This window comes from Xanthomonas sp. D-36-1 (assembly GCF_017746155.1).
Taxonomy (GTDB): Bacteria; Pseudomonadota; Gammaproteobacteria; order Xanthomonadales; family Xanthomonadaceae; genus Xanthomonas; species Xanthomonas cissicola.
Genome location: NZ_JAGHWR010000026.1, coordinates 14,255 through 71,925 on the forward strand (window position 1 = coordinate 14,255; position 57,671 = coordinate 71,925).

Below are 57,671 nucleotides of genomic sequence, written 5' to 3' on the forward strand. Positions count from 1 at the left end.
CCAGCTGAACTACCGCTCCGCGCTTGAAACGTTTGCCTGGTGCTTAATGGTGGGTGCTGAGGGTTTCGAACCCCCGACCCTCTCCGTGTAAGGGAGACGCTCTACCGCTGAGCTAAGCACCCCAGCGAGTCGATTAGTTTACTGCATCCTTCAGGGCTTTACCAGCCTTGAATGCAGGATTCTTCGAAGCAGCGATCTTGATGCTGTCGCCGGTCTTCGGATTGCGGCCGGTGCGCTCAGCGCGCTCGCGGACCTGGAAGGTACCGAAGCCAACGAGGGTAACGGCGTCGCCCTTCTTCAGTGCCTTGGTGATTTCGCTCACAACCGCGTCAACAGCACGGCCAGCTTCAGCCTTGGAGATGTCAGCGGCAGCGGCAACGCCATCGATCAATTCGGTTTTATTCATTCTTGAAACTCCCTTTGCGGCAGATGCCGCGGAATCGACAATCGGCGCTCTTGCCGTAAGCGAAGAACCCGACACAAGTGGTATCGCATGACGCATCACATTTGCCGCGCCCACGAGTCGTGCATTTATACCAGCGCCCCCAACAGCACGCAAGCCAAAACCCAATAACGACGCGGGTTTTGGCTTGTTTTGACGAGGCTCAGACAGCCCTCGTTAGTGCTTGACGCGGGTACCGGGTGTGCTACGCGACTTGCCGCGCACGGTCACGCGCGAGGCCGCCTTGCGGGCCTTTTCCTTGCCGGCCTTCTTCGGCGCGAGCGGACGTTCCAACGCCAGATCGAGCACCTCGTCGATCCACTTCACCGGCACGATCTTCAGATCGCGGGTCACGTTTGGCGGGATGTCGGCCAGATCCTTGCGATTCTCGTCGGGGATCAGCACGGTGCGGATGCCGCCGCGCAGGGCCGCCAGCAACTTCTCCTTCAAGCCACCGATTGCCGATACCCGCCCGCGCAGGGTGATCTCGCCGGTCATGGCCACATCGGCGCGGATCGGCACCCGGGTCAGTATCGACACCAGCGAGGTCACCATCGCGATACCTGCGCTTGGGCCGTCCTTGGGCGTGGCGCCGTCGGGCACATGCACATGCACGTCCTGCTTTTGCAGGAAATCCACATCGATGCCAAGTCGCTCAGCGCGCGAACGCACCACCGACAATGCAGCCGATGCCGATTCCTTCATGACATTGCCGAGCTGGCCGGTGAGGATCAGGTTGCCCTTGCCCGGCACCAACGTGGACTCGACCTGCAACAGCTCACCACCGACTTCGGTCCATGCCAGACCCGTGACCAGACCGATCTCGTTTTCTTCTTCGGCACGGCCGAAGTCGAAGCGACGTACGCCCAGATACTTGTCCAGATTCTTGGCGTTGACGGTGACCAGCGCCTTCGGCTTTCCCTTCTTGGCGACCGCCTTCTTGGCCGCCGGCTGCGGACCTGCGAGCGCGATTTCCTTGACCACCTTGCGGCAGATCTTGGCCACCTCGCGTTCGAGATTACGCACACCCGACTCACGTGTGTAATACCGCACGATGTCCTGGATCGCATCGCTGGCGATCTCGATCTCCTCCGGCTTCAAGCCGTTGGCCTTGATCTGCTTGGGCACCAGATAGCGCGTGGCGATGTTGAGCTTCTCATCCTCGGTATAGCCGGGGATGCGGATCACTTCCATGCGGTCCAGCAACGGGCCCGGGATATTGAGCGAGTTGGAGGTGGCGACGAACATCACCTCCGACAGGTCCAGATCGACTTCCAGATAGTGGTCGTTGAACGAATTGTTCTGCTCCGGATCGAGCACTTCAAGCAATGCCGACGACGGGTCGCCACGAAAGTCCATCGACATCTTGTCGATTTCGTCCAGCAGAAACAGCGGGTTCTTGCTGCCGACCTTGTTGAGGTTCTGCACCAGGCGGCCCGGCATCGAACCGACATAGGTCCGGCGGTGGCCACGGATTTCGGCCTCGTCGCGAATGCCGCCCAGGCTCATGCGCACGAACTTGCGGTTGGTCGCCTTGGCGATCGACTGCCCGAGCGAGGTCTTGCCCACGCCCGGCGGTCCGACCAGGCACAGGATCGGCCCCTTCATCTGCTTCACGCGCGACTGCACCGCCAAGTACTCAAGGATGCGCTCCTTGACCTTGTCCAGACCGTAGTGATCGGCGTCCAGCGTATCTTCGGCAACCTTGAGGTCCTTGCGCACTTTGGTGCGCTTTTTCCACGGAACGCCCAGCAGCCAGTCCAGGTAATTGCGCACCACGGCCGCCTCGGCGGACATCGGCGACATCTGCTTGAGTTTGTTGAGCTCGGCCTTGGCCTTGGTCTCGACCGGCTTGGGCATGCCCGCCTCGGCGATCTTGCGCGCCAGTTCTTCCAGCTCGCCCGGCGCATCGTCCAGGTCGCCCAGCTCCTTCTGGATCGCCTTCATCTGCTCGTTGAGGTAGTACTCGCGCTGGCTTTTTTCCATCTGCGACTTCACGCGGCCGCGGATGCGCTTTTCCAGCTGCTGTACGTCGATTTCGCCATCGACCAGGCCGACCAGCAATTCCAGCCGCTCGCCGATGTCGGTGATCTCCAGCAGGCGCTGCTTGTCGGCCAGACGCACACCGATGTGGGCGGCGATGGTGTCCGCCAGGCGGCCCGGCTCATCGATGCCGGCCAAGGTCTGCAGCAGTTCCGGCGGCAGCTTGCGGTTGGTCTTGACGTACTGTTCGAATAGCGACATCAGCGAACGCGCAATCGCTTCCACCTCGCGCGGCTCACGCGCGTCGCTGGCTTCGATTTCGGTGCCCTGCCCCTGCAATGCGCCGTCCTGCTCGATAACCTTGTCGACGGTGACCCGTGACAGACCCTCGACCAGCACCTTGATGGTGCCGTCGGGGAGCTTGAGCAACTGCAGCACCTGCGCCAGGGTACCGACGGTATACAGATCGCCGGCAGCCGGGTCGTCGGTCTCGGCCGACTTCTGCGCGACCAGCAGGATGCGCTTGTCCGCCTCCATCGCCTTTTCCAGCGCACGCATCGACTTGTCGCGGCCGACGAACAGCGGGATCACCATGTGCGGGAACACCACCACGTCGCGCAGCGGCAACACTGGCAGATCGAGAATTTCTGGTTGGGACTGGGCCATGGGGCACTCCGCAGGAATGGGGGTTTTTGGGGCAGTAAAAAGCCGATGGCCCCGTTATGGGGCCATCGGCGAGGTGTTGCAAGTAGCGTTCGGAAAGCGGTTATCCGCCAGCGAGGCCGAGGCCCGGCGGGGCGGCCAACGGACTCAGTCTCCGGATGCAGCCTTGGCGGGCGCCGGTTGCGCCTGGTAGATCAAATACGGCTCGGACTTGTGCTCGATCACCGACTCGTCCACCACGACCTTGCTGACGTTTTCCTGCGACGGCAGCTCGTACATCGTGTCCAGCAGCACCGATTCGACGATGGTGCGCAGGCCACGCGCGCCCGTCTTGCGCTTGAGCGCCTTCTTGGCGATCGCAGACAGGGCGTCGGGGCGGAACTCCAGCTCCACGCCTTCCATGTCGAACAGCTTCTTGAACTGCTTGGTGATGGCGTTCTTGGGCTCGGTCAGGATCTTGATCAACGCAGGCTCGTCCAGCTCTTCGAGCGTGGCGACCACCGGCAGACGGCCGACGAACTCGGGAATCAGGCCGAACTTGATCAGATCTTCCGGCTCGACTTCGGCCAGGATCTTGCCCACTTCCTGCTTGCGCTCGCTGCTCTTGACCTTGGCGCCGAAGCCGATGCCACCAGCGTCGTTGGAACGCTGCTGGATCACCTTGTCCAGGCCGGCGAACGCGCCGCCGCAGATGAACAGGATGTTCTTGGTGTCGACCTGCAGGAACTCCTGCTGCGGGTGCTTGCGCCCCCCCTGCGGCGGCACCGAGGCAACCGTGCCTTCGATCAGCTTGAGCAGCGCCTGCTGCACGCCTTCACCGGACACATCGCGGGTGATCGACGGGTTCTCGCTCTTGCGCGAGATCTTGTCGATTTCGTCGATATAGACGATGCCCTGCTGCGCCTTTTCGACGTCGTAGTCGCACTTCTGCAGCAGCTTCTGGATGATGTTTTCCACATCCTCGCCGACATAGCCGGCTTCGGTGAGCGTGGTGGCGTCGGCGATCGTGAACGGCACATTGAGCAGGCGCGCCAGCGTTTCGGCCAGCAGTGTCTTGCCCGAACCGGTCGGGCCGACTAGCAGGATGTTGGATTTCGCCAGCTCCACATCATCGTTCTTGCTGCGGCTCTCGATACGCTTGTAGTGGTTGTACACCGCTACTGCGAGCGTACGCTTGGCGCGCAACTGCCCGATCACGTATTGATCCAGTACCTCGAGAATCTCGCGCGGCTTGGGCAGGCTGGAACGTGCCGACTGCGCCTTCTCTTCGAGTTCCTCGCGGATGATGTCGTTGCACAGCTCAACGCACTCATCGCAGATGAATACGCTGGGACCGGCAATCAGCTTACGGACTTCATGCTGACTCTTACCGCAGAACGAGCAGTAGAGAATCTTGTTGCTGTCGCCGGAACGACCTTGGCGGTCTTCGCTCATGCTTCTGTTACCCAGTTACCCCACCCGATGCACGGGGGTTCGATTTCGAGAATAGCACAGGGTCGGGAGGACATTCGCCCCGCCCGACCCTGCCGGTTTTTCCTGCAATTTCAATGACTTGAGAATCAAGACGGCTGGATCGACTCTTCCGGACGACGTTCGAGCACCTGATCCACCAGGCCGTAGGCCTGCGCATCGACTGCACTCTTGAAGTTGTCGCGCTCGGTGTCGCGCGCGATGGTCTCCAGCGATTGGCCGGTATGCTTGGCCAAGATTTCGTTCAAGCGCGAACGCAGGGTCAGGATCTCGCGCGCGTGGATATCGATATCGGTCGCCTGGCCCTGGAAGCCACCCAGCGGCTGATGGATCATCACACGCGAATTCGGCAGCGCGTAACGCTTGCCTGCCGCACCCGAGGCCAGCAGCAGCGCGCCCATCGAGGCGGCCTGGCCGACGCAGATGGTGCTGACATCCGGCTTGATGTATTGCATGGTGTCGTAGATCGCCATGCCGGCGGTGACCACGCCACCGGGCGAATTGATGTAGATGCTGATGTCCTTTTCCGGGTTATCCGCTTCCAGGAACAGCAGCTGGGCCACGATCACGTTGGCCATATGGTCGTCGATCGGACCGACCAGGAAGATCAGACGCTCCTTCAGCAGACGCGAGTAGATGTCGTACGCACGCTCGCCACGGCTGGTCTGCTCGACCACCATGGGCACCAGGTTCAGGGCTTTGGTCACAATGCTCATCAGTCTTCCCGTTGTGGCAGCGGCCTGTGCCGCTGCCCGTGTTCGACATCCGCACCCCTGACTGCGGGTGCGGTTCTTCTCTTACTGCCGGATCAGACGCGGATGGCGTCCTGGAACGACAGCGACTGCTCGGTGTGCTGGGCGCGCTCGGCGATCCAGTCGATCACCTGCTCTTCCATCACGCGGCTCTGCAGCCCGTTCATCAGTTGGGGGTCGTTGCGGTACATCTCAATGACCTGTTCCGGCTCTTCGTAGGTCGAAGCGATCAGACGCAGCGTTTCGCTGACGCGCTTGGATTCCAGGCGCAATTCGTTGCGGCGCGCCACTTCGCCCACCAGCAGACCGACCAGCACGCGCTTGGCGGCGGCATCCATGAATCCCTGGTGCGCGTCGGCCGGCACCTGACCCGGATCGCGACCGCTGCGGCGGACCTGCTCGACCTGCTGGGCCAACATCGAACGCGCTTCGTTCTCGACCAGGCGCGGCGGCATTTCGACATGCGCGTAGGCGGCGATCAGCTGCTCGCCCACTTCGCGGCGCAGGCGGTTCATCAGCGCACCCTTGAGCTCGCGCTCCAGGTTGGTGCGGATATCGGCGCGGAACTGCTCGGCATCGCCACTCTTCACGCCGAAGCTCTTGATGAAGTCCTTATCCACTGCCGGCAACACCGGCTCGGAGACTTCGACCGCCTTGACGTGCACCTGCACGGTCTTGCCCGCCAGCTGCGGCACGCGCCATTCGGCGGGGAAATCGACGGTCAGGGTCTTTTCTTCACCCTTGGTCAGGCCCTCCAGGCCCTTTTCGATCTGGTCGAACATCACGCCCGAACCCAGCACGCTGCTGCCGGTCTCCACGCCTTCGGCGGGCAGCCGCTCGTCGCCGGCCTGCGACCAGGTCTCCAGCGCCACCAGGTCGCCGACCTGCGCACCGCGCTCGACCGGATTCCAGGTGCGGCGCTGCAGGCGCAGGTTTTCGATCATCTGATCGATGTCGGCATCGGTCACTTCAGCGGTCGCGCGCACCACCGACAGCTTGGTCACGTCGATGTCGCCGAAATCGGGCACCACTTCGAAGGTGGCGACGAAGTCGAAATCGGTCTCGCCCTGATCGATACGCGGGTTGCCGGCCAGGCGCAGCGAGTGCTCGCGCACGGCCGAATCGAAGGTCTCACGCAGCAGGCCTTCCATCGCCTCGGCACGCACCTGCTGACCGAAGCGCTGCTCGATCACCTTGGTCGGCACCTTGCCGGGACGGAAGCCCTTGATGCGCGTGGTCCGCGCAAGCTCGCGCAGGCGGCCACCGACGTGCGTCTCCAGGCGCTCCTGCGGCAGGGTGAAGGTCAGGCGGCGTTCCAGATTGCCGGTGGATTCGATCGATGCTTGCATGTTGACTCCTGCCACCGACAGCGCACAGCGTCGGCACGAGATGGAAGATGCGGGTTGACGGATGGCGAGAATGCCGCCGAGCCTTGTAGTTTCGCCGATAACGGCGGCCGCTGCCAGCGGCATGCGCGCAGCGGACTCACGGACAGAAACGACCGGTTTACAGGAAGTGCAGCGGCCGGAACCCACACGGCCGCGCTGCATTGGTGCGAAAGGGGGGACTCGAACCCCCACGCCTTGCGGCGTCAGAACCTAAATCTGGTGCGTCTACCAATTCCGCCACTTTCGCAATGCCGTAGAGGCCCGGCTATTGTTGCAGGGATGCCCGTAAAGAAAAAGCGCTGAGAAACCCGGAGCGTGTGATTACGCGGTGGGCACAGTGATGGCCTCACGTGGGGACGTGAGGCGCTGCCCAACAAGGGAGCGCAGTGTCCGCCTGAATCCAAACAAAGCCCGTATTGTCCACCGGTACCTCGCAGCAGCAGGATTTGCGAAAATTCCGTTAATTTCAGCCCAAGGGCAACAGTCGCGATGAGAGACCGATATCGCCAGATCGTGGCACTGTCGCGCGATTGCATTAAAGAGATCGATCTGGACGGTCGGATCACGTCGGTCAATCTCAATGGGCTGGTCGGACTTGGCGCCAGTTCTGCGGATCAGATTCTTGCACGCCCCTGGCGCGAACTGTGGCCGCCCGAAGCGGCAGCCATGGTGGATGCAGCCATGGCCGCGGCGGCGAAAGGCGCAACCCGGGAATTTGAGGCCAGCTGCGTGAACCTGGCCGGCGTGCGCCAGACCTGGCAGGTCGTCACCAGCCCATTGTTCGACGGGCAAGGCAAGGTCGAAGCCATCTTGGCGGTGAGCAAGAATGTCTCCGATCGCCGCGCGCTGGAAGCAGCCTTTCACACCCTGGACAGCACCCTGACGGCAGAACGCGCGTTTTCCACCAGCGCCCTGATGCTGGCGCGCGCACGCGAAACCTCGCTGTCGACCGAGCTGCACAGCCTGCGCGATTCGCACGAGCGCATCGAAGGCGACCTGGACATCGCGCGCGCCGCACAGAACGCCGCCGAGAAGATCGCCGAGCAGGCGCAGAAAGGCGAAGCGGTAGGACAACTGCTGGCCGGCGTGGTCCACGATTTGAACAACGTGCTGCAGGCCGCCACATCGGCGATCAATCTGGTCGTGCAGCGCACGCAGATCGACGCCCACGACGCCAAGCTGCTCAGCGTTGCGGACGCGGCGCTTCAACACGGCTCGGTGATGGCGCGGCGCCTGGTCGGTTTCTCGCGCCAGTACCCCTATAGCCCCGAAGCGGTGGATCTGGCCGAACTGGCGGAACAGCTCAGCCCGTTACTGCAACAGGTGGTTGGCGCAGAACTGCGGCTACAGCTGCGGACCGCGGAGGGCGGATGTTGCGCGATGGTCGACCGTCACACCGTGGAGCGCGCCATCTTGAACCTGGTGATCAATGCGCGCGATGCCTGCGCCAGCGGCGACTGCATCAGTGTGGAAACCGGGGAAACCTTCGTCACCGAAGAGCAGGCGCAACTGGCCAAACCGGCCGGGCACTACATGACCATCGCCGTCGCCGACACCGGGCACGGCATGGACAGCGTGGTGCAGGCGCGTTTGTTCGAGGCCTACTTCACCACCAAGCACGCTAGCAAGGGCACCGGCCTGGGATTGGCGCAGGTCTATAGCGCAGTGCGTCAGGCCGGCGGTTTTGTAGAAGTCTTCTCGGCGCCAGGCCAGGGCGCGCGCTTCGTGCTGGCATTTCCGCGGGTGCAGCAAAGCTAGACGCCTGCATTGCTGGCCTTATACGGAGGCGCTGGTGACATGGCTGCTTGCTGCAATTGCTTGCAGATCGCAGAGCACGTCGCGCCACCCGCTCACCACAGGCAATGACGTAGCGCCGCAGTGGCGCACGGCGATACTTCCGGCATCGCTGCCGATCCGACCGGGATTCGATCGCTGACGCCGGCTGCGGCAAGCGCACCCCAGCCAGGCATTCGATGATGGCATCGCCCAAAGGCTTTGAAGAGCCATTGGTATCCAAATCAGACGTTGGCGATGCCGGCGCTATTGCAAAGCTGCGGCAGCGCCGTCGCGACGCCAACCTGTCGCTGGCCTTAATTCGTTTACAGCAGGCCCAACGAGCGCGTGCGCCTGTTTTCAGGCCTGTAAAAAGAAAAGCACCTAGGCAATGCCTAAGTGCTTTTATTTGGTGGGCCGTCAAGGATTCGAACCTTGGACCTATTGATTAAGAGTCAACTGCTCTACCAACTGAGCTAACGGCCCTGAAACTGGTCGCACATTGTATGTGCATTTTTGCTTCGTTGCAACACCCTGTGACACATCGGGTCAAACATTCCTGCAATTTCTCGTCATCAGTGGGGTGGCTGAGGGGACTCGAACCCCCGACATCTGGAATCACAATCCAGTACTCTAACCAGCTGAGCTACAGCCACCACTGAAAACCTGCTTCCTACCGTACCGCCGATGGCGCGCCCGACAGGACTCGAACCTGTAACCGCCGGCTTAGAAGGCCGGTGCTCTATCCGGTTGAGCTACGGGCGCCCGGACCGAACTTCGCATTCCCACGCCGTCGAAAGCTCGGAATGGTCGGGGTAGAGGGATTCGAACCCCCGACATCCTGCTCCCAAAGCAGGCGCGCTACCAGACTGCGCTATACCCCGGCGGGACCTTTCAATCCCGAAGGCTCGAAAGGTCGGCTATTTTGGGAACGATTGGCCTCGCTGTCAATCACCCTGTGTAACTTGAACGATCAGCTATCCTCGCAACAACGTTCGCCAGTAGGGTGAGCACTATTTTCATGGAGAACACACATGCGTAGCGGTAACCCTGCCCTTCGGGAATCCACATTCCTCGACTCCGGCTCCGGCTCGGTCGTCACCCACGACGGTCAGGCGATGACCCTCAACGGCACGGTCAACAAGACCGGCGTGTTGTTGCTGATGGCGGTGATCACGGCCGCCTTCGCCTGGTCGCAATCGATCGGCGCCGATGGCATGCCACTGCCCGTCGCACGTATCTACATGATCGCCGGCGCGATCGGCGGCCTGGTGTTCGCACTGGCCACCAGCTTCAAGCCGACCTGGGCACCGATTACGGCGCCGCTGTACGCACTGATCGAAGGCTTCTTCCTCGGCTCGATCTCGGCGGTGTACGAAGCACGCTTCAACGGCATCGTGTTTCAGGCCGTGCTGCTGACCTTCGGCACCCTGTTCGCGCTGCTGTTCGCGTATCGCAGCGGCATGATCAAGGCCACCGAGAACTTCAAGTTGGGTGTGGTCGCAGCCACCGGGGGCATCGCACTGGTGTATCTGGCGACGATCGTGCTGGGCTTGTTCGGTGTGCGCATCCCTTTCATCCACGACTCGGGCCTGATCGGCATTGGTTTCAGCCTGTTCGTGGTGGTGGTGGCGGCATTGAACCTGGTGCTGGACTTCGACTTCATCGAGAGCGGCGTCGAGCACGGAGCGCCCAAGCACATGGAGTGGTACGGCGCATTCGGCCTGATGGTGACGCTGGTGTGGCTGTACATCGAGTTCCTGCGCCTGCTGTCGAAGCTGCAGTCGCGCAATTGAGCCGGGATTCGGGAATCGGGATTGGGGAATCGCAACGGCGGCTCCCTTCGCTTGAACGCGTAACATTGGCGTCGAGTGACCCGTTTCCAACAAAAAGAAAGGGCGCCTAGGCGCCCTTTCTTTTTGTGCAATTTGCCAGTGCGCTCAGAGGCGGCTGGCGATGGCCTTGGCGAAGCCCATGGTGTTGCCGGTGCCGCCCAGGTCGGGGGTCAGCGAATCCTTGGCTTCCAGGGTGGCGACGATGGCTTCGCGCAGGCGCTCGGCATTCTGCGGCTGACCGATGTGGTCCAGCATCTGCGCCGCGCCCAGCAGCAGCGCGCACGGGTTGGCCTTGCCCTGCCCTGCGATATCTGGCGCCGAGCCGTGCACGGCTTCGAAGATCGCCGCGTCCAGACCGATGTTGGCGCCCGGAGCCAGGCCCAGGCCGCCGACCAGACCGGCGCACAGGTCGGAGATGATGTCGCCGAACAGGTTGGTGGTCACGATGATGTCGAATTGCTCGGGACGCATCACCAGTTGCATGCAGGTGTTGTCGACGATCATTTCCTGGAATTCGATTTCCGGATACTGCGCGGCCACATCGCGTGCCACTTTCAGGAACAGGCCCGAAGTCGACTTGATGATGTTGGCCTTGTGCACGGCGGTGACCTTTTTGCGGCCGGTGCTCTTGGCCAGCTCGAAGGCGTAGCGCACGATGCGCTCGGAGCCCTTGCGGGTGATCCGGGTGCCGGAGAACGCGGTCTCGCCATCTTCGGACACCGTCTGGCCTTCGCTCAGATACGCACCTTCGGTGTTTTCGCGGACCGTGATCAGGTCCACGCCGTCGGCGAAACGCGACTTGGTGTTCGGGAACGACTTGGCCGGACGCACGTTGGCGTACAGGTCGAACTTGCGACGCATGGCGACGTTGATCGAACTGAAACCCTCGCCGACCGGCGTGGTCAGCGGGCTTTTCAGCGCCACCTTGTTCTTGGTGATCGACGCCAGAGTGGACTCGGGCAGCAGATCGCCGTGCTTTTCCAGCGCAACCAGGCCGGCGTCGGCGTATTCGTAGGTCAGGCCAGCCTGCAGCGCGTCGAGCACGAACAGCGTGGCATCCATGATCTCCGGGCCGATGCCGTCGCCGCGGATGACCGTGATTGTCTGCGTCATAACGTTGGGTTTCCGAACTTGAAGGGGGGAGCGCCAGCCGCAATACCCGGCAAAGCGGCGCAAGGAGGTTTCACGGGCAATTATGCCCGATGCCGGTGAAGGCGCCCAAACCGACCTTGGTCTAAGAGTGCAGGCGCCCGAACGCAACGCGCCGCCTCGGTGGGCGGCGCGTGCGTTACTCGCGTTGACGAACCCCGATCCCCACGTGCGTGCCGCAGCGACACGCTCAGTCGTGCGCGTGCTGGGCCGGCGCCTGCGCACCGCCTTCGAGCTGGTCCAGAAAATCCACCGCGCGGCGCAGATGCGGAATGACAATGGAGCCGCCGACCACCAGACCGACCGAGAAAGTCTCGAAGAACTCTTCCCGGCTCACGCCGGCTTCCTTGCACTGGGCCACGTGATAGCTGATGCAGTCGTCGCAGCGCAGCACCATCGAGGCGACCAGGCCGAGCAGTTCCTTGGTCTTCACGTCCAGCGCGCCGGCCTGGTAGGTCTGCGTGTCCAGCGCGAAGAACCGCCGCACCACCTGGTTCGGCTCGGCCAGGATGCGCTGGTTCATGCGCTGGCGGAATTGCGTGAACTCGCGCAGGCGATCGGCGCTGCCGTCGTCGGAACCACTCATGCCTGGCCGCCCGCGCTGCCGGCCAGCAGCGGCTCGAGCTTGCCGGCACGATGCATGGCCATCATGTCGTCGTAGCCGCCCACATGGACGTCGCCGACGAAGATCTGCGGCACGCTGGTGCGCTTGGCCAGGGCGATCATCTTGTCGCGCTCGGCCGGGTCCAGGTCGATCCGCACCTCGGTCCAGGTCTTGCCCTTGCTCTTGAGGAAGTTCTTGGCCGCCACGCAATACGGGCAGATGGCGGAGGAATACAGGGTGATCTGCGGGCCGGAGGCCGCGTCCTGATCGGTATGGTCTTGGCTCACGGGAAACTCCGTGGTTGGTGTGAGGTCTGACACATGGTACCGGGCGACTGGAATTTCCACGTCGTCACCGCAACACTGTGGGTTAACCGATGATTCACGCCTCTGCGCCGGGCTGCCCGCATGCTCCGCGCACCACCTGGGAGTTCCACTTGCGCCTGCTACCGCTCGCCACTGCCCTCACGCTGGCCGTTGCCATCGGTGTGGCACCTGCGCAGGAAAGCCGCCTTCCCGACATCGGTTCGTCGGCCGGCGAGTTGCTGACCCCCGCCCGCCAGGCCGAATACGGCCGGATGATGCTGGCCGAGCTGCGCAATTACGACTACGTGCTGGACGATCCGCTGATTACCGATTGGCTGCAGACCATGGGCACACGGCTGGGCGCCAACAGCGACCAACCGCAGCAACCGTTTACGTTTTTCATGCTGCGCGACCGCCAGATCAATGCATTCGCCACGCTGGGCGGCTACATCGCCGTCAACGCCGGGCTGGTGTTGACCGCCGAGCGCGAGGACGAAGTGGCGGCGGTGCTGTCGCACGAAATCGCCCACGTCACCCAGCAGCACGTGCTGCGTGGAGTGGAGCGTGCGCAACGTGACCAGATTCCGATCCTGCTCGGCATGCTGGCGGCGGTGGTGGCAGCGCAGCAGGCCGGGGGCAACTCCAAGGGCGACGCCACCATGGCCACCATCACCAGCGCGATGGGGCTGATGCAGCAGCGGCAGATCGACTACACCCGCTCCAACGAATCCGAAGCCGACCGGCTGGGCATCCGCACCTTGGCCCGCAGCGGGTACGACGTGGATGCGATGGCCGGCTTCTTCGAGCGCATGTCGGTGGCGATGCGCGCCAACGAGGGTGGCTACAGCGCGCCGGATTTCCTGCAGACCCACCCGGTGACCGTCACCCGCATCAGCGAAGCCAAGTCGCGTGCCGAACAGATGAAGAAGAACACCGTGGTGCTGACGACCTCGGTGCCGGGCGGGACGCGCCAGGAGCGCGTAGACCCGGCCGACCCATCGCTGTCGGAGCCGCTCAGCCGCAATGGCAACGCGCTGCTCCCTTACGCGCTGCGGTTGCCGGTGGATGCGCTCAGCCGCGGCGCCGACCAGCAGGGTTTCGATTGGGCCAAGGAACGCCTGCGCGTGCTCAGCGCAGCCACGCCGGATGCGGCCATTCGCGAGTACGAAAACCTGCGTCGCAGCGCAAAACAAGGTTTGAGCGATCCGCAGCGCTATGGCCTGGCGCTGGCGCGGCTGCGCAACAGCGGCGGGCGGCCGGGCGAGCCGGTGGCCGAGCTGAGCAGCCTGCTCGAGGCACATCCGGACAATTTATGGCTGGCGCTGGGCCTGAGCGAGGCGCAGGCGCGCGTAGGTCCGCGAGAAGCGGCCAATGCCCGCTTCGATGCGCTGCTCAAGCAATTGCCGAACAACCGCGCGGTCGCGCTGACCTATGCCACTGCGCTCAACGAGCAGGCCAGCAAGGAGTCCGGCCAGCGCGCGCGCCAGGTGCTGGAGCCGTTGTTGCACCGGAGCAGCGACGACCCGTTGCTGCAACAAAGCTACGCCCGTGCTTGCGAGCTGTCCGGCGACCCATTACGCGCCAGCGAAGCATATGCGGAGGCGGCGTTCTTGAACGGTCGCGCCGAACAGGCACTGATCCAGCTGGAAGCACTGAAAAAGAAAGATCTCGACTATGTGACACGGGCGCGCGTGGACGCGCGCATCGCCGCGATCACCCCGACCGTGCTGGAGCTGCGTCGCCAGGGCATCCGCGACCCGGATTTGTCCACGCGCTGATCGCCGACGCATTGCCGGCTGTTCACGGCAGCAGGGTGTCGGACGGCCGCCTGCCGTTAACGAAACTGCCCAGTCCGCTTCACGGGTCGTTGCCGCCGCGCAGGCGCCGCCGACGATGTCACATTAGAGTCACAAAACCGTAGTCTACTGGCGATCAACCAAAGCCAGACGGTAAGCCCCGCGTGCAGAAACGCATTCTGATCGTCGATGACGAACCCGCGATCCGCGACATGGTGGCGTTCGCGCTGCGCAAAGGCGAGTTCGAGCCCATCCATGCCGGCGATGCCCGCGAGGCGCAAACCGCCATTGCCGACCGCGTGCCGGACCTGATCCTGCTGGACTGGATGTTGCCGGGCACCAGCGGACTGGATCTGGCAAGGCGCTGGCGCAAGGAGCAGCTGACCCGCGAGATTCCGATCATCATGCTCACCGCGCGCGGCGAAGAGAACGACCGCGTCGGCGGCCTGGAAGCCGGCGTCGACGATTACGTGGTCAAGCCGTTCTCGGCACGCGAGCTGCTGGCGCGCATCCGCGCGGTGATGCGGCGCACCCGCGAAGACGACGAAGACGGTAGCGTGGCGGTAGGCAAGCTGCGCATCGACGGCGCCGCGCACCGGGTGTTCGCTGGCGATGCACCGGTGCCGATCGGCCCGACCGAATATCGGCTGCTGCACTTTTTCATGACACACCCCGAGCGCGTGTATACGCGCACCCAGCTGCTGGACCATGTCTGGGGCGGTAGCGTGTATGTGGAAGAGCGCACCATCGACGTGCATATCCGCCGCCTGCGCAAGACGCTGGAACCGTTCGGGCTGGAAAACATGGTGCAGACCGTGCGTGGCTCCGGCTATCGTTTTTCTTCGGCGACCTGACGTGCCGCAAAGCCACCCGGCCACAGTCCGGCCGGGTGGCTGCCCACCTGACGCTTTGTGGTAACGCCTTCCATGCCTCAACACATCCGTTCCGCCTGGCTCAAGACGCTCGGCACCCTCGCGCTGTTGTTGGGCGCTGCCGTCGTCGCCGGCGTGCTGATCGGGCATGTGTGGATGGCGCTGACGCTCACCGCCCTGGGCGTGCTGGCCTGGCATTACTGGCGGCTGCGCCAGGTGTTGCGGCGGCTGACCGCACGCCAGCGCGCCGAACCGGCGGCCGGGATCGGCGCCTGGAACGAACTGGACCGGCTGCTGTATCGCAGCCAGGCCGAAATGCGCGCGCGCAAGCGGCGCCTGATCGAAATGTTGCGCACCTACCGCGCTGCAGCGCAGGCGCTGCCCGATGCGGTGGTGGTCGTGGATCGCAACAGCCAGCGCGTGCAGTGGTTCAACAAGGCGGCCGGCGGCTTGCTCGGCCTGCACCATCCCGGCGACATGGGCGTGTCGATCGTGGAGCGGCTGCAGCCGTTACCGCTGGCGCACTGGCTGGCGGCCGGGCGCAACGCCGAGCCGATGCTGGATGCCGCCTCGCCGGCAGACCCGGATCTGCGCCTGAACCTGCGCCTGATCCCCTACTCCGACGACTACTGGCTGCTGGTAGCGCGCGATGTCAGCAAGCTGCTGCGGCTGGAACAGGTGCGCCGCGATTTCGTGGCCAACGTCTCGCATGAACTGCGTACCCCGCTGACGGTGGTGCACGGGTATCTGGACATGCTCGACCCGGAAGACTTCCCCGATTCGGGCCCGATGCTGGCGGAAATGCGCAAGCAATCGCAACGCATGGCGCAGCTGGTCGAAGACCTGCTGACGCTGTCGCGGCTGGAATCGCAGGAAGAACTCGGCGAAGAACACGTGGCGATGGCGCCCATGCTGTCGACCTTGCGCCGCGAGGCCGAGGCGCACAGCCAGGGCCGCCACACCGTGGAGGTGATCGACGAGGCCGGCGTGGACCTGCTCGGCTCCAACAAGGAGCTGCACAGTGCGTTTTCCAATCTGGTCACCAATGCGGTGCGCTACACGCCCGGCGGCGGCACGGTGACGATCCGTTTCGTGCGCGAAGGCGACGGTGCGGCGCTGGCCGTGCGCGACACCGGCTATGGCATCCCCGCCTCGCACCTGCCGCGCATCACCGAACGCTTCTACCGGGTGTCCAGCAGCCGCTCGCGCGAGAGCGGCGGCACCGGGCTGGGACTGTCGATCGTCAAGCACATCCTGGGGCTGCACCAGGCGCGCCTGGATATCGAAAGCGAAGTGGGACGCGGCAGCGAATTCTCGTGTCATTTCGTACCTGCGCGCGTCGTGCAGCGCGAGCAATCGGTGCCGCTGTCACGCTCGGCGTGATATGTAGTCAGTGCGCGCCGCAGCGCGCTGCGATGGACGCGTCTGCCACGCGCCGCATTGCCTGCGTTGCGCGCCCCAGGCAATTACACAACCCGTCTTGACGATCGATTCCATGGGCCACGCCAAAGAACTGCACGACATCACACCCGGCGACGACGTCGCCACCGATCCGTTGCGTGATCCGGCGCTGTACATCAACCGCGAGCTGTCGCAACTGGACTTCAACTTCCGGGTGCTGGCGCAGGCGCTCGACGAGCAGGTGCCATTGCTGGAACGGCTGCGCTTCCTGTGCATCTCGTGCACCAACCTGGACGAGTTCTTCGAAATCCGCGCAGCTACCGTGCGGCACGCACAGGAGTTCGGGCTGCCGCCGGCGCCGGACGGGCTGAGCCCGACCGCCATCCTCAACGCGGTGCACGATCGCGCCGCCAAATTGGTCGAGCAGCAGTACCACGCGTGGAACGAGGTGCTGCGGCCGGCGATGGAAGACGCAGGCGTTGCCGTGCTCAGCCGTTCGGCATGGACCGCGCGCCAGAAACGTTGGCTGCGTGCGTATTTCCGCAACGAGATCATGCCGGTGCTGTCGCCGCTGGGCCTGGACCCGGCGCACCCGTTCCCGAAGATCCTCAACAAGACCTTGAACATCGTGGTGGTGCTGGAAGGCCAGGATGCGTTCGGGCGCGCCGGGCATCTGGCCATCGTGCGCGCACCGCGTTCGCTGCCCCGCATCATCCAGCTGCCGGCAAGCCTGTCGCCGGAGGGCACGCAGAGCTTCGTGTTCCTGTCCTCGGTGTTGTCCGAATTCGTCGACGAGCTGTTCCCGGGCATGCAGGTGATGGGCTCGTATCAGTTCCGCGTCACCCGCAATTCCGAACTGGTGGTGGACGAGGAAGAAGTCGAGAACCTGGCGCTGGCCCTGCGCGATGAACTGGTCACGCGCGGCTACCGGCCAGCGGTGCGACTGGAGATCGCGCACGACTGCCCGGCACCGATCCTGCGCACCTTGTTGCAGAATTTCGGCCTGAACGAGAACGCGGTCTACCGCATCGCCGGGCCGGTCAACCTGAGCCGCGTCACGCAGGTCTACGACCTGGTACAGCGCCCCGAACTCAAGTACCCCTCGTTCAATCCGCGCACCTTGCGCGACAGCGAGGGCATCTTCGAGATCGTCAAGAAAGGCGATGTGTTGCTGCATCACCCCTTCGATGCGTTTACCGCGGTGCTGGACGTCATCCGCCAGGCCGCGGTCGACCCGAACGTGCTGGCGATCAAGCAGACGCTGTACCGCACCGGCAAGGATTCATTGATTGTCGATGCGCTGATTCTGGCCGCGCGCAACGGCAAGGACGTCACCGTGGTGGTGGAGTTGCGTGCGCGCTTCGATGAAGAAGCCAACCTGGGCCTAGCCGACAAACTGCAGGAAGCCGGCGTGCAGGTGGTCTACGGCGTGGTCGGCTTCAAGACCCACGCCAAGATGCTGCTGATCGTGCGCCGCGAGGGCCGCAAGCTCAAACGCTACGTGCACCTGGGCACCGGCAATTACCACAGCGGCACCGCGCGCCTGTATACCGACATCAGCCTGATCACCGCCGATGCCGAGATCGGCAACGACGTGCACATGCTGTTCCAGCAGTTGTCCGGGCTTGCGCCGCGCATGAAGCTGGACCAGTTGCTGCAGTCGCCGTTTACGCTGCATGCCGGCGTGTTGAAGCGGATCGATCGCGAGACACGGCTGGCCCGCAAGGGTCGCCCGGGCCGCATCATCGCCAAGATGAACGCCCTCAACGAACCGCAGGTGGTGCGTGCGTTGTACACGGCGTCGCAGGCCGGGGTGCAGATCGATCTGATCGTGCGCGGGGCCTGCACGCTGCGCCCTGGGGTGCCAGGGGTGTCCGACAACATCCGCGTACGTTCGATCGTGGGCCGCTTTCTGGAACATAGCCGCGTGTACTGGTTCGGCAACGACGGGGCCGCCGAGTTGTACTGCGCCAGTGCCGACTGGTTGGAACGCAATCTGCTGCGGCGGGTGGAGACCTGCTTCCCGATCCTGGAACCGGACCTGGCCAAACGCGTCTACCGTGAGGTGCTGCAGAACTATCTGGACGACAACGTCAGCGCGTGGGAGCTGGACGCCGAGGGCGTGTACCACAAGCGCACGCCTGCCCCGGGCGAGCCGGCGCATTCGGCGCAGATGACCTTGCTCGAGCGGATCTGAGCGCTCATTGCCGCACGCCAGGTGGCAAGCCGCTTGCGCAGGCATGCGGCATGCCCATTACGGCGACTGACCGTCCGCTTCCAGCGCTTGGCAATACCGATCGCGTGCGCGGTCGGCTGGGCGCACGCACGGCCTCTCACGTGGCCAACAGCCCATCGGCTACCATGCGGCCATGCCAATGCCCTCCCCCACGATTCCGCCCATGCGCGATGGCGATTTTCTTGCCGCCATCGACCTAGGCTCCAACAGTTTCCACATGGTCATTGCGCGCTACCTGATGGGTCAGCTGCGCGTCGTCGATCGCCTGCGCGAGACCGTGCGCATGGCCGATGGCCTGGATGGCAAAGGTGGGCTCTCCAACGAAGCGCGCCAACGCGCACTGGAATGCCTGGCGCGTTTCGGCCAGCGCATTCGCGACGTGCCTTCGCTGCGCGTGCGTGCGCTGGCGACCAACACGGTGCGTCAGCTGCGTTCGCCGCAAGCGTTTTTGATGCCGGCCGAAACGGCTCTGGGCCATGCGATCGAAGTGGTCAGCGGGCGCGAGGAAGCACGCCTGATCTATCTGGGCGTGGCGCATGCGCAACCGCCCAAGCCCGACCAACGCCGGCTGGTGATCGACATCGGAGGCGGCTCGACCGAGTTCATCATCGGCCGCGGGTTTCAGACGCTGGAACGCGAGAGTCTGCAGGCCGGATGCATTGCCAGCACGCGGCGGTTTTTCCCCGGCGGCAAATTGTCCAAGAAGAAATGGAAGGACGCGCTCACCGAGATCGGCGCCGAGTTCCAGCAGTTCGCCGGCCAGTACAAGGCGCTGGGCTGGCATGAGGCGATCGGCTCGTCCGGCACGCACAAGGCCATCGGCGAAATGTGCGCGGCGATGAAGCTGACCAAGGGCGCGATCACTGCGCAGGCGCTGCCGGCGCTGCGCGAAGAGTTGCTCAAGGCCAAGCGTATCGAAGACATCCAGCTGCCCGGCCTGGCGGCCGAACGGCGGCCGATCATCGCCGGCGGCATCCTGGTGCTGGAAGCGGCGTTCCAGGCGCTGGGGTTGGAGAAACTGATGGTCAGCAAGGCGGCGATGCGCGAAGGCATCCTGTACGACATGCTTGGCCGCGGCGGCGAAAACGACCCGCGCGACAGTTCGGTGACCTCGCTGATGCAGCGTTACGGCATCGACGAAGTACAGGCGCAGCGCGTGGAAGCGACCGCCTGCCGCCTGTTCGACCAGGTCTGCGAATCCTGGCAACTGGATGGCGACGATGCGCAGGTGCTGCGCCGCGCCGCGCGCCTGCACGAGCTGGGGCTGATCATCGCGCATAGCCAGTACCACGTGCACGGCAGCTACATCCTGGAGCATTCGGATATCGCGGGTTTTTCGCGACAGGAACAGCAGGTGCTGGCCTCGCTGGTACGCACGCACCGGCGCAATGTGCCCAAGACCGCTTTCGATGCATTGCCCGACCGCCTGTTGCTGCCGACCCGGCGCAAGGCCGCACTGCTGCGACTGGCGGTATTGCTGCACCGCGCACACGAGGCGGACCCGATTCCGACCCTGGAACTCACCGCCGACGACACCCGGCTATCGCTGATCCTGTCGCAAAGCTGGATCGACTCGCGCCCGCTGCTGCGCGCCGACCTGATCGGCGAAGTCGAAGGCATGGCCGGGCTGGGAATTGCGTTCAAACCGTTTGTGACCTGAGGCCTGCGGCCTCAGGCGGGATTGGGGATTGGGGATTGGGGATTCGCTTACAGCCAGAGCACCATCGTCGTGGAATGCGTGCCGAGAAGATGAATTCCGCTGTTGCGAATATCCAATCCCGATTCCCGAATCCCGTCACAGCTGTCATCGCCACGTCTTATCGGCGCAACATCAATGCCATCGCACTCCCGGAAGCTAGTCAAAACGGGAGAACGGGCATGCGCTACGCGATCGTTACCGAAACCTCCCCCCCCGAGGTCAACGGTGTTGCGTTGACCGTGCATGGTCTGGAAACCGGTCTGCGTGCGCGTGGACACCAGGTAGATGTGGTGCGGCCACGCCAGAGCGCCGATACCGCGCCGACCGATGCGCTGCTGGTGCGTGGCGCCTCGTTGCCGCGCTACCCGGGATTGAAATTCGGCCTGCCGGCGACGCAACGCCTCGTCCGTCATTGGCGCAGCACGCAACCGGACGCGATCTATGTGGCCACGGAAGGCCCCCTGGGCTGGTCGGCAATGCGCGCGGCCCGCCGGCTCGGCATTCCGGTCGCCGCCGGCTTCCACACCCGCTTCGACGAATACCTGCCCGACTACGGTGCCGCCTGGCTGCAGGGCACCGCGCTGCGCTGGATGCGGCGCTTCCACAACCAGGCCGATGCCACCCTGGTGCCCACGCGCGAGTTGCAGCAGTTCCTGCGCGACGATGGCTTCGAGCGCGTGCAATTGCTGGCGCGCGCGGTGGATAGCCAGCAATTCGATCCGAGCCGTCGCGATGTCGCATTGCGCGCCGATTGGGGCATCGAAGGCGAAGCTTTGCCGCCATCTATGTGGGGCGTATTGCAAGCGAAAAGAATCTGCCGCTGGCTGTACGCGCCTTTCGCAAATTGCAGCAGATCCGCCCGAAGGCGCGTTTCGTCTGGGTGGGCGATGGCCCGGCGCGCGAGAAGCTTGCGCACGACAATCCGGACTTCATTTTCTGCGGTGTCCAGCGTAGCGATGCATTGGCGCGTCACTTCGCCAGCGGCGATCTGTTCCTATTTCCCAGCCGCAGCGAAACTTTCGGCAATGTGACGCTGGAAGCAATGGCCAGCGGCGTGGCGACGGTCGCTTTCGACTACGGCGCGGCCCGCGAATATCTGCGCAACGGCCATACCGGCGCGGCGGTGGACACCGACGAGGCCTTTATCCAGGCCGCCGACGCGCTGACCGAAGACGACGCACTGCGCCGGCGCATGGGCACGGCGGCGGCGCAGGCGATGAAGAAATTGCATCCGGACAATGTGGTCTCCGATTTCGAAGCCTTGTTGCTGGGAATCAGTGCTGCACGGGGGCGTTATGTCGTCAACGCGGCTTGAGGTCTTGCGCGGTCACGAAGCGCGCTGGTGCCGACGCGCCAATCTGTGGTGCCGACGCAACCCGGTACGGCGTGTCTTCGCCACCATCAGCCGGCTGGGCGACGGCGTGTTCTGGTACGCCTTGATGGGGTTGCTGGTAGTGCTCGACGGCATGGACGGTGTGCGTGCATCGGCGCACATGGCCGCCACCGGCGTGCTTGCATTGACGTTGTACAAGGCGCTCAAACGCTGGACACGGCGTCCGCGCCCGTATGCGGCGGACGTGCGGATTCGCGCATGGGTGGCGCCGCTGGACGAGTTCAGTTTCCCCTCCGGCCATACCTTGAACGCGGTGTCCTTCAGCATCGTGGCGCTGGCCTACTACCCCTGGCTGGCCCCCTTGCTGGTGCCGTTTTCGGCCGGCGTGGCGCTCTCGCGGGTGGTGCTGGGGCTGCATTATCCCAGCGACGTGCTGGCCGCCACGCTGATCGGCGTGCTGCTGGCGAGCCTGTCGCTATGGGGCTTGCCGGTGGTGCTGGGATGAGCGCTGGGGGTTGCGTGATGGCGGCTCGCTGACAGGTAAGCGTAACGGCAAACGGACAGCGACCAAGACGCTGCCCAGTCAGCAGCAAGACCTCTTCGCTTCATCCTTCTCCCTTCGGGACATTGGCCATCTTTGTGGGGGAGAAGGGGCCGCGCAGGGGCCGATGAGGGTACCGTCGAAGCCTCATGCACTCGCCGTCGATGGGCGTTTCGTAAAAGTCGAAAAGAACCCAGCGCAGCAATTGCGACTTCAGCGCGTGGCTTCGCCCCGTACCCTCACCCCCACCCCTGTTCCGCAGGGAGAGGGGATCTTGCACTGACGCTTCGCGGGGATCTTGCGCTGACGGTACGCGGTGGACTGACGGAAGGGTGCCCACCCGCGCGCATGTGCCACGGCACGTGCGACCCGCAGGATGTCTGACTGGCGATCGCCAGCCTGCGGTGTCGTTGCGAGTTGGCCCACCAATCGCCGCGGAGCTGCAATGCTTCTGCGATTCCCGATTCCCGATTCCCGATTCCCGATTCCCGATTCCCGATTCCCGATTCCCGATTCCCGATTCCCGATTCCCAATTCCCAATTCCCAATTCCCAATTCCCAATTCCCGATTCCCGATTCCCGCCCCGCGCTGCCGCCGTACAATGGCGCAATGACGACCCTGTTCATTTCCGACCTGCATCTGGATCCGGCCCGGCCGGCGATCACCGAGTTGTTCCTGGACTTCCTGCGTACGCAGGTGCCCGGGAGCGACGCGCTCTACATCCTGGGCGATCTGTTCGAAGCCTGGATCGGCGACGACACTCCATCCACCGCCGCCGATGCAGTGGCGGTGGCCCTGCATGCAGTGGCAGATTCGGGCGTGCCGGTGTTCTTCATGGCCGGCAACCGCGACTTCCTGGTGGGCGAAGCCTACGCGCAACGGGCGGGCTTCCGGATCCTGCCCGACCCCACCGTCATCGATCTGTACGGGCACACCACGCTACTGATGCACGGCGACTTGCTGTGCACCGACGACACGGCCTACCAGGCCTTCCGCGCGCAGACGCGCGACCCGGTGTTCCAGGCGCAGTTCCTGGCCCAGCCGCTGGCCGCACGCGTTGCGTTCGCGCAGCAGGCGCGCGCGGCCAGTCAGGCGCGGCATGCAGAACTCAAGCAGGGCGACCAGTCGCGCTTCGAAACCGTCACCGACGTGGCGCCGGCCGAAGTGGAAGCCACCTTCGTGCGTTACGGGCTGGATCGACTGATCCACGGCCATACCCATCGCCCTGCCATCCACACCTTGCAGGCCGGCGGCACAACCTGCACGCGCATCGTGCTGGGCGACTGGTACGAGCAAGGCTCGGTCCTGCGCGTGGATGCCGATGGCGTGTCGCTGGAGCAGTTGGCGCTGTAACACAGCCGATCCACATTGCCGTGCCATGGCAGGCGCGGCGGCGCAGTGCTGCATTCAGGGCATGCAGCATGCGCGAAAGCGCGCCTGAGGCCACAGACGCGCGGCGACGCAACGATGGATCGGCAGCGCTTGCCGATCGAGGCGCGCAGCATCGTCAGGTGTGCCAATCAATGACCGCAACGCATCACTGGGCGCTTCGCGCACGCTCGGCGTAGTCGACGAAATCGGCATTCACCACGTCGTACCACAGCAGCGTGCCATCGGCCTGCACGCGGAACCGGTCGCGTACCGGGCTGGTCTGCGGGTCGCCGGGGCAGCCGTCGCCATGGCGTTCGCGCACCGCAAAATCGAACGTGTCCGGCGCAGGCGCATCGCCGTCCTCGGCCATGATGCTAATGCAGTTATCCGGGTACACATGGTCGCCCTGCAAGCGGGCTTCGAGCGCCTGCAGCGCGCGGGCTTGCGCGTCGTCGCTGGGGGGCGGCGCCGGTGCGCTCACGGCAGGTTGGGGTTGCGTGGCGACAGGGTCGGCCGGTTGCTGCTTGCATCCGGCAACCGTCAGCGCGGCCAGGAACACAAGCGCGTGACGCAGGGACGTGGACATGAGAGCTCCGCTCGACAGGGCAGGGCCGGCAGTCACCGGCGATGCCTATAGTCTGCGCGATCCATGCGCGCAGGTGTAGCTGAAAAAGCCCGGCACTTGCGGTGCCGGGCCGGGCTTGGATCGGTCAGCAGACACTCAACGGAAGGCGGCGATCGTGGCCTTGGTGTTGACCAGCACCCGTTGGTTGTCGGCGGTGCTGGCATTGCCCATGGGCACGCCGTTGTAGCTGATGTTGGGGTTGGACCAGTAGTTCAGGCGCGGGCAACCGCTGGTGCAGTCGTAGGCCATGATGGTGCGCCAGCTGTTGCCGTAACGGTAGCCGTGGCCATACGCGTACGGCGAGGTGCTCGGGTCGTTGGTGGCGTCGTGGCGTGCGCTTTGCAGATGCCCGATTTCATGGGCGAAGCTGTAGTAGCCGGTGGCGCAATCCCAGTACACCGACGCAAATGCACTTGCAGCGTTAGAGCCGATCCCCGACGCCAGGCCGCAGTAGCTGCTGTTGTCCAGCACGATGACTCCCACATCCGCCGTGTAGGTGTTGCGGCTGGTGTGGATGCTGTCCATGTAGCCGTCGTTGGTCACGCGGAAACGCTGCAGGTCGGTCGTGAAGTTGCCGGTCTCGGTGTAGCTGGTGGTCTCGTAGCGCGCCAGCTGCAAGGTGATGCCGACATTGCTGTTGATGTAGCCCTGGTTGGCTTCGGCCACCGCCAGTTGCACCAGCGATTGCATGTTGCCGCCGTAAGCGGTCACGGCCTTGTTGGTGGCTACCACCAGCACGCGAATGGTGGCCGGGCTACCTGATGAGGCGGCGGCAGCCGTCACGCGTCCATCGCCGGGCATGTCGAACTTCGGCAGCAGGCTGTAGTCGGCCGGATGCTCCTGCGGCATGCGTTGCTCATCCACCTGCACCAGCACGTGGCGGCCATCGGCCAGCGGACGCAGGCGGTAGAGCTTGCCGGCGTAGCGAATCGTGCCGGTCACGGTGTCGCCGCTGCGCACCAAGATGGCCGAGTTCAGCGGGTCCACGCCAGACAGCGTGCGTGCGCGGGTGCCGGCACGCGGACCGAGATTGCCGTACCACACGCTGTCGCCATCCTCCAGGGCATCGACCTTGGCCTGGGTGGCGGTGATGGCCTGGCCATCCAGCTGCAGTTCCAGCAATTTTTCCGAGGCGGTCACCGCGCCGGCGTCGAGCTGAACCACCTGCGCGTTGGCAGTGGACGGGGCGCTCAACAGGCGCTGCAGCGAAGGTTCGGCTGCAGCGGTAGCGGTGGCACTGCGGCTCAGCGCAGGGCCGGTTTGATACAACGGCTTGCCGGCAGCGGCGGCCGAGCCGGCCAGGCACATGGCGATCAGACCCACCGTGGTGCACATCGACTTCGACTTCATCGTCTTTCTCTCCTAAGACATGAAAGTTACGGATGTGAAACACCGGGCCCCTGTCCCCGGGACGCCATTAGGGCGCGCGTGCCTGTACCGAATGCAAGTTGTTGCAACGGAAAATTATGTTTCTGTGATGTTTACCCATCCCTGGATGCGATTCCAGCAACTCTCGAACGGGGAACCAGCGCACAGTCCTACAGAGCGCGCGTTCGGAAGCAGCGTGTCAAACAAGCACAGGCCATCTTCCCGGACAACGCGGCGATCCTGCGTCGTCATACAGATCGATGCGCTTGGACGTGACTGCGTCCGCCACGCGATGGATGCGTCGATCCTCGCCTGTGTTGCAGGACATCGTGCCGCCTCGGCGTCGGCGTCGGCGTCGGTGCAGATGGCGAGCGCCGCCACGTCGTCATGCGCGGCGCAGCGTGCATCGATGCCCGCCCCATCGGCCATGGGCGTTGACGGTGCTCCCCAATCTGTGGGACGTGACGCGGCGTGGGTGGCGTCATTGAAATCTGCGCACGCATGCGTCAGGTAGATCCACGACACGGGCCACGAACGCAAATTCGCAGCTCGCATGCAGGCCACGCTCAGCCAGCCTGCTCCACCAGGTCGGCTAGTTCGTCCTCGTCGAAACCGGCAAGCAGGCGCGCCTGCAGATTGAACGGCCCATGCAGATAGCCGCCGGCGTATTCGCGCAACAGAGCCTTGAACCGTGCGCGCGGCTCGACACCGGCCTGCTCGCAATACCAGCGGTACCAACGCGAGCCGGCGGCCACGTGCGCCACTTCTTCGCGCAGGATGGTTTCGAGTACCTCGGCAGTAGCGGCATCGCCGAGCGAACGAAGTTTGACGATCATTCCCGGCGTTACGTCCAGGCCGCGCGCTTCGAGCACGCGCGGCACCAGGGCCATGCGCGCCAGGCCGTCGTGTGCCGTCTTCTCGCACATTTCCCACAACCCGTTATGCGCGGCGAAATCGCCGTAGTCGTGGTCGTGCGCGTGCAATCGTGCGCGCAGCAGCATGAAGTGGCGCGATTCGTCGTCGGCCACCGCGACCCAATCGGCATAGAACGCCGCGGGAAGCCCGCGGAAGCGATACACCGCATCCCAGGCCAGATCGATGGCGTTGAGCTCGATGTGCGCAATGGCGTGAATAAACGCGGCGCGCCCTTCCGGCGTGCCCAGTCCACGGCGCGGCAAGTCGCGCGGATGCACCAGCAGCGGCGTTGCCGGACGCCCCGGCATGCGGATCGGCGCAGGCGCAGGCGCCGACGGATCGAGCGTCAGGACGCCTTCGCGAAAGGCGGCTGCGTAGTGCTGGGTCAGCGCGACTTTCTGTCGCGGGTCGGCCTGGTCCAGGCACAGGCGCGCAGCGTCGAACAGATCCGCACTTGCGAACGGATCGCTGCTCATGCCGTTGGCCGTACGGGGCAATGGCGCGCTGCAGAAACGGACTGCGCTTGCACGCCTTCGGTCGCAGGTACCTGCCCGTTGCGCAGGCGCGCGTCATCGAGCGTGTCGATGGCTGCAGTGTTTTGTTTGCCACTGGCTGCCGACACCATCCGCATGCCAACCAGGGCGGCCAATCGGCCAACCTGGTTCGGTGACTCAGGCGCGGCGACGCTTCTTGGCATCGTCCGAGCGCAGCTGCTGGATGCGTTCGAAATACCCCGGTTCGATACCGGTGATGTACTCGCCGTTGAAGCAGGAAGAATCGAACTGCTTGATGTCCGGGTTACCTTCGCGCACCGCCACTTCCAGGTCTTCCAGATCCTGGTAGATCAACCAGTCGCAGCCCAGGAACTCCTGGATTTCCAGCTCGCTGCGGCCATGCGCGATGAGCTCTTCGGCGGCCGGCATGTCGATGCCGTAGATGTTGGGGTAGCGCACCGGCGGCGCAGCCGAGGCCAGGTACACCTTGCGTGCACCGGCATCGCGCGCCATCTGCACGATCTGCCGGCTGGTGGTGCCGCGCACGATGGAATCGTCCACCAGCAGCACCACGCGGTTGCGGAATTCCAGATGGATCGGGTTGAGCTTGCGGCGTACCGATTTCTGCCGTTCGCCCTGCCCCGGCATGATGAAGGTGCGGCCCACGTAGCGATTCTTGACGAAGCCCTCGCGGTACTTCACGCCGAGCACGTTGGACATCTCCAACGCCACATCGCGCGAGGTGTCCGGGATCGGAATGATGGTGTCGATGTCATGGTCCGGGCGCAGGCGCAGGATCTTTTCGCCCAGCTTCAGGCCCATGCGCATGCGCGCCTTGTGCACCGAGATGTTGTCGATCATCGAATCGGGGCGCGCGAAATACACGTACTCGAAAATGCACGGCGCGTTGTTGGTCGGCGCCGCGCAGACTTCCGAGAACAGTTCGCCGCGCGCGGTGATCACCAGCGCTTCGCCCGGGCGCACGTCGCGCACGCGCTGGTAGCCGAGGATATCCAGCGCTGCCGATTCGGAGGACACGATGTATTCGGTGCCTTCGGCATGCTCGCGCTTGCCCAGCACCAGCGGGCGGATGCCGTGCGGGTCGCGGAACGCCACCAGGCCCAGGCCCAGCACCACGCTGACCACCGCGTAGCCGCCCTTGCAACGGCGGTGCACGCCGGCCACCGCGCGGATCGCCGCTTCGGGGGTGAGCATGCGCTGCGCGTCCAGCTCGTAGGCGAACACGTTCAACAGCACTTCGCTGTCCGAATCGGTATTGATATTGCGGCGGTCGGCTTCGAACACCTGTTGGCGCAAGGCCTCGGTGTTGATCAGGTTGCCGTTGTGCGCCAGCGCGATGCCGTAGGGCGAGTTGACGTAAAACGGCTGCGCCTCGTCCATGCCTTCCGAACCTGCGGTCGGGTAGCGGCAATGGGCGATGCCGACGCGGCCTTCCAGCACCGCCATCTTCTTTTCGTCGAAGACGTCGCGCACCAGGCCGTTGGCCTTCTGCACGCGCAGGCGCGTGCCATCTGCGGTGGCGATGCCTGCGGCGTCCTGCCCACGATGCTGCAGGACGGTCAGCCCGTCATACAGCTGCCCGGCGACGTTCTGGTTGCCGACAATACCGACGATGCCACACATGGTGCGCGTTCTCCGCTTCGGCTTGCGCCGTTACTGTGAAGGTGGCCGTGCCTGGCCTTGGGATTCGACCCGAGCCGGGTCGCTTTCTCCGCCGCGAACCTGCGCCGGATCGATGTTGGCCGGCATCGCCTGCGTCGGATCGCGTCCGTCGCCAGCCGTCTTGCCGGGTTTGCCAAGCGCACGGGTGATGGTGTCGCTCAGCCCGGAACCGCCAAGTGCCTTGCCCAGGTCCGTATTATCGCCTGCCGAAGGCAACTTCCCCAACTCCGTGGGCAAGTTGCCCAGTTCCATTGATGGCATCTCCATCGACGGCATCCGCCAGGCCGGCAGTTGCGCCCGCATCCAGCCGGCGCCCGGCTGCAGCATGGGCAGCAGCACCGACTGGCGCCAGGACGGCTCGCGCGGCAGTGGCGTGAAGCCCATCAACAGCACCAGCACGCTGGCCAGAAACGCGCCGCGCACCACGCCCAGACCGAACCCGAGCATGCGGTCGGTACCGCCGAGCTTGACCGCATCCACGCCCGCGCGGATCACCATGCCGATCACCGCCACGGTGATCAGCACACCGACGAACACCATGGCGTAGCCGCCGAACGATTCGGTCGCAGACGGGTGCTTGCCATCGGCCAGCCAGCGCGCGGCCGCGCCGCCGAACAGGAAGGTGGCCCAGCCGGCCAGCAACCACGACAACGTGCCCACAACGATGGCGACAAAGCCACGCAGCAAGCCCAACAGGGCCGACACCAGAATGATGACGCCCAGCACCATGTCGATCATGGGCAACCTCTCCGCGTGGCGCGCGCGCCGTGAGTGCAATTGGGCTCGGTCGTCATTGCCCTCCCCTCCATGGGTGCGAGGCGTTCGAAAATCCAGCAGCTGCAGGCGCGCAGTGCAGGCAGTCAACAGACACGTGGCGGTCCGCCGGCAGTGCAGTGTACGAGCGGCTGCCACGTGTGCGGCTGCCACGTGTGCGGCGGCCGCGTTTGCTTACGGCCGGCATGGCGGTTACGGATGCGGACGCACCATGCCGGAGATACCGACCTTGGCTGCCACCTGCGCGCGCAACTGTTCGGCATCGCTGCGATTGGCGACCGGTCCGACACGCACACGATTGAGTGCGCCCTTGTCGGTCCGCACCTGCTCGACGAAGGCGCTGAAGCCGGCGGCGCGCACGCGGTCGCGCAAGGCGTCGGCATCTTCGGCACGACCGAACGCGCCCAGCTGCACTGCAAACCCGACCGCACTGGCGGCAGGCGCTGCCGGCGCGGTGGCCACCGGCTTGGCAGGCTCAGGTTTGACAGCCACTTCAGGCTTGGCGGCTGCGGGCGTAGCGGTTACAGGCTTGGTAACTTCGGGCTTGGCCGGCGCGGGCTTGGCCACATCGGCCGGCTTGGGCGCGGCAGCCACCGGCTTGGCGGGTTCCGGCGGCAGGCTCTCGGTCCTGGTCGGGGCGGTGGTGCTGGCGGCGGCGACGCTGCTGCCGGGTTTGGCGGCAGGTGCAGGCGCAGGCGCAGGTGCGCTGGCGACCGGCGCCGGCGCGGCGGCGTTGGCGTCCAACGTCACCACCTGGGCGTTGACGTCGCTGCGCACCTTCACTGCCTGCAGGCGGGCCGATTCGGCCTGGGCCTGGTCGGCATACGGCCCCACGCGCACGCGCCAGGCCGGGCGGCCACTGATCTGGGTCTTTTCGCTGAAGCCGGGCAACTGCGCCTGCTTGAGCCGCGCAATCACCGCGTCGGCGTCGGCGCTGGTGGCGTATGCACCGAAATTCACCGCGTAGTTGCCGGCAGCCACTTCAGGAGCCGAGGGCGCGCTGGACGGAGCGGCCAGATCGGCGGCGTCGGGGTTGTTCTGCACCGGCGCCGGCGCGCCGGCCATGCCTAGCGCGCCACCGGCCGGCGCATTGCCCGGGGTGACCAGCGGCAATTCGCGGGTTTCGAACTCGCCATTGGCGGGCGCTGCGGGCGCCTCGAGCGGCACATCGGCCACACCGCTCGACGGCGCGGGGCCCTTGACCAGCATCGGCAGGAAGATCACGGCAAGCGCCACCAGAACGATGGCGCCAATCAGTCGCTGTTTCAGAGCAGTATCCACGGAAGAGACGAGAGGCGGCGTGGCGGGGTGCCGCGGCGATTATAAGGCCGGCGCCACCCCGACAACCTCAGCGGGCTGAACGAAGTGCGCCAAGCGCGTCGGCCACGGTGTGAAACGAGCCGAAGATCAGCACGCGGTCGCCGGGGCTGGCCGCGCCCAGGACCGCGCGCACTGCGCCGGCAACATCGCGATGACACGGCGCCTGCGCGGCGGCACTGCCTTGCAGGCGGGCCTGCAAGGCCTGCGCCGATTGGCCGCGCGCACCTTCCAGCCCCGCCAGCACCCAGTGGTCGATCTGCCCAGCCACTGCCTCCACCACGCCCAGCACATCCTTGTCGGCCAATGCAGCGTAGATCGCATGGGTGCTGCCGGCATACGCCTGCGTACCGAGCGCGGCGGCCAGCGCGCGCGCAGCCTGCGGGTTGTGGCCGACATCCAGCAATACCTGCACGCCATCGACCTCAAGCCGCTGCAGTCGTCCGGCCACTTGTGCGTTAGCGATGCCCTGCGCCCAGGCCGCGTCGGGCACCTCCACCGGCAAGGCCTGCAATGCGGCGATCGCGGCAGCGGCGTTGGCCAGTTGCACCGGCGCGTGCAATGCCGGCATCGGCAATTCCAGCGTCACCGCCACATCGCGCCAGCGCCAGTGCGGCGCATCGGATTGCGGGGCCTCAGCGTGCGGTGTGTCGATCGGCTCGAAGAAATAATCGCTGCCTGCACGGATCGCATTGGCGCCCAGCTGGTAGGCGCGACGCAGCACGCTGGACGGCGGGTCGATCTCGCCCAGCACCACCGGCTTCCAGGCGCGGATGATGCCGGCCTTCTCGGTGCCGATGGCCTCGCGGTCGTCGCCCAGCCAGTCGGTGTGATCGAGATCGACAGTAGTGATCACCGCCACATCCGAATCGACGATGTTGACCGCATCCAGGCGCCCGCCCAGGCCGATTTCCAGCACGGCCAAATCCAGTGCGGACTGCTGAAACAACCACAGCGCTGCCAGCGTACCGAACTCGAAATAGGTCAGCGCGGTGTCGCCGCGTGCTGCTTCGACCGCCACGAACGCGTCGACCAGCTGCGCGTCGCTGGCCTCGTAGCCATCGATGCGCACGCGTTCGTTGTAGCGCAGCAGATGTGGCGAGGTGTAGGCCCCCACCTTCCAGCCGGCGGCACGCCCGATCGCCTCGATGAAGGCCACCGTCGAGCCCTTGCCATTGGTCCCGCTCACGACGATGACATGCTTGGCCTGCGCGGCGATCTGCAACCGCGCGGCAACCTCGCGCACGCGCTCCAGTCCCATGGCAATGGCGTTGGGATGCTGCTGCTCGATATAGGCGAGCCAGGCGGAGAGAGAGTCGGTTGCGTTCATGGGGAGGGCTGCGCAGAGAGGGGCACATTATCGCCATTTGCGCTTGCGCAACGCACGCCACGTCGGTGTTGGATGTATCGCGCGTGCTTGGTTAGAACGACGCAGCTCGGTTGATCGCGCATGGTGACGAACGCCGTCACCAGCGCATCCCAGGACGTTTAGCGATCACCCCAAGACGCAGCCCCGACACGGAGCGTTGACTACGCAACCGCACCGAGGCCTGTTCCACCAACTCACCTAAACCTGCAAGCGTGTATCAACGACGTTCGGCATTTTGGCACCTGCAACGACATGGCGTGTCATTGGTGATCCAGCGTCCTTGCCTCGCCTTACAACGCCCGATGCTTTGCCTCACCAAAGAACGGTGTGTGGTGCGCACAGTCGTTGAGGCGCACCACTTCGAGATGCTCCACGTCATCGCCTTCGAGCAGGTTCAGCGTGGTCGGGGCCTGGCGGAAGCTCCATAGCTTGGACAACGGCAGGCCCAGGATCTTGCACAGGATCACGCGATTGACCGCATCGTGCGCAACCACCAGCAAGGTGTCGTGCGCGCCCAGCCCATCGGCGGCGCGCACCAGGCCGCGCCAGCTGCGATCGAGCACCTGACGCAGCGATTCGCCACCTGGCATCAACACGGTATCCGGTTCCTCGCGCCATGCGCGCAGGCGGGCCGGGTCCTTGTCGTTGATCTCGCTGGCCAGCAGGCCTTCCCATTCGCCGTGCGCAATTTCCTGCAGGTCGGCATCGGTCTGCAGCAGCGCCTCGCGCGAAACGCCCAACGCGGCCTTGGCAGTGGCCTGCGCGCGCGACAACGGCGATGCCACCGCGCGGTCGATCTGCAGCGAATGCAGCCGTTCGCCCAACGCGCGCGCCTGGCCTTCGCCGACCGGCGAGAGCGGAATATCGATCTGGCCCTGATAACGGCCTTCGGCGTTCCACGGCGTCTCGCCGTGACGAGCAAGCAGGATGCGCATGCGCTGGGAGGTTCCTTGGGGGAGGGGCCCGCTCGCCACAGCGAAACGGGACCGCATGATAACCCCTGGCGCCTGCGCGCCGGCCGCCCCGCCTCAGCGCACGCCGAGTTCCTTCAACAACTGTGGCGCCGGAGCGACCTCGGTCATGATCCAACGCAGATAGCGGCTGTCCACGGCGATCATGCGGGTCATTGCCGGGTCGAAGATCCAGTTGCTGCTCACCGACTCCCAATTCCCGTCGAACGCCAGGCCGACCAGCTTGCCCTGCGCGTCCATCACCGGCGAACCGGAGTTGCCGCCGGTGATGTCCAGGTCCGACAGGAAATTGACCGGCACCGAGCCCAGGCGCTTGTCCTCCAGCCCCGCGTAGCGCTTGGCCTTGACCGCATCCAGCAGGGCCTTGGGCGAATCGAACGGATCGGCGCCGGTCTCCTTGGCGGCCACCCCTTCCAAGGTAGTGAACGGTGTGTAGGCCACGCCATCTTTCGGGGCGTAGCCCTTGACGTTGCCGAAGGTGATGCGCAGCGACAGATTGGCATCCGGATAGACCGATTCGCCCCGGCTCTTCCTGTAGTCGGCCAGGGCTTGCAGATACACCGGCCGCGCCTTGAGCTGCTCGCCGGTACGCAGTTTGTCCTCGCGCTCGATCTGCAACAGGGCCGGGGTCACCGCCACGGCGTACTGGATCGCCGGGTCGGTGCTGGCTTCGAAGGCGGCCCGGTCGGCGGCAAGCCACTTCACCCGCGTTTGCGTGCTCCCCAGCGCCGTGCCATCGAGCTTGCCCACGGCCGCCTGCACGGCCGCCGCATCGCGGCCGCCCAACCACTGGTCCAACGCGGCGATGCGCTGGTTGGCCGGCAGCTTCAGGTACTGGCCGAGCCAATACCGTTGCAGCTGACGATCCATGGCCGGCACGTAACGGCGCTCCATCTGCTTCATCGTCGCTTCGATGGCCGGCAGGTCGCGGTCCTGGTACCCGGATTCGCGTTGCGCATCGGGCTTGGCACGCTCCAGCGCCAGCCGGTACAACGTCACCGCGGCACCCACCGTGCCGGTGGAGTCGAACTGGCGCAGCACGAAGTCGCGCTGTTGCGTGGCCTGGGCCTGCTTGAGCAGCTTGACCAAGGTGTCGTGCGCCGCAAGCGCGTTGCGCCCGCTCGCGCCCCGGCCCTCGAGCCAGGCCAGCACTGCCGCTTCGTCGGCCTGCTTGGTGGCCTGCGCACCAATGCGCTTGAAACCTTCCAGTTGGCCGTCGAAGTTCTTGGCGGAGTTATTGAGGCTGGCGACGGTGCTGGCATATTTCACCTGGACGTCGGGATCCTGCTTGCCTGCCTGTTCGATCAGGCCGATCACGTCCTTCAACTGCTGGCCGACCACCGGGTAGGTCCAGTTGGCGGTGTTGTCGAATTCGGCAGCCAGCGCGTAGCGATTGGTGCGGCCCGGATAGCCGGCCACCATTACGAAGTCGCCGGCGCCCAGTGGCTGGTCGGCGAACGTCAGGAAGTGCTTGGGCTGGTAAGGCACGTTGTCCTTGGCGTAGGCGGCGGGCTTGCCGTCCTTGCCGACATAGGCGCGATAGAACGAGAAATCGCCGGTGTGGCGCGGCCACATCCAGTTGTCGATGTCGCCGCCGAACTTGCCCACGCTGCCGGGCGGCGCATAGACCAGGCGCACATCCTTGATCTCCAAGCTCTTGAACAACCGGTAGGCGTTGCCCCCGGAAAAACTGAAGAACTGGCAGCGGTAACCCGGCTGTGCTTCGCAGGACGCGATCTGTTGCTTGCTGAAATCCTCCAGGGCCAGCGTGCGCTTGAGCGCATCGTCGCCTGCAGTGGCCATCGCGGCCTTTGCCGGCGCCGTGACGTCGGCAATCGCATCGAGCACGTAGATGCGCGCACTGGGCCCTGCGCTGAGCTCGTCGGCAGGGCGTACGGCGTTGAACCCGTCCTTGATCAGGTTCTTTTGCGCGGTGGAGTTGAGCTGGATCGCGCCATAGGCACAGTGGTGGTTGGTGACGACCAGACCCTGCGGCGAGACGAAGCTGGCGGTGCAACCACCCAAGGCGACCACGGCGCCCATCGGATCGCCGGTCAGGTCGGCCAGTTGCCGAGGCGAAAGCCGCAAGCCTGCTTGCTGGAGTGGCCCGGCGAGCTCGGGCAGTTGTTGTGGAACCCACATCCCCTCGCCCGCCTGTGCAGATGAAGCGACGGCCAACGTGGCCAGCACGGAAACGGCGAACAGGTTTGGACGCATCGACAGCCCCACGGGTCATTTTCGTTACAGTGTAACGCCAACACCCACTGGCAAACCCATGGCCGATGGCAGGGTCGGCACGCGCGCGCTCCGCACGCGCTCGCGCACGTTTGCCGCGCAGCAGGCGTCAGCGGATTCGCCTGCTGCGTACCGCGGCCGAGCACCGGCCTAGACGCGGCCGAATGCGGGGTCGCTGCGGCTGGGCCTGCCGGTTTCCAGATGTCCGGCCAGACGGCAGCGGAAGGCGCTGCCCGGTTGTTCCACCACCAGGTCGTACCAGTGATCGCTGGCGGCAAGGGCCAGGCGAATGGTCTCGCGCTGACCTGCGGCCAGCGGCAAGGTGCGCGCACTTGGGTCTGCGTAGTCCAGGGCACGCAGCTGCACGGTGCAGGCGCGCTGCCCGGCATTGCCGATTTCCAGCACCAAGGCGTCGCCCTCCTGTCGCGCCTCCACCCATGGCGCGGCCGATGGCGCTGTGGCACTTGGCACCCGCCCGGCGAACTCGCGCAAGAAGCCATTGGGTCCGTGCACGCGCAAGGCGTATGCACCCTCGTGCGTGGCCCCGATCGGCGCATCGTCCAATTGCGTGCCCGGCAGCACCGTGTAATACCAGGGCCCGCCGCTGGCCGCACTGCTGTAGACGTTGAACGCCGCAGCCGCCGCGCCGCTGTTGACGAACTGCAACTGCACGGTGGCACCGTCTTGCACGCGTGCATGCACCTGCAAGGCGTATGGCAATGCGCGCGCCGGCCGTTGCCCCGGTTCCTGCCGCGGCATCGTCGCGGCGGCAGGCACAGATGGCAGCGGCTTATCGCGCACGGCAGCGGTGCGTGCGCGATAGTCGTCGACCGACGGCAATGCGCTCAACGCCGAATCGTCCGGCTTGCGGAAGTCGAACACGCTGGTGAGATCGCCGCTGACCGCACGCCGCCACGGGCTGATGTTCGGCTCGGCCACGCCGAAGCGGCGTTCCAGCAGACGCAGCACCGAGGTGTGATCGAACACCTGCGAGTTGACCCAGCCACCACGCGTCCACGGCGAGATCACCAGCATCGGCACGCGAATGCCCAGGCCGATCGGCACGCCGTCGTAGACCTCGCCACGCGTGTCGACATTGCTGCGCCCCATGCGTGCGTCCAATGCCGGCAACGGCGCGGGCACGTGATCGAAGAAGCCGTCGTTCTCGTCGTAATTGATGATCAGCGCCGTCTTGGCCCACACCTCGGGATTGGCGGTGAGCGCATCGATCAGACGCGCCACCAGGGACTCGCCATATGCAGGCGGCGCTTCGGGGTGTTCGCAATACGCAGTGGGCGGAATGACCCACGACACCTGCGGCAGGCGATCGGCCCGCACATCGGCAGCGATCGCGGCGACCAGATGCTCGGCCTGGGTGGTGGCGGCATTGTCCGCGGTGGAACCGGGCACGCATGCACGTGCACGCCGGTAACGTTCGTCGTCGGCGCGTAGATCGCGATAGTGCGAGAAATACGCCAGCGAGTTGCAGCCGAAGTTGTCGTATTCCTGATACACGCGCCAGTCCACGCCGGCAGCCTGCAAACGCTGCGCGTACGTGGTCCACCGCAGTGCTGCGTAGCCGGGCTTGTCGCGCGCCATGTCGGCGGTCCAGTTGCCATCGTCGGCATTGGTGACCGCCTGGGCGCCAACGTTGCCCACGCTTGGACCGCTGGTACCGGTGAACAGATACATGCGGTTGGGATTGGTCGGCCCGTGCAGCGAGCAGTAATAGCCGTCGCAGATGGTGAACGCGTCGGCAAGCGCGTGGTAGTACGGGATGTCGTGACGCTGGAAATATCCCATCGTCAATTCCCCCTTGTACGGTACCCACGCATCGTATTCGGCCCAGCGTACCGGGTCCTGCCCATGACCGGCCTTCCAGGAATGATCCAGACTCTTGATCAAGGGCGCGCAGGTAGTTTGCGAATCGAACGCGAACGGCAGCAAGCGTCGTCCGTCGGGCGTGGGCTGACTCCATACCGCATGGCCATCGCGCAGTTGCAGCGCGCGCGGATCGCCAAAGCCGCGCACGCCGCGTAGCGCGCCGAAATAATGATCGAACGAGCGGTTTTCCTGCATCAGGATCACCACATGTTCGAGATCGCGCAACGTGCCGGTCCGCGCGTTGGCCGGCAGCGCGAGTGCGCGACCGATCGAAGACGGCAAGGCGCCGGCAGCGGTGAGCGCGGCAACGCGCTTGAGGAAATCGCGACGCGAGGAAGAAGACGTCATGGCGGCAGAACCTGCAAAGAAAGTGGTGCCTTTGTCACCGCGCAGCGCGGCTGGACACGACACGTATAGCGGGCGAGCACGACAGTTTTGCGACAGCGACCGTCATCAATGTTTCATGAGCCGTTGACACCCTGCGTCGCGAAACGCCGGCTTTGCACCGTGCGTCCGCCCTCAGCCGTGGCCGAACAGGACTCCCCCATGACTTCCGCTCGTCGCTTTCATGTCACCCCGCTGGCGCTTGCCCTGGCAACGCTGCTTCCCGTCATTTCGCAGGCTGCGACACCGGCCGACCCGGCTGCCGTGGCTCCGGCAGAGGCAGCGGTGACCGCCGATGCCGCCGCCAATGCCACGCAACTGGATGCGATCAACGTGGTGTCACAAGGCAGCACGCGCCAGGTGCAACGCATCAGCCAGCAGGACATCGAGCAGCTGACGCCCGGTAGCAGCGCATTCAAGGCAGTGGAAAAACTGCCGGGCGTGCAGTTCCAGTCCGCCGATCCATTCGGCACCTACGAATGGTCCACGCAGGTGACCCTGCACGGCTTTGATCAAAGCCGTCTGGGTTACACGCTCGATGGCATTCCACTGGGCAACATGAGCTATGGCGTGACCAATGGCCTGCACATCACGCGCGCCATCATTTCGGAAAACCTCGGTTCGGTGGAAATTGCGCAAGGGGCAGGCGCGCTCGGCACCGCCTCCAACACCAATCTTGGCGGCACCATGCAGTTCTACTCGGCCGACCCGCAGACCACGCCCGGCGCACGCCTGGTGCAGACGGTGGGCAGCGATGCAACGCGCCGCACCTTCGTGCGTGCCGACACCGGCGATCGCGATGGGTTGTCGGCGTATCTGTCCTACGCCAATGCCAGCACCGACAAGTGGAAGGGCTATGGCGATCAGACATCCGAACAGGCCAATCTCAAGACCGTGTACCAATGGGGCGACGGCAACCGCCTGAGCCTGTTCGTGGACACCTCGCGGCGCAAGGAATACGACTACATGGATCTGTCGTTGACCAGCCAGCGCGCGCTCGGCTGGGACTACGATTACCTGCAACCGGATTGGGCCACCGCCGTGCAGATGGCACGCGCCTACCAGAACACCGGGGCCACCAGCGGTGTGGCCAACGGCTACCCACAATCGCTTGCCGGTCTGCCCAGCGACTACAGCTGGCTCGATGCCAGTTATTACGCCGGCGGCGGCTTGCGTCGCGACAACCTGGCAGGCTTGTCTGGCAGCTTCGTGTTTGGCGGCGCCACGCTCGATGCCAGTGGCTATTACCACGGCAATCGTGGCGAAGGCCAATGGGTGACGCCGTACGTGCGCACCTCCGCGCAGATTCCAGTGTCGATGCGCACCACCGACTACGGCCTGGACCGCTTCGGCGGCACCAGCGCATTGAAATGGTCGTGGGGCAATCACGATCTGGAAGTGGGCGCATGGGCAGAAAACGCGCGCACCACGCAGGGCCGCAATTACTTCGCGCTCGGCAACGAAGGTTACACCTCGCTCTACAACGTCTACCAAGCACAGACCCCGTTCCGTCGCGACTTCCTGCAGCGCTACACCACGCAAACCCGGATGTTGTATGTGCAGGACACCGTGCGCCTGCTCGACGACCGCCTGACCCTGAATTACGGCGCAAAGGCGCTCAGCACCACCACGCGCGCGCAATCGCTGGTGCCGACCACCGCGCTGGCACAGGGCCGCATCCGCGCCGAAGATAATTCCCTGCCGCAGCTGGGCGTGAACTACAAGCTCGACGAACGCCAGGACCTGTACGCGTCCTACAGCAAGAACATCGCGGCGTTCGGCTTCACCCCGTTCGCCACCTCGCAGGCCGCCTTCGACCGCAGCCGCTCCACGCTGGAGCCGGAACAATCGCAGACCGTGCAGGTAGGCTATCGCGTGCAGGATGCGCAGTTCCAGCTCTCGGCCGACGCCTACTTCACCAAGTTCTCCAACCGCCTGCTGACCACCTCGCCGTGCACCGCGGTGCAGACCTGCGCCTCGATCCTGAGCAACGTCGGCGCGGTGCACAGCGCCGGCGCGGATCTGGCGCTGATGTGGCGCCCGACCGAAGGCCTGAGCTGGTTGAACTCGTTGTCGTGGAACCGCTCGCGTTACCAGGACGATTACCTCAACAACGGCGTGGTCGCCACCTCCGGCAAGGACGTGGTCGGCATCCCGGCGTTGATGTTCTCTTCCAGCGCCAGCTACCAGATCGGCAACCTGCGCCTGGATCTGGACGGCAAGTACGTGGACAAGCGCTACATCACCTTCCTCAACGATTCGCAGGTGCCGTCGTACTGGCTGTTCAATGCCGGCGCGCGTTACGACTTCGGCCGTGTCGGCGGGGTAGCGGATGTGGCGCTGGCGCTCAACATCAGCAATCTCACCGACAAGCGCTACTTTGCCAGCACCGGCACCAACGGCTACGTCGCTTCCGATCCGGATGGCTACAACCAGACCATGGTGGTCGGCGCACCGCGGCAGTACTTCATGAGCCTGGATGTGAAGTTCTAAGCTAGGCTGACAAGCATTGGAGCGAAGCTGGCGGCGATGACGCACGCCTGCGAGGGCCCAACGCGCTAGCCCTCGCAGGCAGCGACAGGTCTGGACGGCGGCTCTCATCCTGCGCTCAGGTGCCAACTTCGTCCCACCGGGCACGGGCCGGATCGGCCCTGGCCCACCGTGGATCCAGGGCGGCACGATGTCCATTCCCGCACCGCCGCATGGCATGCAGGCCGCGACGCCTATAATTGCCGGCTTACTTTCACTCAGCAGGTTCCGCCAGATGGCGCAGACGATGAAGGCGCTGGTCAAGCGCGAAGCAAACAAGGGCATCTGGCTGGAACAGGTGCCTGTGCCGACGCCCGGCCCCAACGAGGTGCTGATCAAGCTGGAAAAGACCGCCATTTGCGGCACCGACCTGCACATCTACCTGTGGGACGAGTGGAGCCAGCGCACGATCAAGCCGGGCCTGACCATCGGTCATGAATTCGTCGGCCGCGTGGCCGAGCTCGGTTCGGCAGTGACCGGTTACCAGGTCGGCCAACGGGTGTCGGCCGAAGGCCACATCGTATGCGGCCATTGCCGCAACTGCCGTGGCGGCCGTCCGCACCTGTGCCCCAACACGGTCGGGATCGGTGTCAACGTCAACGGCGCCTTCGCCGAATACATGGTGATGCCGGCCAGCAACCTGTGGCCGATCCCGGACCAGATTCCGTCCGAGCTTGCCGCGTTCTTCGACCCCTACGGCAATGCCGCGCATTGCGCGCTGGAATTCGACGTCATCGGCGAAGATGTGCTGATCACCGGGGCAGGCCCGATCGGCATCATTGCCGCCGGCATCTGCAAGCACATCGGTGCGCGCAATGTGGTGGTCACCGACGTCAACGATTTCCGGCTCAAGCTGGCTGCAGACATGGGGGCCACGCGCGTGGTCAACGTCTCCAAGACCTCGCTCAAGGACGTCATGGCCGACCTGCATATGGAAGGCTTCGACGTGGGCCTGGAAATGAGTGGCAACCCGCGCGCGTTCAACGACATGCTCGATTGCATGTACCACGGCGGCAAGATCGCCATGCTCGGCATCATGCCGCGTGGCGCCGGTTGCGACTGGGACAAGATCATCTTCAAGGGCCTCACCGTGCAGGGCATCTATGGCCGCAAGATGTACGAGACCTGGTACAAGATGACGCAGCTGGTGCTGTCGGGTTTTCCGCTGCAGAAGGTGCTGACCCATCAGCTGCCGATCGACGATTTCCAGAAAGGCTTCGACCTGATGGAAGAAGGCAAGGCCGGCAAGGTCGTGCTGAGCTGGAATTGATCGGCTGACACTGCAGATGTGCGAAAGGCGCCGCGAGGCGCCTTTTGCGTTTTTGACCTACGCGGGCTGACGAATGCGGCGAGCGATTTTCAGGAGCTAGCGAAGCGTCTCATGCGACGCGGGGTCGGCTAGGGTCTGGATAAAAGCCTAGTGGTCGAGGGCACGATGCCCTCGCCACTCGCGACGGTGAGCGGGCAAGGACCCTGCAGAAGATCCGCAGATCGGCGGCTCTACACGTGATCGATCCGCAAGCTGCAGTCACTCAAAAATCCAACCAGCCAGGCCTCGAGTCTTGACCTAACTTGGACGCAGAGGCACAAAACCCGGTGCGTCAACGCTTCCGCATGACGACGACTCTGCGCGCTGCCAGAGCCACTTCAACCAATCGCCATCACGGCCAAGCAACCGTCGCCGTCGCCACCAGATGGTTCTGCGAATTCTGACGACCGAAGCCGAATTCGGCGGCTTTGCTGGTGTCGTAATAACCCACGCTCAAACCCAGCGGGCCGAACGTCTTGCCGACGTTGACGCCGAAATCGTTGTAGTCGTGATCCACCTGACTCAGCGACGAGGTGTAGACGCTATGCCCTGCGTGCGCGCTGAGGGTAAAGTCGTACGGCAACGTCCAGTTGGCATCGAAGGCGTAGTAATAGCCATCGGTCTTGCTGCCGTAGAGATCGTCGGTGTAGGCGACCGTCACGCTATAGGTCTTCAGGAACGTGGTCTTGGTGATCAGCTCTGCGTAGTTGGATGCGCCCGCTCCCAGATACTGGTAGCGGTTGATCATGACGTCGAAGTTCCAGTGGCTGCCCAGGTCGGTGTTGTAGCCGACGAAACCATCAACTTCCCAATCCGGATCGCCGGCGCCGAAATCGACGTTGGACCCCCAGGTCCCCAGGTACAACCCGAATGGCGTCTTGTAGGTCAGACCGGCCTGAAACGCAGGCTCTTCATTCGTCTGCGAAATACCGCGGAACAGGTAATCGCTGGTCACCGCAAAGGTGCCACTGAACGGCGATGTAGACGCATCTTCGTCCTGCGCCTGCGCAAGCGGCGCAACGCCGAGCAGCAGTAACGACAGACAACAAGCGAGCGGGGACGACTTCATGGGCATCTCCTGGAGCGATGAACGGTGGGATGGCGCGAAGCGAGGCTGCCAAGACTTATTAGTCCAACTGTCATTGCAGCGCAACATGAAAGTCGCGTTCGCTTGATCCAGCGCACACACTCAAGAGCCCATGCGCGAATCAGGTGTTGATGTCATCGACCGCTTGCGCCGAATCTTGATGTTCGGAAGCCGGGATTGGGAATTGGAGATTCGTCGCGGCGAAGGCGAAACCTACGTCTCGCACATCCATTCCGGCGGGCCCGGACCGCAGCCGGCGCCTGCTTACGCGGGAAATATCCCGTACTGCCTTGCTGCCAAGCGCACTTGCTGCCCTGGCTGAAAGCTGCCGGCAGAGGCCGGCAGTTCCACTTCCACTTCATTGCCCGCCGGCTCCAGCGTTGCGCGCAGACGCAGGCGTGAGCCACTGCGCTGCGACCACGCCACCGTGGCCGGCCAGCCCGCCGCGTCGGGCACCAGATCCTCCGGCCGCACATACACCTCGACCGGCCCTGCAACCAGCGCAGCGTTGGCCAGGGGCAGTGCGTGCCCAGCCACCTGGATCTGCCCCTGCGCCAACACCCCAGGAATCCGGTTCACCGCACCCACGAACGAATACACGAAGGGCGAGGCCGGCTTGTCGTAGATCATGGCCGGCGTGTCGAGTTGCTCGATGCGGCCGCGATTGAGGATGGCCACGCGGTCGGCCAGTTCCAGGGCTTCTTCCTGGTCATGGGTGACGAATACCGTGGTCAGGCCGGTACGTTCGTGCAACTCGCGCAGCCAACGGCGCAGGTCGCGGCGCACCTGCGCATCCAGCGCACCGAATGGCTCGTCCAGCAACAGCACGCGCGGTTCGATCGCCAGCGCGCGCGCCAGCGCCACGCGCTGCCGCTGGCCGCCGGAGAGCTGGGTGGGATAACGCTGTTCCAGGCCCTGCAGCTGAACCAGCGCCAGCAGTTCCTCCACCCGGGCACGGATGCGCGCTTCGGCCCAACGCGCGTTGCCGCGGCGCACGCGCAAGCCGAATGCGATGTTCTCGAACACGTCCATATGCTTGAACAACGCATAGTGCTGGAACACGAAGCCGACCCGACGCGATTGCACGCTCATGCGGGTGGCATCTTCATCGCCGAACAGCACCTGCCCGCCATCGGCATGCTCCAGCCCGGCCATGATCCGCAGCAGCGTGGTCTTGCCCGAGCCGGAGGGCCCAAGCAAGGCCAGCAACTCGCCCTGGCGCACTTCCAGGTCGATGTTGTCCAGCGCAGTAAAGGTCTCGAACTGCTTGCGCAGGCGGTGAATGCGGATGCCCATGGTCACCTCAATGGCGGTGGTTGGCGGCCAGCGAATCGCCGTGTCGCCATTCCAGATACGTCTTCAGCGCCAACGTCAGCAGCGCGGTCAATGCCAGCAGCGACGCGCAGGCAAATGCGGCGCTGTAGGCGTATTCGTTGTAGAGAATTTCCACGTGCAGCGGCAGCGTATTGGTGCGTCCACGGATATGCCCGGACACCACCGACACCGCCCCGAATTCGCCCATCGCACGCGCCGCGCACAACAGCACACCGTACAACAGGCCCCAACGGATACTGGGCAGCGTCACCCGCCAGAACATCTGCCAGCCGTTCGCGCCCAGGCTCAGTGCCGCCAGTTCTTCGTCGCTGCCCTGCTGCTCCATCAACGGCATCAATTCGCGCGCGATGAAGGGGAAGGTTACGAACGTGGTCGCCAATACGATGCCTGGCAACGCGAACACGATCCGCGGCAGCTGGATCACAAGGTCGCCCAGCGCCGGCAGCTGCACATGCCAGCCTTCGTCGATCAGCGGCCAGGCCCAGCCGTTGCGGCCGAAGATCAGCACGAAGATCAAGCCCGCCACCACCGGCGACACCGAGAATGGCAGGTCGATCAGGCTGACCAGCAGGCGTTTGCCCCGGAACTGATGCTTGCTGACGGCCCACGCCGCGGCCACGCCGAAGACCAGATTCAACGGCAGCACGATCGCCGTCACCAGCAAGGTCAGCTTGATCGCCGACAACGCGTCCGGGTCGACCACCGCATGCAGGAAGGTTTCCCAACCGCCACGCAACGCCTCGGCGAACACCAGCACCAGCGGCAGCAGCAAGAACGCCAGCAGAAAGAGCACGGCGCCCAGGATCATCAGCCATTGCACCCACCGCGGCTCATTGGTGGCCGAATCGCTGATGCGACGCGCCTGCTTGGTCATGGCATGGATCGGCAACATGGAAGGCAGCGATGAAACAGCATCGTTCATGCGGGCCTCCGTTGATAGCGCAGCAGCCGTGCCTGCAGCGTATTGACCACCAACAAGATCACGAACGACAGCAACAACATGGCCGCGGCAATGGCAGTCGCGCCGGCGTAGTCGAATTCTTCCAGCCGGATGGTGATCAGCAGCGGCGCGATCTCGGTGGAATTGGGCAGGTTGCCGGCAATGAAGATCACCGAGCCGTATTCACCCACGCCGCGTGCAAACGCCAGCGCAAATCCGGTCAGGACCGCAGGCCACACCCCCGGCAGCACCACCCGCCAGACCGTCTGCCACCGCGAGGCGCCCAAGGTGGCGGCGGCAGCCTCCATTTCACGATCGCTCTCGGCCAGCACCGGCTGCACCACCCGCACCACGAAGGGCAGGCCCACAAAGACCAACGCCAGCACGATGCCCAGTTGCGTGTAGGCCACCTTGATCCCGATCGCCTCCAGCCAGCGTCCCACCCACCCGTTGCCGCCATACAGCGCGGTCAGCGCAATGCCAGCCACCGCGGTGGGCAACGCGAACGGCAAATCGATCACCGCATCGAAAAAACGCCTGCCTGGAAACCTGTAACGCACGAAGACCCACGCCACCCAGGTGCCCATCACCGCGTTGAAGGCACCGGCCGCAAACGCGGTGCCGAAGCTCACCCGCAGCGCCGACAGCACGCGTGGCTCGCTCCATACCCGCCACAGGCCCTCCCAGCCCAGACCGATGGTCTTGACGAAGACACCCAGCAGGGGGATCAGCACGATCAGGCCAAGCCAGGTCAAGGTGATTCCCAGACTCAGGCCCAGCCCCGGCATCACGCGTCGGCGCGATGACGGCGCTGGGTGGGGTGCAACCGACATCGACATTGCTTACTTGTTGGCCTGGATCTGGTCGAACACGCCACCGTCGGCGAAGTGCTCTTGCTGGGCCTTCTCCCAGGAGCCGAACGCCTGCTGGATGGTCACCAGCTTGATCTCCGGAAACCGCGCGATGTCGGCCGGGTCGGCAAATTCCGGATGCCGCGGGCGATAGAAATGCTTGGCTGCCAGCTTCTGACCTTCAGGCGCATACAGATAGCGCAAGTAGGCTTCGGCCACCTCGCGGGTGCCATGCTTGTCGACGTTCTTGTCCACCAGCGCCACCGACGGCTCGGCGAGGATCGACAACTTCGGCACCACGATCTCGAACTTGTCCTTGCCCAGTTCCTCGCGCGCCAGCAGCGCTTCGTTTTCCCAGGCCAGCAGCACATCGCCGATACCGCGCTGCACGAACGTCGTGGTGGCGCCGCGTGCGCCGGTATCCAGCACCGGCACGTTGCGGAACAACGCCTGCATATAGCGCACGGTGCGCTCGCGGTCGCCCTTGAAGATGTGGTCGGCGTATGCCCAGGCGGCCAGATAGTTCCAGCGCGCGCCTCCGGAGGTCTTCGGGTTCGGCGTCACCACCGCCACGCCAGACCGCAACAGGTCCGGCCAGTCATGGATGTTCTTCGGGTTGCCCTTGCGTACCAGAAACACGATGGTCGAGGTATACGGCGCACTGTTGTCGGGCAGGCGCTTTTCCCAATCGGTCTCGATCAGCTTGGCCTTCTGCGCGATGGCATCCACGTCGTAGGCCAGCGCCAAGGTCACCACGTCGGCCTCGATGCCATCGATCACCGCGCGCGCCTGCTTGCCCGAGCCGCCGTGCGAAGTTTCCACGGTCACCGTGTCCTGCGGGTGCTGCTGTTTCCACTGCGCTGCAAAGGCGGCGTTGTAGTCGCGATAGAACTCGCGGGTAGGATCGTAGCTCACGTTGAGCAGCCCGATTTCGCGTGCGCCAGCTGGGCCGGCCAGGACCAGCAAGGCGAAAAGAAAGGAGGTAAAACGGAAACGGGAATATGTCACGACGATCTCCTGGCCGATTGAGCACAGCTGAACAGCAAGCATGCCATGCTGCGCAGCGGCACGCAGGCGGTGAAATGACATCAGCGCCGCCGCTTATGCCGATTTTGCATGACGTAGTGGTATGCCACCGTGATCGTTAAAATCGCGCTTCTTTTGCCACTGCGACCGCCATGACCACCGTTCCCGCCGCGCTGACCGCCCATTACGCCGCCGAACTGGACGCCATCCAGGCCCAGGGCCTGTTCAAGTCCGAGCGCATCATCACCGGCCCGCAGTCAGCGGAGATCACGCTGGCCGATGACCGCCGCGTCCTGAACTTCTGCGCCAACAACTATCTGGGCCTGGCCGACCACCCGGACATCATCCAGGCCGCCAAGGACGCGCTGGACAGCCACGGCTTCGGCATGGCCTCGGTGCGCTTCATCTGCGGCACCCAGGATCTGCATAAGCAACTGGAACGCACCATCGCCACGTTCTTCGGCACCGAAGACACCATCCTCTACGCAGCCTGCTTCGATGCCAATGGCGGCCTGTTCGAACCGCTGCTCGGCGAGCACGACGCCATCATTTCCGATGCGCTCAATCATGCCTCCATCATCGACGGCGTGCGCCTGTGCAAGGCCAAGCGCTTCCGCTACGCCAACTGCGACATGGCCGACCTGGAAGCGCAGCTGCAGGCCGCCGACGCCGCCGGGTGCAAGACCAAGCTGATCACCAGCGACGGCGTTTTCTCGATGGACGGCTTCATCGCACCGCTCGACGAAATCACTGCCCTGGCCCGCAAATACAACGCGCTGGTGCATATCGACGAATGCCATGCCACCGGCTTCCTCGGCGACACCGGCCGCGGCTCGGCCGAGGTCAAGGGCGTACTCGACCAGATCGACATCTTCACCGGCACGCTGGGCAAGGCCATGGGCGGCGCATTGGGCGGCTTCACCACCGCAAAGCGCGAAGTGATCGAGCTGCTGCGCCAGCGTTCGCGTCCCTACCTGTTCTCCAATTCATTGCCGCCGCACGTGGTGGCTGCCGGCATCAAAGCCTTCGAAATGCTGGATGCCGCCGGCGAGCTGCGGACGCAGCTGGTCGAAAACACCACGTATTTCCGCGCACGCATGACCGCCGCCGGTTTCGACGTCAAACCGGGCGTGCATCCGATCAGCCCGGTGATGCTGTACGACGCACCGCTGGCGCAAAAATTCGCCGAGCGCTTGCTGGAGGAAGGCATCTACGCCATCGGCTTTTTCTTCCCGGTGGTTCCAAAAGGCCAGGCGCGCATTCGCACCCAGATCAGCGCAGCGCATACGCGCGAGCACCTGGATCGAGCGATCGAAGCGTTCATCAAGATCGGGCGCGAACTCAAGGTCATCGACGCCTGAGCATGCGCACGGTGCTGCGCCAACGGCTGCTGCTGGCGGCGCAGACCGATGCGCAGGCGCAGCTGCGCGACGGCCATTGGGAAACGCGCTGCCTGCACTGCCGTCGGCATCTGCAGGTGCGCGCCGACGGCGAACCGCTTGGCCACACCACGCTCGAACACGTGGTGCCGCAGGCCTGGTTCGGTCGGCGCGCGGCGGCGTCGCTGTGCGCATTGGTGGGCGAGGATGCCAACGATGCGCGCAACCTGGCGCTGGCCTGTGCCGGCTGCAATCACGCCAAGGGTCGCCGCCACGATGCCAACGGCGCCGGCGACGCCCGCGCTTACGAAGTGGTGAGCGCCCTGCTCAGCGCGCGTCTGGCGCGCTGGCGTGCGCCGCCGGCACTAACGCACTGACTTCCTCGGCGCTCAGCATCCGCCACGCGCCTTTGCCCAGCTCCCCCATTGCCAGCGGGCCGATCGCCACGCGCACCAACCGCAATACGCCGATGTCGACTGCGGCCACCAGCCGGCGGATCTGCCGATTGCGCCCTTCGTCCAGCACGATTTCCAGCCAGGCATTGCGCTCGCCTTCGCGCAGTACGCTGACCTGCTTGGCGCGCAACAGTACGCCCTGGCCCTGCGGATCGGGATCGACCACACCGGCCTGCAGTTGCGCCAGTTGCGCGGCACTGGGACGGCAATCGATCTGCACGTGGTAAGTCTTGTCCGGTCCGGTCGCCGGGTCGGTCACCGCCGCCGCCCACTGTGGGTCGTTGCTGAAAAGCAACAGGCCTTCGCTGGCCTTGTCCAGGCGCCCTACCGGCGCGATCCACGGTAAGCCGGCGCCATCGAAGCAACGGTAGACCGTGTCCCTGCCCTGCTCGTCGCGCACGGTGGTGACCACGCCGCGCGGTTTGTTGAGCATCAGGTAGCAACGCGCCAGTCCCGCCAGCGGTTGCCCATCGACAGCGATGGACGATTGCTGATCGCCGCGGATCGGAAATTCGGGGTCGCGCACCACACGCGCCGACACGCTCACGCGGCCATCTGCAATCCAGCGCGCCGCCTCGGTGCGCGAACACACGCCAAGCTTGGACAGTACGCGCGCCAGCCCATGGCGTGGCGCGGCATTGGCGGATGCGGCCGCGGATACGCGCACCGCGACGCCCGCCCCCGGACCACGCTGACGCTGCCGGGACGTTGCCGGCGCAGGTCGCCGGGGCATGCCGTCCCGACCGCAGGGCTTACTTGTTTTCGACCGACTTGGCGTCGGCCGCAGGTGCTGCGGGCGCTGCCGCTGCAGGTGCCGCGCCAGCGGCCGGGCGTGCCTTGACCACGCGCACACCGCGAGCCTTCATCCAGGCATCGAATTCTTCTGCCGTCATGCGCTTGCCGTTCTGGCTCATGTCAAAGCGCCACGGGGTGTTGTCGAACGCGGTCGTGGCCTTGTAGGCCGCCGGGTCGTTCGGGTTGACGGTGCCACCGGGTGGAATGACCTTGGCCAGATCCTGGCAACCTTCCACGCGCAGGCGCAGCAGCACACGATCCACCGACTGGTCGCTGCTATAGGGCTGTGCCAGCACGCCGGTAGGCATGCCCAGCTGCACGCTACGGGTGTAGAACTCGGCAGCCGCGGGTGCAACGACGGTGGCGGGCAACGGCAGTGGCTGGGACACCATGCTGCCGGCGCAGTTTGGAGCGGCGTAGGCAGCGGGGATCAGAGCGAGACAGAGCAGTCCTGCCGTAGCGGTACGCAGCATCGGGTTCTTCCAAGTATGAGTGTGGTGTTGACGCGGCGAGTGTAGGCAGCGATGAACGCTGTTTCAACAGGAACCGTGCATGGATGGCAACACAGACAGGATCGGCAGCGCTTGAGCGCGCTTTTCCCGAGCCTGCATAGACAAAACCCGGCACGAGGCCGGGTTTTGTCTGCAACAAAGCTAGCGGTCCGATTAGTTCTGGACGTTCAGCTCGGTACGACGGTTCTTCGCACGACCTTCCGGATTGTCGGAACCATCCGGGTTGGTGTTCGGAGCAATCGGACGGCTCTCGCCGTAGCCGATCGGGCCGACCAGACGCGACGCATCGACGCCGTTCTTGGTCAGGTAGTCGTACACGGTGGTCGCACGACGCTCGGACAGCTTCTGGTTGTACGCGTCGGTACCCTTCGAGTCGGTGTGACCGGCAACCTCGACCTTCAGGTCGGGGTAGCGCTTCAGGATCTCGGTCGCTTCGCTCAGGATCGAAACGGCATCCGGACGCAGGGTCGACTTGTTGAAGTCGAAGTTCACGCCCTTCAGGTCGATCGAGACAGGAACCGGGCAACCGTCCGGACCGATGGTCTGGCCAGGCTGCGAGTTCGGGCACTTGTCGTCGCAGTTGTTGACGCCGTCACCGTCGTCATCCAGATCGGCGCAGCTCGGCGCAACCGGAGCCGGAGCCGGCGGCGGAGCGGTCGACGGAGCCGGTCCCAACGGGATCACGACGCCGACCGAAGCCAGCACGTCGCCGAACCAGTCTTCCTGCGGAGCAGCAACGCTCTGGTCGTTGAAGTCAGCGCGGTAGGCCAACTCGGCACGCACGGCAACGCGCTTGTCGAAGGTGGTCTGCAGACCGACACCAGCCTTGGCGGCAAAGTTGCCGTCCTTCTGCTGGCCCGGCGAAACCGGGTTCGGGGTCGCGTCGAATTCTTCTTCCGAACGCTGGTAGCCCAGACCGAACAGCAGGTAGGGGTTCCAGCCGCGGCCTTCCTGGATGAAGTGGCGACGCAGGTCGAACGAGATGCCGTACTGGCTCCAGTTCAGATCCTGGTTGGCATCGAAGTTCGGGTTCTGATAGTTCAGCTCACCGTCGATCGACCAGTTCGGGCTGACGAACTTGCCCAGACCCAGGGTGACGAACGGGGCATCATTGGTCAGGCGATCGCTGTCCTGGAAGTTGAAGCCAGCGCTACCGGTCAGGTACCAACGGTCGTCGAACTCCTGCGCGGAAGCAGCCTGGGCAACTGCCAGACCGCCGAGCAACGCGGCAGTGAGAATTTTCTTGTTCATTTATACAGCTCCTTCTTTGGGAGATAAAACCGATAGAGGCGTTGTGCTTGGTAAAGATGCTCGTCACATCCAGAGCCATCGGGGCGCAGATTAAGCCGGCCTCGGTGAAGATCGCGTTAACGGTCATATAACATGTGAAAGCAATCACCAGGTCCCGCAACGCCAAGCAATACTACGTATACAGCTTCATGAAGGAAAGGACCGGGGGCCCAATTCGAATAGCGCGCCTGCATGAACGGCAGCCCAATTAAGTCACTTGAATACGGTTCCGTGCTGACTGGTTTTCAGCGTTCCAGGTTGCCTTGAAAACTACATTGGTGAACGCCAAGCCCTGTCCGAGCTGAATTGTGGGGTGGATGGTTGCAGGCGACTTGCCCCACAACGCACCCTGAACCTCCCGCTCAGGAGCGCTCCAATGAAAGCTGTCGCCCTCACCCGCCATCTTCCGATCAACGATCCCGAATCGCTGCTTGACATGGAACTTCCGGCACCTGCGGCGCCGTCGGGGTATGACTTATTGGTGCGGGTGGAGGCGATCTCCGTGAACCCGGTCGATACGAAGGTGCGCGCGCCCAAGCCGCAGCCCCTGCAGGCGCCGAAGGTCCTGGGTTACGACGCAGCCGGAGTGATCGAGGCGGTCGGCCCGGAGGTCACCGCCTTCGCGGTCGGCGACGAGGTCTACTATGCCGGCGATATCGGGCGGCCGGGCAGCAATGCGCAGTATCAGTTGGTGGACGCCCGCATTGCCGGATGCAAACCGACCTCGCTCAGCTTCGCGCAGGCGGCCGCGCTGCCGCTGACCACCCTGACGGCGTGGGAGCTGCTGTTCCAGCGCATGCCCTTTTCATTCGACGGTGCACGCAATCGCGGCAGGCATCTGCTCATCATCGGCGGCGCGGGTGGCGTGGGCTCCATCGCGATCCAGCTGGCGCGGCATGCCGGGTTCACGGTGATTGCCACCGCCTCGCGCCCGGAGAGCATCGAATGGGTTCGCCAAATGGGCGCCCACCACGTGATCGATCATCACCAACCGCTGCAGCCGCAACTGCAGGCGCTGGGGCTGGAAACGGTGGACGCGGCGCTCAATCTGGCCGACACCGACCGCTACTGGCAGCCACTGGGCGAAGTGCTGGCGCCACAGGGCCATGTGGGCCTGATCGTGGAGCCGCGCGGGCCGTTGTCGATCGGCGACCCATACAAATCCAAGTGCATTGGCATCCATTGGGAGCTGATGTTCACGCGCGCGCGCTACGCGACCGAGGACATGGTCGAGCAGCACCGCATCCTCAACCGGGCGGCCAGCCTGATCGATGCCGGCGAGCTGCGCACCACGCATACCGAGACGCTGTCGCCGATCAATGCGCAGCAGCTGCGCGAGGCGCACCGTCGACTGGAAAGCGGCAGCACGATCGGTAAGCTGGTGCTGGCCGGCTGGTAAGGCGGCGGTCTGGCTCAGGTCGCCGCCGCGATGCATGGATGCGCGCAGCGCCTGCGTATCGGCGCGCGCCCGTGCGGGCGGCAGCGAAGGCGTGTGTTGCCGGCCGGGCGTCTCCGGCATCGGCAGGGCCGCTGCATGCGTCAGGACTTGCCGCCAGGCCGGTTTGCCGGCATCGTGCGCAATCCGTACGCCAGCGTATCCACATCATGTCGCCCGCCACCGGTCCCTCCGCCTTGTCTTTCCCGCACCTGTTCACCCCGCTCGATCTGGGCTTCACGCAACTGCGTAATCGCGTCCTGATGGGCTCGATGCACACGGGCCTGGAAGACCGTGCGCGCGACTTCCCCAAGCTGGCGGCGTATTTCGCAGAGCGCGCCGCCGGTGGCGTGGGCCTGATCGTGACCGGTGGGTTTTCGCCGAATGTGGTGGGCTGGCTCAAGCCGTTCGGCGGCAAGTTATCGTGGCCTTGGGAGGTACGCCCGCATCGCCAGGTCACCCGCGCAGTTCACGAACACGGCGCCAAGATCTGCCTGCAACTGCTGCACGCCGGGCGCTACGCGTACCACCCGCTGTCGGTTGCGCCATCCAGGCTCAAGGCACCGATCAACCCGTTCACTCCGCGCGCCTTGTCGGCCGGCGCAGTGGACCGGCAGGTCGCCGCCTATGCGCGTGCCGCGCTGCTGGCGCGCGAAGCGGGCTACGACGGGGTCGAGGTCATGGGCTCGGAAGGCTATCTGATCAACGAATTCACCGCCGCGCGCACCAATCGGCGCCGCGACACCTGGGGCGGCGATGCGAGCAAGCGCATGCGCTTTGCGGTGGAGATCGTGCGGCGCATCCGCGAGGCCTGCGGGCCGGACTTCATCATTATCTACCGGCTGTCGCTGGTGGATCTGGTCGAAGACGGCAACCAGTGGCAGGAAATCCTGGCCCAGGCGCAGGCGATCGAAGCGGCCGGCGCAACCATCATCAATTCCGGTATCGGCTGGCACGAAGCGCGCATTCCCACCATCGCCACCTCGGTGCCGCGCGCTGCGTTTGCCGGGGTCACTGCCAAACTCAAGCCGCATCTGCGCATTCCGGTGGTGGCAACCAACCGCATCAACATGCCGGAGGTGGCCGAGCGCATCCTGGCCGACGGTGCCGCAGACATGGTGTCGCTGGCGCGGCCGCTGCTGGCCGACCCGCAGTGGACCAACAAGGCGCGCGCCGGGCAGTCGCATACCATCAATACGTGCATTGCCTGTAACCAGGCCTGCCTGGATCACGTGTTCGACAACAAGCTGGCCAGCTGCCTGGTCAACCCGCGTGCCGCACACGAGACCGAACTGAACTACACCCCGACTGCCACGCCCAAGCGCATTGCCGTGGTCGGTGCCGGCCCGGCCGGTCTGGCCTGCGCGACGGTGGCGGCAGAACGCGGGCATCGGGTGACCTTGTTCGATGCAAGCGATGCGATTGGCGGGCAATTCAATGTCGCCAGGCGCATTCCGGGCAAGGAAGAGTTCAACGAGACCTTGCGTTATTTCGGCCATCGCATCGAAGCGACCGGCGTGCAGCTGCGTTTGAACACCCCGGTGCAGGCGGCCGATCTGAAAGACTTCGACGAAGTCGTGCTGGCAACCGGCATCAAGCCGCGCAAGGTGGATTTCCCCGGTGCCGATCATCCGATGGTGGTGAGCTACCTCGACGTGGTGCTGGGCCGCCACGTAGCCGCCGACAAGGTGGCCATCATCGGTGCCGGCGGAATTGGCTTTGATGTCGGCGAGTTTCTGGTGCACACGGGTGAATCGCCTTCGCTGGATCCGCAGCGCTGGATGACCGAATGGGGCGTCGACCCGAGCTTCGAAGCGCGCGGTGCGTTGACCAAACCGCAACCCGAGCGTGCCGCTCGTCAGGTCTGGCTGTTGCAGCGCAGCCCCGGCAAGCCCGGTGGACGCCTGGGCAAGACCACTGGCTGGATCCACCGCGCGACGCTCAAGGCCAAGGGCGTCAAGATGCTCGGCGGCGTGGAATATCTGGGCGTGGACGATGCCGGCCTGCGCATTCGCGTGGAAGGCAGCGAACAGCTGCTGGATGTCGGTACGGTGGTGGTGTGCGCCGGGCAGGAGCCGCGTCGCGAATTGCTGACCGCGCTGCAAGCCAACGGCCGGCAGCCGCATTTGATCGGCGGCGCGGATGTGGCGGCCGAACTGGATGCCAAGCGTGCGATCAACCAGGCAAGTCGGCTGGCCGCGACCCTGTAACGGATTTTCCAGGACGGCGTCACGACGACGCCGTCGTTGCGTTCGGGGCCTGGCTGCACGACTGCCGTGCATGCAGCGTTACCGACGTCGCCATGCATGCGGATGTGGTGGCATGCCACGCCGATTCTCTTTCTTGCCGTGCGGACCGGCGATAAGTGCCGCATGCATCGTTACCGCACGCATTACCGCCTGTCGCATTGCGCGCCTACGCGGCAGCGCATCTCGACACGGGCCTGTGTGGTAGAGGCGCGGGCACTTCGCGCACCTAAAACGCGCTCAGGTCACCGCTTGCTGCCTGCATTGTCGATTCGCAATCACCGCTACAGCATCAGCGTGCGCCTGTGGGATGCGATCACACCGCGTGTCTTATCGCATCGACAGAGATTTTCGCAACGTGCATGCACGTTTCTGACGACAGTGCGTGCTGCACTGATTGCAGCACCTGGCGTATCAACGCCCCCTTCGCTTTGGCATCCATTGGTCTTAGAGCTTTTGTATCTGACACTTCTGCACTTGAGCATCTTTGCGCTCTTGCGCTCTTGCGCTCTTGAACATGCGACCGCGCAAACATCGCAACGCAATAAGACACATCACTGGCGCATCGAATGCTCGACGAGCTTTCGAAACATCGCTACGTAGCCTCCGAACATCATGCGACGACGGCTATCACGTCGTGATGGCAGATAGCTTTCGCTGCAACAGCTAGCTGTCTGTACTGCTTTTGATGGCGTGATCAGCGAGATGCGTCAAGACTGCGCATCCACGCAAAAGAGATGCATAAAGCGCCAGTGCTGCAACACACACACCGCTGCAGCTCGGACGCTAGCACTTTCGCCATCCAGTGCATCTGCGCGACGCCCGTCTTTCTCGCGCCCCCTTGATCGATGTACGAAACCGAATTACGCAGCCCCGGTCGAGAGCACAACCACGCGTGACGAGTGCGTGTATGAAATTTGCTTTATCAGGAACGCGGTTTTTGGCCACCAGGCCATCATCGGAACCGACACGCACTGCCGCAGCGCGCGCGATGTGGCAAATAATTCATGCAACACAACAGTCGCTTTCAACACTGCGACGCAGATTCGATGTTGCGATGCACGCTAGGCTGTTTCGCAGCGCGATGCACTGCGGGCAATCAGAATCGTCAACCCCTCTCATTCAGCCGCGATTGTGTGATCGACGCCTACCTTGCGCCAACTTTTTGACCCGCCGCATTTGGTGGGCGCCTTCGGCAGATGGTCTTTCGCCGAAGCATTTGGCGACCGGTGGCAGGTCGCCTCCCCATGACGCCAAGCCCTCTGCACTGGTGCATCCACATTGGATGCTCTGCGGACCGGCCCATACGGAGCAAGGAGTTCTATGAAACTTGTTTGGATACTCTGGCTGTCGCATGTGTTGCCGCAGCCAGCTGCAGATTCGCTGTGTTTGAGCACGACCGTCTATCTGGAAGCGCGCGACCAGACCTTGCGTGGCCAGCAGGCCGTTGCAGAAGTTGCATTGCGTCGCCTGGATAGCGGTTTGTGGGGCGACTCGATGTGTCAGGTGGTCACTGCACGCAAGCAGTTCGCGCCGACGATCGTGGCGCCAGGCACGCAGCTGAAGAACGACGATGCCTGGAACAAGGCATTGGGCGTGGCACTGGCGGCGCAGCGCAACTGGGCATTGCCAGTTGGCCAACGCAAAGAGATCGTGCCGGGCGCCAGTCACTTTGCCGCAAGCGCAATCGCGAGCCCTAGCTGGCGTAATGCCTATCAGGTGGCCACCATCGGCGACCACACGTTCTATCGCGTGCAATCGCTGCGCCCGCGCAACGCGTCCTGAGCGCGCAGTGTCGCGGCATCTCTGAGCGTCATACGTCGCTGAGGTCATTGATTATCGAGATGCAGTGCCGATGCGTTGACGCGTCTTAAGGCGTCCATCTCGAGACACTCATGCGTCGCAGTACAACGGACACGCCGCACGCCTGGCGATCGACCGGCGCGGCAGAAAGCCGTATCAGGCACCGACTCGCTTTCCGCACCCTGACGGGTTGCAAAGAAGACCCTGACCACGCCAAGGCCGCTGCCGCGACTTGCCGCGCTGGCTAGCTTGGCAGTGTCCTTCGTATCGGCATAACACCAACTTCAGCGACCAACGGGCCAATGGGCCAATGGCGACATCCTACTCAAGCCCCCGATACCCGCTGCGCGCTCCACACGGCATCGCCTGCCCGCTAAGCTTGGGTCTTCATTTTCGCGTGGATCGTCCATGAAGCTGTATACCAAGCCCGGCGCTTGTTCGCTGGCAGATCACATCGTGTTGCGTTGGTCGGGGCTGCCGTTCGACCTGAGTGTGGTCGATGCGGCGACGATGAAATCTCCCGAGTATCTGCGTCTGAATCCAGCAGGCGCCGTGCCATTGCTGCTGGTCGACGATTGGGCACTGACCCAGAATGCAGCCATCCTCAATTACATCGCCGACATCGCACCACTTACCGGCCTATCCGGCGATGGCACCGCGCGCAGCCGTGCCGAAATCAATCGTTGGATCGCCTTCGTCAATGCCGACGTGCACCCCACTTTCAAGCCGATCTTCGGTAGCACCGCGTATCTGCAAGACCCGGCGCTGATTGCGCGCAGCCAGGACGATGCGCGCGTCAAATTGCGCACGCTGTACGCGCGCGTCGATGCGCATCTGCAAGGTCGTACCTGGCTTGCCAGCGACAGCCACACCGGTGCCGATGCGTATTTGTTCGTCACCTTGCTGTGGGCGCAGAAAGTCGCGGTGAATCTGGATGGCTTGAACGCACTGCAGGCGTTCGTGCAACGCATGCTGGCCGATGCCGATGTGCAGGCTGCACTCAAGGCCGAAGGTCTGGCCTGACAGCGCAGGCGTCTGCGACACGA

At 64.5% G+C, this 57,671-nt stretch carries 43 protein-coding genes, 6 tRNA genes and 1 pseudogene; 18 read left to right on the forward strand and 32 right to left on the reverse strand.

Translation table 11 applies throughout. From position 1 onward, the window contains the following. Positions 1 to 47: 47 nt before the first annotated feature. From J7367_RS07975 to J7367_RS08005, 7 genes are all read right to left on the reverse strand, one after another. A tRNA-Val gene (locus J7367_RS07975) sits at positions 48 to 122 on the reverse strand. A gap of 11 nt (positions 123 to 133) precedes the next feature. Continuing rightward, entirely contained in the window at positions 134 to 406 is a 273-nt protein-coding gene (locus J7367_RS07980) for an HU family DNA-binding protein (protein ID WP_002806049.1), read from the reverse strand. A 213-nt stretch (positions 407 to 619) separates the two neighbouring features. Continuing rightward, a complete protein-coding gene (gene lon / locus J7367_RS07985; RefSeq protein WP_022558443.1) occupies positions 620 to 3,091 on the reverse strand; it encodes an endopeptidase La in 2,472 nt (823 codons plus the stop codon). Positions 3,092 to 3,235: 144 nt separating this feature from the next. After that, complete coding sequence (clpX, locus tag J7367_RS07990; RefSeq protein WP_003483788.1) at positions 3,236 to 4,522, reverse strand: ATP-dependent Clp protease ATP-binding subunit ClpX; 1,287 nt, start codon at positions 4,520 to 4,522, stop codon at positions 3,236 to 3,238. Positions 4,523 to 4,647: 125 nt separating this feature from the next. Continuing rightward, positions 4,648 to 5,274 (reverse strand): ATP-dependent Clp endopeptidase proteolytic subunit ClpP, encoded by a 627-nt coding sequence (clpP, locus tag J7367_RS07995; protein ID WP_002806026.1) that lies wholly within the window; start codon positions 5,272 to 5,274, stop codon positions 4,648 to 4,650. A 92-nt stretch (positions 5,275 to 5,366) separates the two neighbouring features. Next, on the reverse strand, positions 5,367 to 6,659 hold the full coding sequence (gene tig / locus J7367_RS08000) for a trigger factor (RefSeq protein ID WP_007968966.1): 1,293 nt from the start codon (positions 6,657 to 6,659) through the stop codon (positions 5,367 to 5,369). 201 nt (positions 6,660 to 6,860) lie between these two features. Then, positions 6,861 to 6,945 (reverse strand) — tRNA-Leu (locus tag J7367_RS08005). A gap of 242 nt (positions 6,946 to 7,187) precedes the next feature. Here J7367_RS08005 and J7367_RS08010 point away from each other — a divergent pair. After that, positions 7,188 to 8,456 carry a PAS domain-containing sensor histidine kinase gene (locus tag J7367_RS08010; protein WP_057660341.1) on the forward strand — a complete coding sequence of 423 codons (1,269 nt, stop codon included), beginning with the start codon at positions 7,188 to 7,190 and terminating at the stop codon, positions 8,454 to 8,456. 425 nt (positions 8,457 to 8,881) lie between these two features. Here J7367_RS08010 and J7367_RS08015 read toward each other — a convergent pair. From J7367_RS08015 to J7367_RS08030, 4 genes are all read right to left on the reverse strand, one after another. Further along, a tRNA-Lys gene (locus tag J7367_RS08015) sits at positions 8,882 to 8,957 on the reverse strand. Between the two features lie 93 nt (positions 8,958 to 9,050). After that, a tRNA-His gene (locus J7367_RS08020) sits at positions 9,051 to 9,127 on the reverse strand. Between the two features lie 32 nt (positions 9,128 to 9,159). Further along, positions 9,160 to 9,236: transfer RNA gene (locus tag J7367_RS08025), tRNA-Arg, on the reverse strand. Between the two features lie 42 nt (positions 9,237 to 9,278). Next, a tRNA-Pro gene (locus J7367_RS08030) sits at positions 9,279 to 9,355 on the reverse strand. A gap of 150 nt (positions 9,356 to 9,505) precedes the next feature. On the opposite strand from J7367_RS08030, the gene J7367_RS08035 reads away from it, so the two are divergent. After that, positions 9,506 to 10,267 (forward strand): Bax inhibitor-1/YccA family protein, encoded by a 762-nt coding sequence (locus J7367_RS08035; protein WP_057660343.1) that lies wholly within the window; start codon positions 9,506 to 9,508, stop codon positions 10,265 to 10,267. 144 nt (positions 10,268 to 10,411) lie between these two features. Here the strand turns inward: J7367_RS08035 and J7367_RS08040 are convergent, their stop codons facing one another. The 3 genes from J7367_RS08040 to grxC form a co-directional block, all read right to left on the reverse strand. After that, on the reverse strand, positions 10,412 to 11,419 hold the full coding sequence (locus J7367_RS08040; RefSeq protein WP_003483762.1) for an isocitrate dehydrogenase: 1,008 nt from the start codon (positions 11,417 to 11,419) through the stop codon (positions 10,412 to 10,414). Between the two features lie 226 nt (positions 11,420 to 11,645). Beyond that, the gene (locus J7367_RS08045; RefSeq protein ID WP_007968963.1) at positions 11,646 to 12,041 is read right to left on the reverse strand and encodes a carboxymuconolactone decarboxylase family protein; all 396 of its coding nucleotides are present in this window, start codon (positions 12,039 to 12,041) and stop codon (positions 11,646 to 11,648) included. After that, a complete protein-coding gene (gene grxC / locus J7367_RS08050; RefSeq protein ID WP_033481211.1) occupies positions 12,038 to 12,346 on the reverse strand; it encodes a glutaredoxin 3 in 309 nt (102 codons plus the stop codon). Before grxC ends, J7367_RS08045 begins: the two co-directional genes overlap by 4 nt. Positions 12,347 to 12,435: 89 nt before the next feature. Here grxC and J7367_RS08055 point away from each other — a divergent pair, with 89 nt between their 5' ends. From J7367_RS08055 to lpxH, 8 genes and pseudogenes are all read left to right on the forward strand, one after another. After that, a complete protein-coding gene (locus tag J7367_RS08055) occupies positions 12,436 to 14,142 on the forward strand; it encodes a M48 family metalloprotease (RefSeq protein WP_022558440.1) in 1,707 nt (568 codons plus the stop codon). Between the two features lie 182 nt (positions 14,143 to 14,324). Continuing rightward, on the forward strand, positions 14,325 to 15,014 hold the full coding sequence (gene phoB / locus J7367_RS08060) for a phosphate regulon transcriptional regulator PhoB (RefSeq protein WP_003483753.1): 690 nt from the start codon (positions 14,325 to 14,327) through the stop codon (positions 15,012 to 15,014). A gap of 72 nt (positions 15,015 to 15,086) precedes the next feature. Beyond that, a complete protein-coding gene (gene phoR / locus J7367_RS08065; protein ID WP_005915906.1) occupies positions 15,087 to 16,415 on the forward strand; it encodes a phosphate regulon sensor histidine kinase PhoR in 1,329 nt (442 codons plus the stop codon). Between the two features lie 112 nt (positions 16,416 to 16,527). Beyond that, positions 16,528 to 18,630 (forward strand): polyphosphate kinase 1, encoded by a 2,103-nt coding sequence (ppk1, locus tag J7367_RS08070; protein WP_017158111.1) that lies wholly within the window; start codon positions 16,528 to 16,530, stop codon positions 18,628 to 18,630. 178 nt (positions 18,631 to 18,808) lie between these two features. Beyond that, on the forward strand, positions 18,809 to 20,329 hold the full coding sequence (gene ppx / locus J7367_RS08075; RefSeq protein WP_176215005.1) for an exopolyphosphatase: 1,521 nt from the start codon (positions 18,809 to 18,811) through the stop codon (positions 20,327 to 20,329). Positions 20,330 to 20,547: 218 nt separating this feature from the next. Next, positions 20,548 to 21,683: pseudogene (locus J7367_RS08080) on the forward strand (glycosyltransferase family 1 protein). Further along, complete coding sequence (locus J7367_RS08085; protein WP_057660348.1) at positions 21,664 to 22,206, forward strand: phosphatase PAP2 family protein; 543 nt, start codon at positions 21,664 to 21,666, stop codon at positions 22,204 to 22,206. Before J7367_RS08080 ends, J7367_RS08085 begins: the two are co-directional and overlap by 20 nt. 646 nt (positions 22,207 to 22,852) lie before the next feature. Beyond that, positions 22,853 to 23,596, forward strand: a complete 744-nt coding sequence (lpxH, locus tag J7367_RS08090; protein ID WP_057661881.1) for a UDP-2,3-diacylglucosamine diphosphatase — start codon at positions 22,853 to 22,855, stop codon at positions 23,594 to 23,596. 184 nt (positions 23,597 to 23,780) lie between these two features. Here the strand turns inward: lpxH and J7367_RS08095 are convergent, their stop codons facing one another. The 10 genes from J7367_RS08095 to J7367_RS08140 form a co-directional block, all read right to left on the reverse strand. Further along, positions 23,781 to 24,200, reverse strand: a complete 420-nt coding sequence (locus J7367_RS08095) for a hypothetical protein (protein ID WP_057661831.1) — start codon at positions 24,198 to 24,200, stop codon at positions 23,781 to 23,783. A gap of 135 nt (positions 24,201 to 24,335) precedes the next feature. Next, positions 24,336 to 25,589 (reverse strand): zinc-dependent metalloprotease, encoded by a 1,254-nt coding sequence (locus tag J7367_RS08100; protein WP_057661832.1) that lies wholly within the window; start codon positions 25,587 to 25,589, stop codon positions 24,336 to 24,338. Positions 25,590 to 26,173: 584 nt separating this feature from the next. Further along, positions 26,174 to 27,019, reverse strand: coding sequence for a ferritin-like domain-containing protein (locus tag J7367_RS08105; protein WP_174232311.1), 846 nt, complete (start codon positions 27,017 to 27,019; stop codon positions 26,174 to 26,176). Between the two features lie 174 nt (positions 27,020 to 27,193). Then, positions 27,194 to 28,660 carry an amidophosphoribosyltransferase gene (gene purF, locus J7367_RS08110; protein WP_003483730.1) on the reverse strand — a complete coding sequence of 489 codons (1,467 nt, stop codon included), beginning with the start codon at positions 28,658 to 28,660 and terminating at the stop codon, positions 27,194 to 27,196. Positions 28,661 to 28,690: 30 nt separating this feature from the next. Continuing rightward, positions 28,691 to 29,437 (reverse strand): CvpA family protein, encoded by a 747-nt coding sequence (locus J7367_RS08115; protein WP_007968935.1) that lies wholly within the window; start codon positions 29,435 to 29,437, stop codon positions 28,691 to 28,693. Positions 29,438 to 29,665: 228 nt separating this feature from the next. Then, a complete protein-coding gene (locus tag J7367_RS08120) occupies positions 29,666 to 30,754 on the reverse strand; it encodes an SPOR domain-containing protein (RefSeq protein ID WP_057661836.1) in 1,089 nt (362 codons plus the stop codon). Between the two features lie 67 nt (positions 30,755 to 30,821). After that, positions 30,822 to 32,120, reverse strand: a complete 1,299-nt coding sequence (folC, locus tag J7367_RS08125) for a bifunctional tetrahydrofolate synthase/dihydrofolate synthase (RefSeq protein WP_057661838.1) — start codon at positions 32,118 to 32,120, stop codon at positions 30,822 to 30,824. 329 nt (positions 32,121 to 32,449) lie between these two features. Beyond that, positions 32,450 to 33,094: a histidine phosphatase family protein gene (locus J7367_RS08130; protein WP_007968929.1), complete on the reverse strand. Its 645-nt coding sequence runs from the start codon at positions 33,092 to 33,094 to the stop codon at positions 32,450 to 32,452. 93 nt (positions 33,095 to 33,187) lie between these two features. Further along, entirely contained in the window at positions 33,188 to 35,272 is a 2,085-nt protein-coding gene (locus J7367_RS08135; RefSeq protein ID WP_176215036.1) for a S46 family peptidase, read from the reverse strand. A 243-nt stretch (positions 35,273 to 35,515) separates the two neighbouring features. Next, a complete protein-coding gene (locus J7367_RS08140) occupies positions 35,516 to 37,597 on the reverse strand; it encodes a phospholipase C, phosphocholine-specific (protein WP_057661842.1) in 2,082 nt (693 codons plus the stop codon). Positions 37,598 to 37,705: 108 nt separating this feature from the next. On the opposite strand from J7367_RS08140, the gene J7367_RS08145 reads away from it, so the two are divergent. Further along, complete coding sequence (locus tag J7367_RS08145) at positions 37,706 to 40,126, forward strand: TonB-dependent receptor (protein ID WP_081027860.1); 2,421 nt, start codon at positions 37,706 to 37,708, stop codon at positions 40,124 to 40,126. Positions 40,127 to 40,397: 271 nt separating this feature from the next. Further along, on the forward strand, positions 40,398 to 41,432 hold the full coding sequence (gene tdh, locus J7367_RS08150; RefSeq protein WP_007968923.1) for an L-threonine 3-dehydrogenase: 1,035 nt from the start codon (positions 40,398 to 40,400) through the stop codon (positions 41,430 to 41,432). Positions 41,433 to 41,823: 391 nt separating this feature from the next. Here tdh and J7367_RS08155 read toward each other — a convergent pair whose 3' ends face one another. The 5 genes from J7367_RS08155 to J7367_RS08175 all read right to left on the reverse strand — a co-directional run bounded on the left by J7367_RS08155 (position 41,824) and on the right by J7367_RS08175 (position 46,773). Continuing rightward, a complete protein-coding gene (locus J7367_RS08155) occupies positions 41,824 to 42,540 on the reverse strand; it encodes a TorF family putative porin (RefSeq protein WP_057661846.1) in 717 nt (238 codons plus the stop codon). Positions 42,541 to 42,822: 282 nt separating this feature from the next. Further along, positions 42,823 to 43,854: a sulfate/molybdate ABC transporter ATP-binding protein gene (locus J7367_RS08160; protein ID WP_007968921.1), complete on the reverse strand. Its 1,032-nt coding sequence runs from the start codon at positions 43,852 to 43,854 to the stop codon at positions 42,823 to 42,825. A 7-nt stretch (positions 43,855 to 43,861) separates the two neighbouring features. Then, positions 43,862 to 44,815, reverse strand: a complete 954-nt coding sequence (gene cysW, locus J7367_RS08165; RefSeq protein ID WP_057661849.1) for a sulfate ABC transporter permease subunit CysW — start codon at positions 44,813 to 44,815, stop codon at positions 43,862 to 43,864. Beyond that, a complete protein-coding gene (gene cysT / locus J7367_RS08170) occupies positions 44,812 to 45,672 on the reverse strand; it encodes a sulfate ABC transporter permease subunit CysT (protein ID WP_057661852.1) in 861 nt (286 codons plus the stop codon). Before cysT ends, cysW begins: the two co-directional genes overlap by 4 nt. A gap of 3 nt (positions 45,673 to 45,675) precedes the next feature. Next, a complete protein-coding gene (locus J7367_RS08175; protein WP_007968916.1) occupies positions 45,676 to 46,773 on the reverse strand; it encodes a sulfate ABC transporter substrate-binding protein in 1,098 nt (365 codons plus the stop codon). Between the two features lie 89 nt (positions 46,774 to 46,862). Here J7367_RS08175 and kbl point away from each other — a divergent pair, with 89 nt between their 5' ends. Next, a complete protein-coding gene (gene kbl, locus J7367_RS08180; RefSeq protein ID WP_057661856.1) occupies positions 46,863 to 48,071 on the forward strand; it encodes a glycine C-acetyltransferase in 1,209 nt (402 codons plus the stop codon). Between the two features lie 2 nt (positions 48,072 to 48,073). Then, entirely contained in the window at positions 48,074 to 48,466 is a 393-nt protein-coding gene (locus J7367_RS08185) for an HNH endonuclease (protein WP_042676276.1), read from the forward strand. Here J7367_RS08185 and J7367_RS08190 read toward each other — a convergent pair. The 3 genes from J7367_RS08190 to J7367_RS08200 all read right to left on the reverse strand — a co-directional run bounded on the left by J7367_RS08190 (position 48,417) and on the right by J7367_RS08200 (position 51,102). Further along, on the reverse strand, positions 48,417 to 49,277 hold the full coding sequence (locus J7367_RS08190) for a pseudouridine synthase (protein ID WP_007968912.1): 861 nt from the start codon (positions 49,275 to 49,277) through the stop codon (positions 48,417 to 48,419). The two genes, J7367_RS08185 and J7367_RS08190, sit on opposite strands and share 50 nt — an antisense overlap. A 19-nt stretch (positions 49,278 to 49,296) precedes the next feature. Then, positions 49,297 to 49,812, reverse strand: coding sequence for a hypothetical protein (locus J7367_RS08195; protein WP_007968908.1), 516 nt, complete (start codon positions 49,810 to 49,812; stop codon positions 49,297 to 49,299). Positions 49,813 to 50,004: 192 nt separating this feature from the next. Further along, positions 50,005 to 51,102, reverse strand: a complete 1,098-nt coding sequence (locus J7367_RS08200; RefSeq protein ID WP_005915855.1) for an OmpA family protein — start codon at positions 51,100 to 51,102, stop codon at positions 50,005 to 50,007. A gap of 415 nt (positions 51,103 to 51,517) precedes the next feature. Between J7367_RS08200 and J7367_RS08205 the strand changes: the two genes are divergently transcribed. The 4 genes from J7367_RS08205 (at position 51,518) to J7367_RS08220 (ending at position 57,648) form a co-directional block, all read left to right on the forward strand. Beyond that, positions 51,518 to 52,540: a zinc-binding alcohol dehydrogenase family protein gene (locus J7367_RS08205; protein WP_057661857.1), complete on the forward strand. Its 1,023-nt coding sequence runs from the start codon at positions 51,518 to 51,520 to the stop codon at positions 52,538 to 52,540. A 206-nt stretch (positions 52,541 to 52,746) separates the two neighbouring features. Next, positions 52,747 to 54,786 (forward strand): NADPH-dependent 2,4-dienoyl-CoA reductase, encoded by a 2,040-nt coding sequence (locus J7367_RS08210; protein ID WP_057661859.1) that lies wholly within the window; start codon positions 52,747 to 52,749, stop codon positions 54,784 to 54,786. Positions 54,787 to 56,145: 1,359 nt separating this feature from the next. Further along, entirely contained in the window at positions 56,146 to 56,607 is a 462-nt protein-coding gene (locus tag J7367_RS08215; RefSeq protein ID WP_005915848.1) for a cell wall hydrolase, read from the forward strand. A 426-nt stretch (positions 56,608 to 57,033) separates the two neighbouring features. After that, complete coding sequence (locus tag J7367_RS08220) at positions 57,034 to 57,648, forward strand: glutathione binding-like protein (protein WP_007970618.1); 615 nt, start codon at positions 57,034 to 57,036, stop codon at positions 57,646 to 57,648. Positions 57,649 to 57,671: the final 23 nt, after the last annotated feature.

Coding starts and splice junctions, on each gene's coding strand:
- J7367_RS07980 (WP_002806049.1), bottom strand. CDS start 406: ATGAATAAAACCGAATTGATCGATGGCGTTGCCGCTGCCGCTGACATC.
- lon (WP_022558443.1), bottom strand. CDS start 3,091: ATGGCCCAGTCCCAACCAGAAATTCTCGATCTGCCAGTGTTGCCGCTG.
- clpX (WP_003483788.1), bottom strand. CDS start 4,522: ATGAGCGAAGACCGCCAAGGTCGTTCCGGCGACAGCAACAAGATTCTC.
- clpP (WP_002806026.1), bottom strand. CDS start 5,274: ATGAGCATTGTGACCAAAGCCCTGAACCTGGTGCCCATGGTGGTCGAG.
- tig (WP_007968966.1), bottom strand. CDS start 6,659: ATGCAAGCATCGATCGAATCCACCGGCAATCTGGAACGCCGCCTGACC.
- J7367_RS08010 (WP_057660341.1), top strand. CDS start 7,188: ATGAGAGACCGATATCGCCAGATCGTGGCACTGTCGCGCGATTGCATT.
- J7367_RS08035 (WP_057660343.1), top strand. CDS start 9,506: ATGCGTAGCGGTAACCCTGCCCTTCGGGAATCCACATTCCTCGACTCC.
- J7367_RS08040 (WP_003483762.1), bottom strand. CDS start 11,419: ATGACGCAGACAATCACGGTCATCCGCGGCGACGGCATCGGCCCGGAG.
- J7367_RS08045 (WP_007968963.1), bottom strand. CDS start 12,041: ATGAGTGGTTCCGACGACGGCAGCGCCGATCGCCTGCGCGAGTTCACG.
- J7367_RS08055 (WP_022558440.1), top strand. CDS start 12,436: ATGATTCACGCCTCTGCGCCGGGCTGCCCGCATGCTCCGCGCACCACC.
- phoR (WP_005915906.1), top strand. CDS start 15,087: ATGCCTCAACACATCCGTTCCGCCTGGCTCAAGACGCTCGGCACCCTC.
- ppk1 (WP_017158111.1), top strand. CDS start 16,528: ATGGGCCACGCCAAAGAACTGCACGACATCACACCCGGCGACGACGTC.
- ppx (WP_176215005.1), top strand. CDS start 18,809: ATGCCCTCCCCCACGATTCCGCCCATGCGCGATGGCGATTTTCTTGCC.
- J7367_RS08085 (WP_057660348.1), top strand. CDS start 21,664: ATGTCGTCAACGCGGCTTGAGGTCTTGCGCGGTCACGAAGCGCGCTGG.
- lpxH (WP_057661881.1), top strand. CDS start 22,853: ATGACGACCCTGTTCATTTCCGACCTGCATCTGGATCCGGCCCGGCCG.
- J7367_RS08095 (WP_057661831.1), bottom strand. CDS start 24,200: ATGTCCACGTCCCTGCGTCACGCGCTTGTGTTCCTGGCCGCGCTGACG.
- J7367_RS08100 (WP_057661832.1), bottom strand. CDS start 25,589: ATGAAGTCGAAGTCGATGTGCACCACGGTGGGTCTGATCGCCATGTGC.
- purF (WP_003483730.1), bottom strand. CDS start 28,660: ATGTGTGGCATCGTCGGTATTGTCGGCAACCAGAACGTCGCCGGGCAG.
- J7367_RS08115 (WP_007968935.1), bottom strand. CDS start 29,437: ATGATCGACATGGTGCTGGGCGTCATCATTCTGGTGTCGGCCCTGTTG.
- folC (WP_057661838.1), bottom strand. CDS start 32,120: ATGAACGCAACCGACTCTCTCTCCGCCTGGCTCGCCTATATCGAGCAG.
- J7367_RS08130 (WP_007968929.1), bottom strand. CDS start 33,094: ATGCGCATCCTGCTTGCTCGTCACGGCGAGACGCCGTGGAACGCCGAA.
- J7367_RS08135 (WP_176215036.1), bottom strand. CDS start 35,272: ATGTGGGTTCCACAACAACTGCCCGAGCTCGCCGGGCCACTCCAGCAA.
- J7367_RS08140 (WP_057661842.1), bottom strand. CDS start 37,597: ATGACGTCTTCTTCCTCGCGTCGCGATTTCCTCAAGCGCGTTGCCGCG.
- J7367_RS08145 (WP_081027860.1), top strand. CDS start 37,706: ATGTTTCATGAGCCGTTGACACCCTGCGTCGCGAAACGCCGGCTTTGC.
- tdh (WP_007968923.1), top strand. CDS start 40,398: ATGGCGCAGACGATGAAGGCGCTGGTCAAGCGCGAAGCAAACAAGGGC.
- J7367_RS08155 (WP_057661846.1), bottom strand. CDS start 42,540: ATGAAGTCGTCCCCGCTCGCTTGTTGTCTGTCGTTACTGCTGCTCGGC.
- J7367_RS08160 (WP_007968921.1), bottom strand. CDS start 43,854: ATGGGCATCCGCATTCACCGCCTGCGCAAGCAGTTCGAGACCTTTACT.
- cysW (WP_057661849.1), bottom strand. CDS start 44,815: ATGAACGATGCTGTTTCATCGCTGCCTTCCATGTTGCCGATCCATGCC.
- cysT (WP_057661852.1), bottom strand. CDS start 45,672: ATGTCGATGTCGGTTGCACCCCACCCAGCGCCGTCATCGCGCCGACGC.
- J7367_RS08175 (WP_007968916.1), bottom strand. CDS start 46,773: ATGTCATTTCACCGCCTGCGTGCCGCTGCGCAGCATGGCATGCTTGCT.
- kbl (WP_057661856.1), top strand. CDS start 46,863: ATGACCACCGTTCCCGCCGCGCTGACCGCCCATTACGCCGCCGAACTG.
- J7367_RS08185 (WP_042676276.1), top strand. CDS start 48,074: ATGCGCACGGTGCTGCGCCAACGGCTGCTGCTGGCGGCGCAGACCGAT.
- J7367_RS08190 (WP_007968912.1), bottom strand. CDS start 49,277: ATGCCCCGGCGACCTGCGCCGGCAACGTCCCGGCAGCGTCAGCGTGGT.
- J7367_RS08195 (WP_007968908.1), bottom strand. CDS start 49,812: ATGCTGCGTACCGCTACGGCAGGACTGCTCTGTCTCGCTCTGATCCCC.
- J7367_RS08200 (WP_005915855.1), bottom strand. CDS start 51,102: ATGAACAAGAAAATTCTCACTGCCGCGTTGCTCGGCGGTCTGGCAGTT.
- J7367_RS08205 (WP_057661857.1), top strand. CDS start 51,518: ATGAAAGCTGTCGCCCTCACCCGCCATCTTCCGATCAACGATCCCGAA.
- J7367_RS08210 (WP_057661859.1), top strand. CDS start 52,747: ATGTCGCCCGCCACCGGTCCCTCCGCCTTGTCTTTCCCGCACCTGTTC.
- J7367_RS08215 (WP_005915848.1), top strand. CDS start 56,146: ATGAAACTTGTTTGGATACTCTGGCTGTCGCATGTGTTGCCGCAGCCA.
- J7367_RS08220 (WP_007970618.1), top strand. CDS start 57,034: ATGAAGCTGTATACCAAGCCCGGCGCTTGTTCGCTGGCAGATCACATC.